Consider the following 57,671-nt stretch of genomic DNA (forward strand, 5'->3'; position numbering starts at 1 on the left):
CGGCCAGCGCGCCAAGAACATGTTCGCGCTGGGCCTGTTGTCGTGGATGTACGGGCGGCCGATCGAGACCAGCGAAAAGTTCATCCGGGAGAAGTTCGCCCGCAAGCCCGAGGTCGCCGAGACCAACGTGCTGGCGCTCAAGGCCGGCTGGAACTACGGCGAAACGACCGAGGCTTTCGGCACCACCTACGAGGTGTCCCGCGCGACCCTGCCGTCGGGCGAATACCGCCAGATCTCGGGCAACACCGCCCTGGCGTACGGCATCGTGGCGGCCGGCCGGCTGGCCGACATTCCGGTCATGCTCGGGAGCTACCCGATCACGCCGGCCTCCGACATCCTGCACGAGCTGTCCAAGCACAAGAACTTCAACGTCGTGACCTTCCAGGCCGAGGACGAGATCGGTGGTATCTGCGCGGCGATTGGCGCGTCGTACGGTGGCGCGCTGGGCGTGACCACCACCTCCGGCCCGGGCATCTCGCTCAAGTCCGAAGCGCTGGGGCTGGCCGTGATGACCGAGTTGCCGTTGCTCGTCGTCGACGTGCAGCGCGGGGGGCCCTCGACCGGGCTGCCCACCAAGACGGAACAGGCCGACCTGCTGCAGGCGTTGTTCGGCCGCAACGGCGAGTCGCCCGTCGCGGTGCTGGCCCCCCGTTCACCGTCGGACTGCTTCGAGACCGCGCTCGAGGCGGCACGCATCGCGGTGTCGTACCACACCCCCGTGATCGTGTTGTCCGACGGCGCCATCGCGAACGGGTCGGAGCCGTGGCGCATTCCGGACGTCAGCACGCTGCCGCGCATCACGCACACCTTCGCCAAGGCCGACGAGCCGTTCCAGCCTTACGCGCGTGACCCGGAGACGCTGGCCCGGCAATTCGCCGTGCCCGGCACGCCGGGGCTCGAGCACCGCATCGGCGGGCTGGAAGCAGCGAACGGCTCGGGCAACATCTCCTACGAGCCGGTCAATCACGACCTGATGGTCCGGTTGCGCCAGGCCAAGATCGACGGAATCTCGATCCCCGATCTCGAGGTGGACGATCCGACCGGGGACGCGGAGTTGCTGTTGATCGGCTGGGGCAGCTCCTACGGTCCGATCGGTGAAGCCTGCCGGCGCGCGCGACGCAAGGGCATCAAGGTTGCGCACGCTCACTTGCGCTACCTCAACCCCTTCCCGGCCAACCTGGGTGAGGTGTTGCGGCGCTACCCGCAGGTGGTTGCGCCGGAAATGAACTTGGGCCAACTGGCGTTCCTGCTGCGTGGCAAGTACCTGGTGGATGTGCAATCGGTCAGCAAGGTGCAAGGTGTCGCGTTCCTGGCCGACGAGATCGGCCGCGTCATCCGCGCCGCGCTGGGCGGGACATTGGCCGAAGTCGAGAACGACAAGGCGATGGTCGCCAGAATGGCGGCAGCAACGGTTGGAGCGGGCGCATGATTCGCGCGGGCGCCAACCTAGAGCGAAGCGATGAGGAGGAGCGGCGCTCGTGACTGACGTGATCGGCAACTTGGCGGGCAAAGACCTCGGTGTGTCCGCGAAGTTGACCAAAAACGACGGGGTCCCCACCACGGACCAGCCACAGAAGTCCAAGGACTTCACCAGTGACCAAGAGGTTCGTTGGTGCCCGGGCTGCGGGGACTACGTCATCCTCAACACCATCCGCAACTTCCTGCCCGACCTCGGGCTGCGCCGCGAGAACATCGTGTTCATCAGCGGCATCGGCTGCTCGAGCCGGTTCCCGTACTACCTCGAGACCTATGGTTTCCACTCGATCCACGGCCGCGCACCCGCGATCGCCACCGGCCTGGCGCTGGCCCGCGAGGACCTGTCCGTGTGGGTGGTCACGGGCGACGGCGACGCGTTGTCGATCGGGGGTAACCACCTCATCCACGCGCTGCGCCGCAACGTCAACATCACCATCCTGCTGTTCAACAACCGGATCTACGGTCTGACCAAGGGGCAGTACTCGCCGACGTCAGAGGTCGGCAAGGTCACCAAGTCGACCCCGATGGGGTCGCTGGACCACCCGTTCAACCCGGTGTCGTTGGCCCTGGGTGCCGAGGCGACCTTCGTCGGCCGCGCGCTGGACTCCGACCGCAATGGACTGACCGAGGTGCTGCGCGCCGCCGCCGGGCACCGCGGCGCCGCCGTGGTGGAGATCCTGCAGGACTGCCCGATCTTCAACGACGGCTCTTTCGACGCGCTGCGTAAGGAAGGCGCGGAGGAGCGGGTCATCAACGTCCGTCACGGCGAGCCAATTGTGTTCGGCGCCAACGGCGAATTCTGCGTGGTGAAGTCCGGGTTCGGGCTGGAAGTGGCCAAGACGGCCGACGTGTCGGTCGACGAGATCGTGCTGCACGACGCGCACAGCGACAACTCGGCCTACGCCTTCGCCCTGTCCCGGTTATCGGACCAGAACCTCGAACACACCGTGCTGGGCATCTTCCGCGACATCAGCCGGCCCACCTACGACGACGCGGCACGTTCGCAGGTCCAGTCCGCCCAGTCGGCGAAGCCGTTCGATTCCGCCGCGCTGCAATCGTTGTTGCGCGGGCGCGACACCTGGACCGTCGACTGACGTGGACGACCAGATGCCCGACGCAGTGGAACAGGCCGGGTTGCTAGCAGGGATCGTGCTGGCGGGCGGTGAATCGCGACGCATGGGCCGTGACAAGGCCACCTTGCCCGGCCCTGGCGGTGCCGCCACGCTTGTCGAATACGTCGCGGGGGTCATCGCGCAGCGCTGCAAGCCGGTGTTCGTGATGGCCGCACCGGGGCAACCGTTGCCTGCGGTGGAGGCGAAAGTCATCCGCGACGAGGTCCGCGGCCAGGGGCCACTGCCGGCGACCGGACGCGGGCTGCGGGCGGCCGCGGAGGCGGGCGCCCGGTATGCGTTCGTCTGCGCTGTCGACATGCCGCTGCTGTCTGCAGAATTGATCGACGACCTGGTGCATCTGGCCACCCAAACGAACGCCGAAATCGTTCTGCCGTGGGACGGTCGCAGCCACTACCTCGCAGCGGTGTACCGCACCGATCTCGCTGAGCGGATTGACGGTCTGGTCGCCGGGGGCGCCCGCTCCATGCGTGCCTTGATCGACGCCTCCGACGCCCAGCAGCTCGTGCTGCCGGAATCGCGTTTTTTGGCCAACGTCAACACCGAAAGCGACCTGCTCGCTCTGGCGCAGTCCCGGAGCTGACGGCCGAGCGCTGGGCCGATCGGGCCCGGCGGACTCTGTTTTTCCGGGGCATTCGGCGCGGACAATGATCTTGCCCGTGCTGCAAATACAACACTCGGCATTCGGTACTGCGAGATAGTCATCGCGCATTTCGCCATGGCGAGACACCGTCGATCTGGATTAAGTCAATACCCTCGGGGGGCCGGGTGCCGTGATCTGTTGGAGCAACGACGATTTGAGGATTTCCGAGAGCCTCTTACGGTGGCGCCGCCGCGGGCGCCCTTGGGTCTTCCCTAAAGATGGAACAGCCTTTCTGGCAAATTCGGACTGTGCGAAATCACACGCGCCGTTGTCGATAGGAACCACTCGGTCGGTGGTGCCGCGCTGTGTCAATCGCGGATCTCTTTTTCACTGGCCGGCATTGAAAGGGATTGTCTCCCCGTGTGATTGAGTGAAAAGCGTTGCCGAGAACGGTAATACGCGTCAAGCGCGTGTAATCGGGGTGAGCAACTCGGCCCTGCGCACTTGCGTACCGTCGAATTACGCTGGTGGACAAGAGAAGTCAATGAATTGAAGTTCTTATGGTGTTCGCTTGGCGTGGGAAGTTTGAAGCCGGCGCAAACTTGCGGTACCCTGCGCCGGCTCGTCGGCAGCGGGTTCGGATCGGTTGACGCGCTGGCGAATCGGCCGAACACCGCAAATAAACGTGCGCCAGCTCACAAAACGCAGGTGATTCGGCTCACCATTTGTTTGGCCACGCTGCCCGAGCGCCGATCCAGAAAAGGCGGCCATGACCTGCGTAGACCGACGCGCTACCGCGGCGTGATGCGCTCGTTATCGAAACGAGATAACCGGTTTCTGAAGATGACGAATGCGCCTCGGTCTTCTACGGTCCGTGTTAGCCCACAACGGGTTACGGAAAAGTAATCAGATAATTGAATCCACGGACCCGCGTGTGAGCGGTGCCACGGACGGCGAAAGCCCGACCGTGGTCGGTGGGTAACACCCGCCGGGCAGACTTCGCCCGCCGCTGCCGTGCCTGACCCAGACGGCACGTTTCAAAGCAGGCATTCACCAAACAGCTTCAGCCCACATCCGTGGGCTTGCTTTGGCGCGCGCACCGCGAAAGGAAGAAACTTGAAGAACGTCCGAAAGACGCTCATTCTTGCTGCCGTCACGGGCACGCTCGTGACCATCCCATCGGCCACCGCCCACGCCGACCCCGAAGCGGTGGGCTTCGACCCGAACGCGCCGGCCGCCGGCCCCGCTCCGGACGCTCCGCCGCCGCCGGCTCCCGACGCTCCGCCGCCGCCGGCCCCGGACGCTCCGCCGCCGCCGGCCCCGGACGCTCCGCCGCCCCCGGCTCCCGACGCTCCGCCGCCGGGCCCGGATGTCCCGCCGCCTCCTGCCCACAGGGCGTACAGCGTGAACTGGGATGCCATCGCGCAGTGCGAGTCGGGTGGCAACTGGGGGATCAGCACCGGTAACGGCTTCGCCGGTGGCCTGCAGTTCACCTCGAGCACCTGGCACGCCAACGGCGGCAGTGGTTCCCCGGCCGGCGCGAGCCGCGATGAGCAGATCCGGGTCGCCGAGAACGTGCTGCACTCGCAGGGCATCGGCGCGTGGCCCGTCTGTGGGCGCCGCGGCTGAGCCGCAACCATAATCGACGGCTTCGCTGTCATACATAGAAGAAGTGCCGGGCCCTGTGCCCGGCACTTCTTTGCTCCAGGCGGTGCGCACCCCGGCGTCGGGTAGCGTCGGGCCCGTGACCGCAACGCCGCGCGAATTCGACATTGTGCTGTATGGGGCCACTGGCTTCGTCGGCAAACTCACTGCCGAATACCTGGCGAGCTCGGGACCCGACAAGCGGATCGCGCTGGCCGGCAGATCGACCGACCGGTTGCGCGCTATCCGCGACACCTTGGGCGAAACCGCCCAGTCGTGGCCCATTCTCAACGCGGACGCGTCGTCGCCTTCGACGCTCAATGAGATGGCGGCCCGCACCCAGGTCGTCATCACCACGGTCGGGCCCTACACCCGCTACGGGTTGCCGCTGGTGGCTGCCTGCGCCGCCGCCGGCACCGACTACGCCGACCTGACCGGCGAGGCGATGTTCGTCCGCGACAGCATCGACCTGTACCACAAGCAGGCCGCGGATACCGGCGCCCGCATTGTGCATGCGTGCGGATTCGATTCCGTCCCTTCGGACCTCAGCGTGTATGCGCTCTACCGGGCGGTGCGAGACGGCGGCGCGGGAGAGCTTGTCGACACCGACCTGGTGGTCCGCTCCTTCTCCGGGGGCGTGTCCGGCGGAACTGTTGCGTCGATGTTGGAAGTGCTGGATACCGCCTCGCGCGATCCCGACGCCCGCCGCCAACTCGCGGACCCGTACACGCTGACCACCGACCGCGGTGCGGAACCCGACATCGGTCCTCAGCCCGATTTGCCTTTGCGTCGTGGTGGCCGGATCGCGCCTGAACTGAGCGGGTTGTGGACGGCGGGCTTCCTCATGGCGCCCTACAACACCCGAATCGTGCGGCGCAGCAACGCCTTGCTGGACTGGGCCTACGGACGCCGGTTGCGGTACAGCGAAAGCATGAGCCTGGGTTCGTCGCCGCTGGCCCCGGTGGCATCCGCCGTGGTGGGCGGGGTTGGCGCCGCGACCTTCGGATTGGGCAGCCGCTATTTCCGGCTGCTGCCTCGCCGCCTGGTGGAGCGCATCGTGCCCAAACCCGGAACCGGGCCGAGCGAGGCCGCCCGGGAACGCGGCTACTACCGGATCGAGACCTTCACCACCACAACCACCGGCGCCCGTTTCGTGGCGCGCATGGAGCAGCGCGGCGACCCGGGCTACAAGGCGACTTCGGTGTTGTTGGGGGAGTGCGGCCTCGCGCTGGCATTGGACCGCGACAAGCTCCCGGAACTGCATGGTGTTCTGACCCCCGCGGCCGCAATGGGCGACGCACTGCTGGACCGGTTCCCGGCGGCGGGCGTGAGATTAGAAGTCGAGCAGCTGGGATAGTGACCCGGCTCACGCTTTTGGGCGCTTACACGAGGGTAAACACCGCTCCCTAGAATTGACGGGTGACCGCCAGCCGCAGCCCCGCCACCGATCTGCCCAAGTCGTGGGAGCCCGGTGCGGCCGAAAGCGCGATCTACCAGAAATGGGTGGACGCGGGCTACTTCGCGGCGGACCCGAACAGCACCAAGCCCGGGTATTCGATTGTGCTGCCACCGCCGAACGTGACCGGCAGCCTGCACATGGGCCACGCGCTGGAACACACCATGATGGACGCCCTGACCCGCCGCAAGCGGATGCAGGGATTCGAGGTGCTGTGGCAGCCGGGCATGGACCACGCCGGCATCGCGACGCAGAGCGTGGTGGAAAAGCAGCTCGCGGTCGACGGCAAGACCAAAGAGGACTACGGCCGAGAGCTGTTCATCGAAAAGGTCTGGGATTGGAAGCGGGAGTCCGGCGGCGCCATCGGCGGCCAGATGCGGCGGCTCGGCGACGGCGTGGACTGGAGCCGCGACCGCTTCACCATGGACGAGGGTCTGTCGCGGGCGGTCCGGGCGATCTTCAAGCGCCTCTACGACGCCGGGTTGATCTATCGGGCCGAGCGGCTGGTCAACTGGTCGCCGGTGCTGCAGACGGCGATCTCGGACATCGAGGTCGACTATCAAGAGGTCGAGGGCGAGCTGGTGTCGTTCCGGTACGGCTCGATGGACGACTCGCAACCACATATCGTGGTGGCCACCACGCGGATGGAAACGATGCTCGGCGACACCGCGATCGCCGTGCATCCCGACGACGAACGCTACCGGCACCTGGTCGGTACCAGCCTGCCGCACCCCTTCGTCGACCGTCAGCTCGTGGTGGTCGCCGACGAGCACGTGGATCCCGAATTCGGCACCGGCGCCGTCAAAGTCACGCCCGCTCACGACCCCAACGACTTCGAGATCGGCCTGCGGCATCAGCTGCCGATGATCTCGATCATGGACACCAAGGGCCGGATCACCGACACCGGAACACAATTCGACGGCATGGACCGATTCCAGGCCCGGGTCGCGGTGCGCGAGGCGCTGGCGGCCGAGAGCCGGATCATCGCGGAGAAGCGACCGTACCTGCACAGCGTCGGACATTCCGAGCGCAGCGGCGAGCCGATCGAACCGCGCCTTTCCCTGCAGTGGTGGGTCCGGGTGGAATCGCTCGCCAAGGCCGCCGGTGACGCGGTGCGCAATGGGGAAACCGTGATTCACCCCGCCAGCCTGGAACCGCGATGGTTCGCCTGGGTCGACGACATGCACGACTGGTGCATCTCCCGGCAGCTGTGGTGGGGCCATCGCATCCCGATCTGGTACGGCCCCAACGGTGAACAGCGCTGCGTTGGTCCCGACGAAACGCCACCAGACGGGTGGGAGCAGGACCCCGATGTGCTGGACACGTGGTTCTCGTCGGCCCTGTGGCCATTTTCGACGTTGGGCTGGCCGGAAAAAACCCCGGAACTCGAAAAGTTCTACCCCACAAGCGTTTTGGTCACCGGATATGACATCCTGTTTTTCTGGGTGGCCAGGATGATGATGTTCGGCACCTTTGTGGGTGACGACCAGGTCATCACCCTGGACGGCCGCCGCGGTCCGCAGGTGCCGTTCACCGACATCTTCCTGCATGGGCTGATCCGCGACGAGTCCGGCCGCAAGATGAGCAAGTCCAAGGGCAACGTCATCGACCCGCTGGACTGGGTGGATATCTTCGGGGCTGACGCCCTGCGGTTTACGCTGGCCCGCGGCGCCAGTCCCGGCGGTGACCTGGCGATCGGTGAGGACCATGTCCGGGCATCTCGCAATTTCTGCACCAAGCTGTTCAATGCCACCCGCTACGCGCTGCTCAACGGCGCGAAGCTGGCCCCGCTGCCCGCGCCGGCCGAACTCACCGATGCCGACCGATGGATTCTCGGGCGGCTGGAAGAGGTTCGCGCGGAAGTCGATTCGGCATTCGACAACTACGAGTTCAGTCGCGCCTGCGAGGCGCTCTATCACTTCGCGTGGGACGAATTCTGCGACTGGTACGTGGAATTGGCCAAGACCCAACTGGCCGAAGGGATCACGCACACCACGGCCGTGCTGGCGGCGACGCTGGACGCCCTGCTGCGGTTGCTGCACCCGGTGATCCCCTTCATCACCGAAGCCCTGTGGCAGGCCCTGACTGACGGTGAGATCCAACACGAGTCGCTGGTGATCGCCGACTGGCCGCAGCCGTCCGGGATCAGCCTGGATCAGGTTGCTGCGCAGCGGATTACCGATATGCAGAAGCTGGTGACCGAGGTGCGCCGGTTTCGCAGCGATCAAGGTTTGGCGGACCGGCAGAAGGTGCCGGCGCGGATGACCGGTGTCGACGAATCCGATCTGAGCACCCAGGTGAGCGCAGTGACATCGCTTGCATGGCTCACCGCCGCAGACCCGGAGTTCCGCCCGTCGGCGTCGGTGGAAGTGCGGCTCAGCGGCGGCACCGTCGTCGTCGAGCTCGACACCTCGGGCACCATCGACGTCGCCGCCGAACGTCGCCGGCTGGAAAAGGATTTGGCCGCAGCGCACAAGGAGCTGGCATCGACCGCCGCCAAATTGGCCAACGAGGACTTCCTGGGCAAGGCCCCGCAAAACGTCGTGGACAAGATCCGGGACCGTCAGCGCCTGGCCCAGGAGGAAACCGAGCGGATCAACGCGCGGCTAGCCGGACTGCAGTGAGCGTTCGATGACCGAGCCGGAGTGGCCGCAGGACGACGTTTCCGACGAGCTTCCCGACCCCGTCCCCACCCCGGACGAGATCGCATCGTTGTTGCAGGTCGAACACCTGCTGGACCAGCGGTGGCCGGAGACCAAGATCGAGCCGAGCCTGACCCGGATCAGCACGTTGATGGACCTGATGGGCTCACCACAACTGGCCTACCCGTCGATCCACGTCGCGGGCACCAACGGCAAGACCTCCGTGGCCCGCATGATCGACGCGCTGATCACCGCCCTGCAGCGGCGCACTGGGCGCACCACCAGCCCGCACCTGCAATCGGCGGTGGAACGCATCTCGATCGATTCCAAGCCGATCAGCCCCGCCCAGTACGTGGCGACCTACCGCGAGATCGAGCCGTTCGTGCAGATGGTCGACGCGCAGTCGCAAGCCGCCGGCGGGCCCGCGATGAGCAAGTTCGAGGTGCTGACCGCGATGGCGTTCGCCGCATTCGCCGACGCCCCCGTCGACGTCGCCGTGATCGAGGTGGGGATGGGGGGACGTTGGGATGCCACCAACGTGATCAATGCCCCGGTCGCCGTCATCACCCCCATCTCCATCGACCACGTCGAATACCTGGGCGACGATCTCGCCGGCATCGCGGGGGAGAAGGCCGGCATCATCACCAGGGCGCCCGAGGGCGCACCCGATACCGTCGCGGTCATCGCGCGTCAGGCGCCCGAGGCGATGGAAGTGTTGTTGACCCAAACCGTGCAGTCCGATGCCGCCGTTGCCCGCGAGGATTCGGAGTTCGCCGTCCTGGACCGTCAGGTTGCGGTCGGTGGTCAGGTGCTGCAGCTGCAGGGTCTTGGTGGCGTGTATTCCGATGTCTACCTGCCGCTGCACGGCGAGCACCAGGCGCACAACGCCGTCCTGGCCCTTGCTGCGGTCGAGGCGTTCTTCGGCGCGGGTGCGCAGCGTCAGCTCGACGTCGAGTCGGTTCGTGCGGGTTTCGCCGCCGTCGCCAGTCCCGGCCGGCTGGAGCGGATGCGCAGCGCGCCCACGGTGTTCATCGACGCCGCCCACAATCCCGCCGGTGCATCCGCGCTGGCGCAGACCCTGGTCGGCGAATTCGACTTCCGCTATCTCGTCGGGGTGCTCAGCGTGCTCGCGGACAAGGACGTCGACGGCATCCTGGCCGCCCTGCAGCCGGTGTTCGACGCCGTCGTGGTGACGCACAACGGGTCTCCGCGGGCGCTCGACGTCGAATCGCTTGCCCTGGCGGCGCGCGAGCGGTTCGGACCCGACCGCGTGAGCACCGCCGAGAACCTGCGCGACGCCATCGACGTCGCGACCGCGCTGGTGGATGACGGCATTCGCGATGGGGTGGTGCACGGACCGGCCGAAGCGTTCTCCGGGGCCGGGATCGTCATCACCGGCTCGGTGGTCACCGCCGGGGCGGCGCGGACCCTGTTCGGTCGTGATCCGCAATGACTGACGTGCCCGAGAACCCCGAGGAGCGTGCCCCGGCGCCACCGGCTGACCCGTGGCGAAGCTTCGGCGCGGTGATGGCCCTGACGCTGTTCCTGGAAGCGATCGTGGTGCTGCTGGCGATCCCGGTGGTGGGGGCGGTCGGCGGAGGCCTGACGACGGCGTCGCTGGTCTACCTGATCGGGCTCGCCGTATTGCTGATCCTGATGGCAGGGGTGCAGCGCAAACCCTGGGCGATCTGGGCCAACCTGGGCGTGCAAGTGATCCTGCTCGCCGGTTTCGCGGTCTACCCGGGGGTGGGGTTCATCGGCGTGCTGTTCACCGGACTGTGGGGCTTGATCGCCTACTTCCGGGCCGAGGTCCGGCGCAGGCAGGGCTAGCCGGCGGGGCGGTAACGTCCCGAGCAGGCCCGACCGCCGTCGCCCGGCCCCTTGCCGCCCGGTTATGTACGCTGTCCGCCGTGACCGAACGGACATTGGTACTGATCAAACCCGACGGCGTCCAGCGGCAGCTGGTGGGGGAGATCATCGGCCGCATCGAGCGCAAAGGCCTCGTCATCACTGCGCTGGGGTTGAGGACAGTCAGCCGCGACCTTGCCGCTCAGCACTACGCGGAACACGAGGGCAAGCCGTTCTTCGAGTCTCTGCTGGAGTTCATCACCTCGGGATCGGTGGTGGCGGCCATTGTGGAGGGGCCGCGGGCGATCGCGGCGTTTCGGCAGCTCGCGGGCGGTACCGACCCGGTGGAGAAGGCGATCCCCGGCACGATCCGCGGCGATTTCGGACTGGAGACGCAGTTCAATCTGGTGCACGGGTCGGATTCGATCGAGTCCGCAAAGCGCGAAATCGCGCTCTGGTTTCCCGACGCGTAGAGCTGCGGCGATAGCTGGCGCGGCCCGGTCCTGGACAACTTTGTCGAAGAGTGCTGCATCAGGTGTGGGTGGGCCCGCGACGTGATGTGGGATACTGGTGTCGGGTGAACGTCGCCGGACCGGCGTCAGACACCCGAATGAAGACTTAGACAAGCGCGACCATAGCCCCGTCGCCTTGGTTCGCTGCATGTCAGGCCGTCATTCAGCACGGCGCCGAGTGGGTCCTAATCATGGGCCGCTCGGGGCGAGACCATCACAAGCCCGGGAGAAGTGACCCGGGTCCATAGCGAAGCCCTCGCGTGGCCGCGTCGCAACGACGCGCCCGGGGGCTTGAGGAGAATACGTGGTAGACGGTGCACCGACTGCAGACCCATCAGAAGGATCGACTCGGCCCGAGGAACTGCCGGACCGCTTGAGAGTCCATTCGCTGGCCCGAACGCTGGGAACCACCAGCAAGCGGGTGCTGGATGCGCTGAGCGAATTGGACGGGCGAATCCGCAGCGCACATTCCACCGTGGACCGCGACGACGCTGTGCGGGTACGTGACCTGCTGGCGGCCGCGCAATCCGCGGGGAGCCCGGAGAACGCGGACCCCGCGCCCGAGGCCGGCGGCGCCGAATCCGACGAACCCGAATCCCGGCTGATGCTGGAGACACCGGACAACGCTGCCGAGCGACCGCATTACATGCCGTTGTTCGTCGCACCGCAGCCGATCGATGCCCGTGCGGACGACAGCGGCGCCGACGACGGCGACGACTCTGACGACTCCGACTCCGACACCGACGATGACGAGCAGGCCGACCGGCCGTCGAACAAGCGCCGGCGACGTGGCCGTCGCGGTCGTGGTCGTGGACGCGGTGAGCAGGGCGGATCCGACGGTCAGGGCGACGACGGTGACGACGACGAGGGCCAACCGCGGGGCAAGAAGGGCGGTCAAGCCGACTCCGACGACTCCGACGGTCAAGACGCTGACGACTCCGATGACTCGGACGACTCGGACGACTCCGACAACGGTGATGACGGTTCGGGCGAGGGCGGCAACCGCCGTCGCCGGCGGCGCCGTCGCCGCAAAAGCGCAGCGAGCGACGACAACGACGAGGGGTCATCGCCCGACGATCCGCCGAACACGGTGGTGCACGAGCGGGCGCCTCGCGGCAAGGGCGGCGGCGGCGACGACTCCGCCGGCTCCAACAATGAGATCAAAGGCATCAACGGCTCGACGCGGCTGGAGGCCAAGCGGCAACGGCGCCGGGACGGTCGCGACGCTGGACGGCGCCGGCCCCCGGTACTGACCGAGGCCGAATTCTTGGCACGCCGCGAGGCCGTCGAGCGGATGATGATCGTGCGCGACCGGGTCCGCACCGAACAGCCGCATCAGGGTTCGCGTTACACCCAGATCGCGGTGCTGGAGGACGGCATCGTCGTCGAGCACTTCGTCACGTCGGCCGCATCGGCGTCCCTGGTGGGCAACATCTACCTGGGTATCGTGCAGAACGTGCTGCCCTCGATGGAGGCGGCGTTCGTCGACATCGGCCGCGGCCGCAACGGCGTGCTCTACGCCGGCGAGGTCAACTGGGAAGCCGCCGGACTCGGCGGATCTGACCGCAAGATCGAACAAGCGCTCAAACCCGGCGACTACGTCGTCGTCCAGGTCAGCAAGGACCCGGTCGGGCATAAGGGCGCACGGCTCACCACGCAGGTCTCACTGGCCGGCCGCTACCTGGTCTATGTGCCAGGCGCGTCCTCGACCGGGATCAGCCGCAAGCTGCCCGACACCGAACGCCAGCGGCTCAAAGAGATCCTGCGTGACGTGGTGCCGTCCGACGCCGGGGTGATCATCCGGACCGCGTCCGAGGGCGTCAAAGAAGAGGACATCCGCGGCGACGTGACCCGCCTGCAGGAGCGCTGGAAACAAATCGAGGCCAAGGCGATCGAGATCAAGGAGAAGGCCGCCGGCGCCGCGGTGGCCCTCTACGAAGAGCCCGACGTGCTGGTCAAAGTCATCCGCGACCTGTTCAACGAGGACTTCGCCGGTCTCATCGTCTCCGGCGACGAAGCCTGGACCACGATCAACGACTACGTGAATTCCGTTGCCCCCGACCTGGTTTCGAAGCTGACGAAGTACGAGCCGCCCGCCGGGCCGGAAGGACAGACCGGACCGGACGTGTTCGCGGTGCATCGCATCGATGAGCAGCTGGCCAAGGCGATGGAGCGCAAGGTGTGGCTGCCGTCGGGCGGCACGCTGGTCATCGACCGGACCGAGGCCATGACGGTGGTCGACGTCAACACCGGCAAGTTCACCGGGTCCGGGGGCAACCTCGAACAGACGGTCACCAAGAACAACCTCGAGGCGGCCGAGGAGATCGTGCGCCAGCTGCGGCTGCGCGACATCGGCGGCATCGTGGTCATCGACTTCATCGACATGGTGCTCGAGTCCAACCGCGATTTGGTGCTGCGGCGGCTGACCGAGGCGCTGGCCCGCGACCGCACCCGGCATCAGGTGTCCGAGGTGACTTCGCTCGGTCTGGTCCAGATCACCCGCAAGCGGTTGGGCACCGGCCTGATCGAAGCCTTCTCGACGTCGTGTCCGAACTGTGGTGGGCGCGGCATCCTGCTGCACACCGACCCGGTGGATTCGGCCCCCTCGAACGGACGCAAATCCGAATCCGGCGGCGGCGGCCGTCGGGGCAGGCGCAAGAAGAACAAAGCCGAAGAGCCGGTGGTCGCCAAGGTGCCCACCCACGCTCCCGGCGAGCACCCGATGTTCAAGGCGATGGCCGCCGGCTCCTCGGCGCAGGAGGACTCCGAGGACGACTCCGACGAAACCACCGATGAAGCCACCGACGGGCTCACCCAGAAGAAGGCGGTCCGCGCCGGCGACGACGCGGACACCGACCACGATGACTTCGACGACACCGACGACGAAGACTCGGACGACGACTCGGATGACGACACCGACGACGACGACTCGGATGACGACGACGACTCGGATGACGACGAGGACGCGGACGATGATGACGACTCCGACGATGACGACGACCTCGAGGATGACGACGAGGACATCGACGACGAGGAGGACCTCGGCGACGATGACGAGGATCTCGAGCTCGACGACGACGATCTGGACACCGAAGACGACGATTCCGACGACACCGATGCCGGGCGGGCCTCCGCCGGGGCCGACCAGGCCGGCTCCGGTCGCCCGCGACGCAGGCGTGCTGCGGGCCGGCCCGCGGGACCGCCGATCCACGCGGATTGAGCCGGCCGGCCGAAAGGCGCCGGTCGTGTCCGGTTTGACCCTCTAGCCGCTGGTCACGTACCCTTGGACAGTTGTCGTCAGGCCGGGCGAGGAAAACTTTGGCCGGCGGCAGCGGGACTCCCGGGCAATCGGCGCAGGCCCGCAACCCCAGACCCACCACGTGCACCGCGGCTGGTTCGCGCGCGACGCGCAGAGCAGCGGTTAGAAGAAGGAGCAGGAGCAACGATGGCGACCTACGCAATCGTGAAGACGGGCGGCAAGCAGTACAAGGTCGCCGTCGGGGACGTGGTCAAGGTCGAGAAGCTCGAGTCTGAGCCCGGCTCGAACGTGTCACTACCGGTCGCCCTGGTGGTAGACGGCGCCAACGTGACCACCGACGCAGCCGCACTGGCCAAGGTCGCGGTGACCGGCGAGGTGCTCGAGCACACCAAGGGCCCCAAGATCCGTATCCACAAGTTCAGGAACAAGACCGGCTACCACAAGCGTCAGGGACACCGTCAGCAGCTGACCGTCCTGAAGGTCACCGGCATCGCGTGATTGAGCCGTCAGGCGAAGAACAGACAACACTGAGCGAGGACCACACATGGCACACAAGAAGGGCGCTTCCAGCTCGCGCAACGGTCGCGATTCCGCGGCCCAGCGGCTGGGCGTGAAGCGATTCGGCGGTCAGATCGTCAAGGCGGGCGAAATCATCGTCCGGCAGCGCGGCACCAAGTTCCACCCGGGCGTGGGTGTTGGTCGTGGCGGGGACGACACGTTGTTCGCCAAGGAAGCCGGCGCGGTCGAGTTCGGTCTCAAGCGCGGCCGCAAGACCGTCAACATCGTGGCCGCGGGACAAGCCGCCGACTGACCGTGTTTCCGGGCCCAGCCCGGTGATTTCGGCGCCCGGTGGTAGGTGAGAGGATCCACGATGCCTCGGTTCGTCGACCGCGTCGTCATCCATGCGCGCGCCGGTTCTGGGGGTAACGGCTGCGCCTCGGTCCATCGCGAGAAGTTCAAGCCGCTCGGCGGCCCCGACGGGGGCAACGGCGGCCGCGGCGGCAGCATCGTCTTGGTCGTCGATCCGCAGGTGCACACCCTGCTCGACTTCCATTTCCATCCGCACGTCACCGCGCCCTCGGGCAAGCAGGGGATGGGCAACAACCGCGACGGCGCCGCCGGCGCTGACCTGGAAGTCAAGGTGCCCGACGGCACCGTCGTCCTCGACGAAAACGGACGGTTGCTGGCCGACCTGGTCGGCGCGGGCACCCGCTTCGAAGCCGCCGCGGGTGGACGCGGCGGACTGGGCAACGCCGCGCTCGCATCTCGTGCGCGTAAAGCTCCCGGCTTCGCGCTGTTGGGCGAGCAGGGGCAGACCCGCGACCTGACGCTGGAACTCAAGACCGTTGCCGACGCCGGCTTGATCGGTTTTCCCTCGGCCGGCAAATCGTCGCTGGTGTCGACGATCTCGGCGGCCAAACCCAAGATCGCCGACTACCCGTTCACCACGTTGGTTCCCAACCTCGGCGTGGTGTCGGCGGGCGAGCACACCTTCACCGTCGCCGACGTGCCCGGCCTGATCCCGGGCGCATCCCAGGGCCGCGGCCTGGGCCTGGATTTCCTCCGTCACATCGAGCGATGCGCCGTGCTGGTGCACGTTGTCGACTGCGCCACCGCGGATCCCGGCCGTGACCCCATCTCCGATATCGATGCGCTGGAGGCCGAACTCGCCGCCTATACGCCCACCCTGCAAGGGGATGCGGCGCTCGGTGACCTCACCGAGCGGCCCCGCGCGGTGGTGCTCAACAAAATCGACGTGCCCGAGGCGCGCGAGTTGGCCGAATTCGTCCGCGACGAGATCGCCGCGCGTGGCTGGCCGGTGTTCTTGGTGTCGGCGGTAGCGCAAGAAGGTTTGCAGCCCTTGATCTTTGGGTTGTGGCAGATCATCTCGGACTACCAGGCCGCCCAGCCGGAGATCGTGCCGCGACGGCCGGTGATTCGTCCGGTTCCCATCGACGACAGCGGCTTCAGCGTTGCACCGGATCCCCAGCAGCCGGGCGCCTTCGTGGTCAGCGGCGCGCGCCCCGAACGCTGGATCCGCCAGACCAACTTCGACAACGACGAGGCCGTGGGATATCTCGCGGATCGCCTGGCGCGCCTCGGTGTCGAAGAGGAATTGCTGCGGCTGGGTGCGCGACCGGGCTGCGAAGTGACCATCGGAGACATGACGTTCGATTGGGAGCCGCAAACTCCTGCCGGACAACAGGTTTCGCTGTCAGGCCGCGGAACCGACGCGCGGTTGGAGCGCACCGACCGCGTCGGCGCCGACGAGCGCAAGGCCGCCCGGCGTCGCCGCCGCGAACGCGGTGAGGAGTCGTGAGCCCCCACCGCGACGTTATCCGCAATGCTCGCAGCCTGGTGGTCAAGGTGGGGACCAACGCGCTGACTACGCCGGCCGGGGTGTTCGACGCCGGCCGGCTGGCCGGACTCGCCGATGCGATCGAAGCGCGGATGAAGGCCGGTACCGACGTCGTCATCGTGTCGTCGGGGGCCATTGCCGCCGGCATCGAGCCGCTCGGATTATCGCGTCGTCCCAGGGATTTGGCGACAAAGCAGGCCGCGGCCAGCGTCGGTCAGGTCGCGCTGGTGAATTCGTGGAGTGCCGTGTTCGCCCGCTATGGCCGCACGGTCGGGCAGGTGCTGTTGAGCGCGCACGACATCTCGATGCGGGCCCAGCACACCAACGCCCAGCGCACGCTGGATCGGCTGCGCGCACTGCATGCGGTGGCGATCGTCAACGAGAACGATACGGTGGCCACCAACGAGATCCGGTTCGGCGACAACGACCGGCTTTCGGCGCTGGTGGCTCACCTCGTCGGTGCCGAGGCTTTGGTGTTGCTGTCCGACATCGATGGGCTTTATGACTCGGATCCGCGAAAGACCGAGGGCGCCAGGTTCATTTCGGAGGTGTCGGATTCGGGGGATCTGGTCGGCGTAATCGCCGGTCCCGGAAGCGATTTGGGTACCGGCGGGATGAGCTCGAAGATGTCCTCGGCGCTGCTTGCCGCCGATGCCGGTGTGCCGGTGCTGCTCGCCGCCGCGGCCGATGCCGCGACCGCGCTCACCGAGGCTTCGGTCGGCACGGTGTTCGCCGCGCGCCCGGCGCGGATGTCGGCGCGGCGGTTCTGGGTGCGTTACGCCGCCGAGGCGGCCGGCGCGCTGACGCTGGACCAGGGTGCCGTGCGCGCCGTGGTGCGGCAGCGTCGCTCGCTGCTGCCCGCCGGGATCACCGCGGTATCCGGCCGGTTTTATGCCGGCGACGTTGTCGAATTGCGCGGCCCGGACGCGGTGATGGTGGGCCGTGGCGTGGTCGCCTACGACGCGACCGAGCTGGCCACCATGATGGGCCGCTCAACGTCCGAGCTGCCCGGCGAGCTGCGCAGGCCCGCGGTGCACGCCGACGACCTGGTGGCGGTGTAAGAAGCGCCTCGGCACTCGTGCGGCACGGGTGACGCGTCTGCTGACCAAGGGGACTTCTACGACCGTGCTAGCGCATGAGCTAGCACGTCTGGGACTCATCTCATGGTCGAACCATCGGGTCGGGCCGGGTCAGTGCTCCGAGGTCGGCTTGAGATACAATGCGCCCCAGACGATTTCGGCCAATGTGGCGGCCAGCTCGGCGTCGTAGTCGGTCGGCTTTGTCGGCAGGTTCTGCTGGCAGGCCCGCTCGACCATCCAGGTCAGCGCGCTGGCGGTGGTCAGCGCGGCCAGCTCGGGGCGGATCGAGCCGGCGGCCTGGCCGTCTTCGATGACGTGGGTGAACTGCCCGGAGATGCCGGTCAGCAGCTCGCGATACGTTTCCCCCGTCGGCGGGTCGTAGGCGGCCATTTCGTTGAGTGCGACCAGCACCGCCTGATGGCGCCGGTAGGTGGCGATGATGCGGCTCATTGCGGTCCGTACATCGTCCGGATCATGGCGCCCTGCCACGCTCCACCAGCTTCGCGCGCCGTCCGTCAGATCGCCGAACACCTGGCCGGCGAGCCGGCGCAGCAGGTGACCCTTGTCCTCGAAGTAGATGTAAAAGCTGGCGCGGGAAATGCCGGCCTCGCCGGAGAGACGATCCACGCTGAGTTCGGTGAAGCTCGCGCCGTCGCGCATCAGCCGCTCGGTGGCGTCCAGCAACCGGCGCTCCATCTGCTCGCGCCGCTGCTCGCGCCCCAAAGCTCGGTGGCCCTGCGGCTTGCGGGTGAGCGGCGGCATGCGCCGAGCATAGCCGAGCATTCGACATGTTGACTAGACACAGTGTCTAGGCATATCGTCGCGGGGAGTCTGTGACCGGCGTCATACGAGACGGAGGATCCCCACTATGGCCGTGCTGACGGGTAAGCCTGGGACCGACAAGTCCGGTCGTGCCTACGACGAGATCGATCTGTCCTCGCGGGCGTTTTGGTCCACCACCGCGGCGGATCGGGAACGCGCGTTCGCCGTGCTGCGGGCCGAGCGCCCGGTGAGCTGGCATCCGCCGGTCGAGGACTCGCTGATGCCCGATCCGACCGACCCCGGTTTCTGGGCGGTCACCCGGCGCTCCGACATCGTCGCGGTGAGCCGCAACAACGACGCCTTCGTGTCCGGCCAGGGGGTGATGTTCGAGAGCATTCCGGTGGAGTTGCTCGAGGCGTCGCAGTCGTTCTTGGCGATGGACCCGCCGCGGCACACCAAGATACGCAAGCTCGCTCACGCCGCGCTCAGCCCCCGGCAGGTTCGCCGCATCGAAGACTCGGTCAAGGCCAACGCCGAAACCATCGTCGAAGAACTGCGGACCGCCGGAAGCGGTGCGGATTTCGTCGACCACTGTGCCAAGGAACTGCCCGTCCGCACCCTGTCGGACATGATGGGCATCCCGGAGTCCGAGCGCGACCGCATGGCACACGCCACCGACGCCCTGGTCTCGTGGGCCGACCCGGAATTCCTCAACGGCCGTCCACCGCTGGAAGTTCTGGTCGAAAACCAGATTTATCTACACCAACTCGTCGGCGCGCTGGCGACCGAACGCCGTGAGCACCCCGGCGATGACCTGATCAGCAGCCTGGTGACCGCCGAGGTGGACGGTGACCGTCTGGAAGACGCGGAGGTGGCGGCGTTCTTCGTGTTGCTCTCCGTGGCCGGAAACGACACCACCCGGCAGACCATCAGCCACACCTTGAAGGCGCTCACCGATTTTCCCGGCGAGAAGGCCTGGCTGCTAGAAGATTTCGACAACCGGATGGGCACCGCGATCGAGGAGTTCATCCGCTGGGCGACTCCGGTCATGACCTTCCGTCGCACGGCCGCAACGGATGCCGAGCTGGGCGGTCAGACCATTTTGGCGGGGGAGAAGGTCGTCATGTTCTATCCGTCCGGCAACTGGGACACCGAGGTGTTCGACCACCCGGAACGCTTGAACTTGAGCCGTGACCCGAATCCGCACGTCGGCTTCGGCGGTGGCGGACTGCACTTCTGCCTCGGTGCGCACGTCGCCCGCGCGCAGCTGCGGGCGGTCTTCGGCGAACTGTTTCGTCAATTGCCTGGCATCCAGGCGGGCGAGCCGGCCTATTTGGCGGGCAACTTCGTGCACGCCATCCGCAGCATGCCGTGCACCTTCTAATGTGTTGACAGCGGCGACAACTCGTCGGCGAGCAGCGCCAGCAACTCCGAGCACCCCCCGTCGACCTTGGCGGTGGCCAGGTCGTCGCCCCGGGTGACGCCACGGTTGATGATCGCAATCGGGATGCCCAGTGCGGCGGCGTGCCGCACGAATCGGTAGCCGGAGAACACGGTCAGCGACGAACCCGCGACCAGCAGCGCGCCGGCCTGCTCGACCAAACCATAGGCTGCTGCCACAACGTCTTTGGGAACGTTCTCGCCGAAGTAGACGATGTCGGGCTTGAGCATGCCGTCGCAGCGCCGGCAATCCAGGTAACGGAACGACGCGGTATCCGCGACGACGGCGTCGGCGTCGGGTGCCACCGCCAGCCCGCCGATCGCCTCGGCGCGCTCGATGAATCCGGGGTTGAGCGCTTCCAGTCGTTCGGCCAGTGCGGCACGGGTCATGGTGGATCCGCAGTTCAGGCAGACCACCTGCGCATAGTTGCCGTGCAGGTTGATGACGTTTCGGCTGCCCGCCTTGGTGTGCAGCAGATCGACGTTCTGGGTGATGACGCCGGTGACCACCGACGCGTCCTCGAGTGCTGCCAGCGCCCGGTGGCCCGCGTTGGGCAGCGTGTCGTCCATGTGCCGCCAGCCGACGTGGTTGCGTGCCCAGTATCGCCGCCGAAACGCCGGATCGCCGGTGAACTGGCTGATGGTCATGGGATTGCTGGGCGGTGAATCGGGCCCGCGGTAGTCGGGAATGCCCGAATCGGTGGAAATGCCCGCACCCGTCAGCACCGCGATCCGGCGACCGGCCAACAGCGTGACCAGTTCCGGGGATTCTGCGCAGCCCAGCGTCACCTCTCCAGAGTACGGAGTCAGCCCAGGCAGTCAGCCGCTGTCGTGAGCTCGGCGGACATGTTCTGCTCCATCATCCTGCAGGCCGCGTCGCCCAAATCGGGGTCGATGTGCGCGACGGCATCGGTCGCGATCACCACGGGGAAGTGCCGGACGTACGCGTCCAGGGCCGTGTAGAGAATGCATTGCTCGGTGACCTGACCGGTGATGATCAACCGCTTGGTTTCCAGCCGGCCGAGCAGATACGCCAGCGCCGTCGCATAAAACGCGCTGTGGCGGACCTTGGTCATGACGCGGCACTCGTCGGTCGGCAGGATCGGCTTCACCAGATCGGGACGGGCCCCGTGGCAGGCTGAACGGACGATGTCGGAGAACTCAGCGGTGAAATCTCCGTAGTTGTCGTTGACGTACACCAGGTCGACGTCGTCGGATTCACGGGCCCGCCGAACCAAATCGGACAACGGCTCGATGATCTTCTCGACATTGGGTATTAGATTCTCAGCGTCGGGATGCTGATACGTGTTCATCATGTCGACCACCAGGACAGCAGTGTGGCTCATGCTGTCGCGGATACCCGGCGGCGACGAGTTGACACGCCCGGGGCGACAATGGGAGGGCGATGGACTTTTACAACGCTTACAGCCAGGGCTTTGCCCGCGTCGCCGCATGCACGCACCACACCGCCATCGGCGACCCCGCCGCGAATGCCGAATCGGTCCTGCGGATAGCCCAGGAGTGCCACGACGACGCTGTCGCGCTGGCCGTCTTCCCGGAGCTGACGCTGTCCGGGTATTCCATCGAAGACATCCTGCTGCAGGACCTGCTGCTCGACGACGTCGACAAGGCCATCGCGGAAATCGTCGAGGCCTCGGCCGAGTTGCTCCCGGTGTTGGTCGTCGGTGCCCCGCTGCGTCATCGCCACCGGATCTACAACGCCGCCGTGGTGATCCACCGCGGCGCGGTGCTCGGGGTGGCGCCGAAGTCGTACCTGCCCACCTATCGGGAGTTCTACGAGCGCCGCCAGATCGCGCCCGGAGACGACGAGCGCGGCACCATCCGCGTCGCGGGCGCCGAGGTGCCGTTCGGTCCCGACCTGCTCTTCGAGGCTTCCGACGTGCCCGGCTTTGTGCTGCACGTCGAGATTTGCGAGGACATGTTCGTGCCGATTCCGCCCAGCGCGGAGGCCGCGCTCGCGGGTGCGACGGTGCTGGCCAACCTGTCCGGTAGCCCGATCACGATCGGTCGCGCCGAGGACCGCTGCCTGCTGGCCCGCTCGGCCTCGTCGCGTTGCTTGGCCGCCTACGTGTATTCGGCTGCCGGGGATGGTGAATCGACGACCGATTTGGCCTGGGACGGTCAGACCATGGTGTTTGAAAACGGTGTGATGCTGGCCCAGTCCGAGCGGTTCCCCAAAGGGGAGCGGCGCAGCGTCGCCGACATCGACATCGAATTGCTTCGCTCGGAACGGCTCCGGATGGGCACCTTCGACGACAACCGGCGCCACCACCGGTCAACGACGGACACGTACCGGCGCATCCGGTTCCGGCTGGACCCACCTGGCGGTGACCTCGGGCTGCGACGCGACATCGAGCGCTTCCCTTTCGTGCCCGCCGATCCGCAACGGCTGGAACAGGATTGCTTCGAGGGCTACAACATTCAAGTCGCCGGTCTCGAACAGCGGCTGCGCGCGCTGGATTTCCCAAAAATCGTCATCGGGATTTCCGGTGGGCTGGACTCCACACACGCCTTGATCGTTGCCGCCCGCGCGATGGATCGCGAACAACGGCCGCGCAGCGACATTCTGGCGTTCACGCTGCCCGGCTTCGCGACCGGGGACCGCACCAAACGCAATGCGGCCGAGCTGTGCCGCACGCTGGGTGTCACCTTCGCCGAGATCGACATCCGCGAGAGCGCGGAGCTGATGCTCAAGCAGATGGATCACCCCTTCGCGCGTGGCGAGAAGGTATATGACGTCACCTTCGAAAACGTCCAGGCCGGTTTGCGTACCGACTACCTATTCCGGTTGGCCAACCAGCGGGGCGGCATCGTGCTGGGCACCGGTGACCTGTCCGAGCTGGGGCTGGGCTGGTCGACATACGGTGTCGGCGACCAGATGTCGCACTACAACGTCAATGCCGGCGTGCCCAAGACGCTGGTGCAGCACTTGATCCGCTGGGTGATCTCGTCGGAACAGTTCGAACCGGAGGTCGCCGAGGTGCTGCAGTCGGTGCTCGACACCGAGATCACCCCGGAACTGGTTCCCAGCGGGGAGGAAGAAGAGCTGCAGAGCAGTGAGGCGAAAGTAGGCCCGTTTGCGCTGCAGGACTTTTCGCTGTTCCACGTGCTGCGCTTTGGATTCCGGCCGTCGAAGATCGCATTCCTGGCCTGGCATGCGTGGAGCGATCCCGAGCACGGCATCTGGCCGCCTGGCTTCCCCGAGGACAAGCGGCCGTCGTACTCGCTGAAGGAAATTCGGCATTGGCTGCAGGTTTTCGTGCAGCGGTTCTACGAATTCAGTCAGTTCAAGCGCTCGGCCCTGCCCAACGGGCCCAAGGTGTCGCACGGGGGTTCGCTGTCGCCGCGGGGGGATTGGCGCGCGCCGTCCGATATGTCCGCGCGCATCTGGCTCGACGAGATCGAACGCGAAGTCCCCAAGGACTAGCACGCGCACTCACGGCCCGCCCGGCAGCACCGAGCGGGCCCTGAGCGTTCAGGACTCAGGCCTTGGCGCGGCGCCAGCCCTGGTATTGCACTTCCGCGAATACCAGCGTGCCCACGCCGGCCGCCAGGTTCAACACCACGCCGGCCGACGTCAGTGGGAAGACGTCCGCGAGCACGAGAACGATTGCGGCCACCGTGTACGCCACGTTGGCGATGATGACGGCCATGCCGGCGCGCCGCAGCGACGGCAGGGTGGCCAGCCCGAACACGACCACGCCGTAGGCGATCAAGAACGCGGCCATGGCGTACTCGAACGCCTTCGTGGTGCCCGAGAGTTCGGCGAGCCGGCCGGCCACCGGGATACCGGCCAGGCCGACCAGTCCACTGATGGCGGCGTCGGCGCGCATGGCGAGGCGAAGCAAGCCGTCCCGGGTGCCCGTGCGGTCAATCGTGGTAGCGGACATGATGTTCCTTTCTCGATGGCGGACTGCGATCGCTATCGACGCTGCTGGAAAACCACTGCCAGATCGACGCCAGCCGCTGCCAAACACTGCCAACCGCAGGTCAGCGACGGCCGCCAACTTGTGGCGATCGCGGTGTCGTCGCTGTGGAACAGATGGCGAGAGCCATGGCGTTGCCGAGCGAGACGGGCGAGATCGCCCACGACGTCGGCGGGCAGAGCGGCTAGGACGCGTCCCGGACCGCCTTGTCGATCGCCTCGGCGTCCGGCGCGCAATCACCGGCGCCGGCGACCAACGTCGCCAGCGCACCCGCTGCGCAGGCCCGCCGCAACGCGAGCCGCCGCTGATCCGCCGAGCCGGGATTCTGTGGCCAATTCGCGGCCAGCACGCCGGCGAATACGTCGCCGGCCCCGGTGGTGTCCACCGCATCCACCGCCGGAGCGGAGACGGTGAACTCGCCGTCAGCGCCAATGTAGCGGGCGCCGCGGGCGCCCAGGGTGACCACCAAGTGCGTTGGACGCCAAGGCCATTCGGCGGCTTCGTCTTCGTTGGTGATCACCACGTCCGCGGCGGCCGCCAAGTCGCCCAACGAAGCGGCGTCCTGGCCGGCCGGCGAAGCATTCACGACGACGACCGCTCCCGCCGACCGCGCGTGTTGCGCCGCGGCGACGGCCGTGTTCACCGGAATCTCGAGCTGGGTCAACATCACATCGCAGTCGGCGACGACGGCGCGCGCCCGCTCGTCGGTCAGTGTGAAACGACCGTTGGCGCCCGGGGCGACCACAATGGTGTTCTCGCCGTTCGCGTCGACCACCACGATGGCCGTGCCGCTGGGTCCGGGTATTTCGACGGTTCCGTCGAGGCCGACGCCGTTGGCCTCGAGGTGCGAGCGCAACTGACCGGCCGCTGCGTCATCGCCGACGGCGCCGACGAACTGCACCGGCGCGCCCGCGCGCGCCGCCGCCACCGCCTGATTGCCGCCCTTGCCGCCGGGGGCGTGGGTCAACGACGACGCCAAAACCGTTTCGCCGGGCCGCGGAAGGGCGTCGACACCCAACGACAGATCGAGATTCACGCTCCCCACCACGCAAACGCCAGCCATGACGCCGACGTTAGTCGGTCGGGATGGCGAAGCACACCAAAGGCATCGGCAGTTTCGACGCCGGATCGCGTCCGGGGCAAACGCTGAATATCTCGATGTCCGCGCGATATTCTGCTGCGTTAGGGGTGCTGGATCCCAAGAAAAGGGGCAGGCGATTGACCACGAGCGAGTTAACAGACGCTGAACCCCAAATCGATCCCGGACCGGCCCCACCGGCCGCAAAGCGCTCGCGTCAGCGCGCCCTGGCCCGCTTCCGGTTGGGCATCCAGTCCAAGATTTTGGTCACCATGCTGCTGTCGAGCATCTTGGGTGTGGCGGTGATCGGCCTCATCGGCGCCGTGTCCGGACGCAACGCGTTGCGTCAGGTCGAGTCGGAACGATTGATCGAGTTGCGCGAGTCGCAGAAGCGCGCGGTGCAGGCGCTGTTCCGGGAGGTGTCGAATTCGCTGATCGTCTACAGCGGCGGCTTCAGCATCAACGAGGCGATGACAACGCTGACGGGAGGGTTCGGCCAATTGGCCAACGCGACTATCACGCCCGCCCAGCAGCAGTCGCTGGTCAACTACTACGACAACGACATGATCAAGCCGATCAAGCAAATCACCGGCGACACCATCGATATCAGGGCGGTCCTGCCAAGTTCCAACGCGCAGAAATACATTCAGGCGTACTACACCGCCGCCCCCCGGCCCACCCCCGACGCGCTGCCCGTCCAAGACGCCGGCGACGGCAGCGCATGGTCGGCGGCCAACGCCCGCTTCGACTTCTACATGCGCGGCATCGTCACCCGCTTCGACTATCGGGACGCGCTGCTGCTGGACATGCAGGGCAATGTCGTCTACAGCGTGATGAAGGGGCCCGATCTGGGGACCAACGTCCTCACAGGTCCATATCGCGAATCGAAGCTGCGGGAGGCCTACCAAAAAGCCTTGGCGTCCAACGACGTCGACTTCGTCTGGATCACCGACTTCCAGCAGTACCAGCCGCACCTCGACACGCCCACGGCGTGGGTGGTGTCACCGGTCGGTATGAACGGCAAGTTCGAAGGCGTGATGGCGCTACCGGTGCCGGTCGCGAAGATCAACAAGATCATGACCGCCGACAAGCACTGGGACGCCGCCGGAATGGGCCCCGCGACCGAAACATATCTGGCCGGCCCCGACGACCTGATGCGTTCCGATTCACGGGATTTCATCGAGGACCGGAAGGACTACCGGCGCCAGGCCATCGACGCCGGCACGCCGCCCGACGTGGTGGACCGGGCGATCCGGTTGGGCAGCACCACGCTGGTGCAGCCGGTCGACACCGCCGGCCTTCGCGCCGCCCAACGCGGCGAAACAGGGGTGGTCAGCGCCACCGACTACACGGGCAACAAGGAGCTGGAAGCCTATGCGCCGCTGAGCATCCCCAATTCCGACCTGCACTGGTCGATCCTCGCGACGCGCGATAACTCCGATGCGTTCGCCCGGCTCGGCAGGTTCAGCAAGACACTGGTGATTGCGGTTGCCGCAATGATCTTCGCCATCTGCATGGCCTCGATGTTCGTCGCCCAGGCCGCGGTGCGACCGGTCCGCCGTCTCGAAGAAGGCACGCGCAAGATCAGCTCCGGCGACTACGAAATCAACATCCCGGTTCGGCGGCGCGACGAAATCGGTGATCTCACAGCGGCTTTCAACGAAATGAGCCGGAATCTGGCGATCAAGGAAGAGCTGCTCAACGAGCAGCGCCGCGAAAACGACCGCCTGTTGCTGGCGCTGATGCCCGAGTCGGTGGTGCAACGCTATCGCGATGGCGAGGAGACCATCGCCCAGAAGCATCAGGACGTGGCCATCATTTATGCCGACATCGTCGGCCTGGACGACATTTCCAGCGACGTGCCGGAAGATGAATTGGTCGCGACCGTCAACGAACTCTTCCGGCAATTCGATTCGGCCGCAGAAGTGCTCGGCGTCGAACGGATTCGTACGTTCCACAATGGCTATCTGGCCAGCTGCGGGGTGGTCACGCCCCGGCTGGACAGCACTCACCGCGCCGTCGACTTCGCCCTCGAAATCGGTCGCATCATCGATCGATTCAACAGCCAAACGGTGCACCAGCTGGGCCTGCGCGTCGGTGTCAACACCGGCAACGTGGTGAGCGGGCTGGTCGGCCGGTCCAGCCTGGTCTATGACATGTGGGGCGGTGCGGTCAGCCTGGCCTATCAAATGCACAGTGGCGCACCGCAGCCCGGCATCTACGTCAGCTCGCAGGTGTATGAGGCGATGCGGGACGTTCGGCAGTTCACCCCCGCCGGCACCATCTCCGTCGGCGGTACCGATCAGGCCATTTACCGGTTGTTGGAGCGCTGATGAACCTCCTCAACTCCACCTGGTTCTACTGGGCGATCGGCATCGCGGTCGGGCTGCCGCTCGGGTTGATCGCTCTCACCGAGCTGCACGACGCGCTGCTGCGCAGGAACAGCCCGCTGGCCAGGCAGGTGAGCTTGGTGCGCAACTATCTGCTGCCGCTCGGCGCGCTGTTGCTGCTGCTGGTGCAGGCCTCCCAGGTCCCGGCAGGCGACGTTCCGGTGCGCGTCCTCACCACGGTTTTCGGTCTGCTGGTGCTGGTGCTTTTGCTGTCCGGTCTCAACGCGACGATGTTCGAAGGCGCACCCGAAAAGAGTTGGCGCAAAAGGTTACCCGGCATATTTCTGGACTGCGCCCGGTTGGCCGTGATCAGCGTCGGTTTGGCCGTGATGTCGTCGTACATCTGGGGTGTGCGGCTCGGCGGTATCTTCACCGCACTGGGCGTCACGTCGGTCGTCATCGGTCTGATGCTGCAGAACTCGGTCGGCCAGATCGTGTCGGGTTTGTTCATGCTGTTCGAGCAGCCCTTCCGCATCGACGAGTGGCTGGACACCGGTACGGCCCGCGGCCGAGTGGTCGAGGTCAACTGGCGCGCCGTGCACATCGACACCGGCAGCGGTATTCGGGTCATGCCGAACTCGATGCTGGCCAGCAATGCGTTCACCAATCTCAGCCGCCCGCCCGGTGCGCACAAGCTGGCGGTGACGACGACCTTCTCCAGCGTCGACCCGCCCGACCGGGTGTGTGCGCTGCTGTCGCGCATCGCCCAGGGGTTGCCGCAGCTCAAGGCCGGCAGTGTGCCCCGATCGGTCCCGGTGGGCGCCGCCGAGTACTGCACGACCATCGGATTGGACTCACCGGCGGACGCCGGCGCCGCCAAGGCGACCTTTTTGCGATGGACCTGGTATGCGGCGCGCCGCGAGAATCTGCACCTCGATGACGCCGACGACGACTTCTCCACGATCGAACGGGTGGAGCACGCGTTGCACACGGTGGTGGCGCCGGCGTTGCGGATCGGCGCCGAGGAGCAGCGATCGCTGCGGTCGGCGGCGAGGATCGTCCGCTACGGCGCCGACGAGGTGGTGGAGTACGCCGGCCAGGTGCCGACGACCATGACGTTCCTGGTCTCCGGGCGCGTGCAGCTCACCGCGACCGCCGAGGACGGGTCGATGGTGCCGATCAGCACGCTGGTCGAGGGGTCGTTCCTGGGGCTGACGGCGCTGACTCGGCAACCGAACCTGGCCGGCGCGTACGCGCTGGAAGAGGTCACGGCGTTGGAGATCGATCGGGAACACATCGAACACCTGGTGACGCGTGCGCCCCTGCTGCTACAGAACTTTGGCAACATCATCGAAGAGCGGCGCAGCAAGGTGCGCAGTGTCCGGCGCGGTGAGCGGGTCGGGTAGCGGGTCGCCTCACCCGGGCTTTTGCCGCCCGATACTCTGGTTCAATGAGTCTGCAAGCACCCTCGCTGCCTGACTTGCGCCAGGAGGTGCACAACGCCGCACGCCGCGCTCGTGTTGCATCCCGTGTCCTGGCGTTGTTGCCGACGGTTGCCAAGGACCAGGCGCTGAGCTCTGCGGCCGACGCGATAGGCGCCCACACCGAATTGATCCTGTCGGCCAACGACGAAGACCTCGAGGCCGCCCGGGCCGCAGGCACGCCGACCGCGATGCTCGACCGGTTGGCATTGGATTCCAAACGCGTTGAGGGCATCGCCGCCGGCCTGCGTCAGGTCGCCGGGCTGCCGGACCCGGTCGGTGAGGTGTTGCGCGGTTACACGTTGCCCAACGGGCTGCAGCTGCGTCAGCAGCGGGTTCCGCTCGGCGTGGTCGGCATGATCTACGAGGGCCGGCCCAATGTGACCGTCGACGCCTTCGGTTTGGCGCTGAAGTCCGGCAATGCCGTGCTGCTGCGCGGAAGTTCGTCGGCGACGCGGTCCAATCAGGCGCTGGTCCAGGTGCTGCGGGCTTCGCTGGTCAGCGAGGACCTGCCCGCCGATGCGGTTCAACTGCTTTCGGCCGATGACCGCTCGACGGTGACGCATCTGATCCAGGCGCGGGGCCTGGTCGATGTGGTGATTCCGCGTGGCGGGGCGAGCCTGATCAACGCGGTGGTTCGCGACGCGCAGGTGCCCACCATCGAGACCGGCGTCGGCAACTGTCACGTCTACGTGCATGAGGGCGCCGACTTGGATGTGGCGGAGCGAATCCTGCTGAATTCCAAGACCCGTCGTCCCAGCGTCTGCAATGCCGCCGAGACACTGCTGGTCGATGTCGGGATCTCCGAAGAGGCACTGCCCCGGCTGGTTACCGCGCTGCAAGACGCCGGCGTGACCGTGCACGGTGGATTTTCCAGGGATGCGCACGAGGATGACCTGCGCCGGGAGTACCTGTCGATGGACATCGCGGTGGCCGTGGTCGACGGTATCGACGCCGCGATCGCTCACATCAACGAGTACGGCACCGGGCACACCGAGGCCATCGTGACCACCAATATGGCTGCGGCGCAGAAGTTTACGGACGGCGTTGACGCCGCCGCGGTGATGGTGAACGCGTCCACGGCGTTCACCGATGGTGAGCAGTTCGGTTTCGGCGCCGAAATCGGCATCTCCACCCAGAAACTGCATGCCCGCGGCCCGATGGGGCTGCCCGAACTGACCTCGACCAAATGGATTGCGTGGGGAGACGGACAGATCCGTCCGGTCTGATACCCGCGTGCAGAAAGTGCCTTAGGAGAACCGATTGTGAGTGTGCCCGCCCGGTCCAAGCCGTTGTTCGACGACATCGACGACGTCTCGCGCCGGTTGGCCGAGACCGGCTACCTGCCCGACACCGCCACCGCGACGGCCGTGTTCTTGGCCGACCGGCTCGGTAAGCCGCTGCTGGTGGAAGGCCCGGCCGGCGTGGGCAAGACCGAGTTGGCCCGCGCTATCGCCCAGGCCACCGGATCGGGCCTGGTGCGCCTGCAGTGCTATGAGGGCGTCGATGAGGCCCGCGCGCTCTACGAGTGGAACCACGCCAAGCAGATCCTGCGCATCCAGGCCGGTTCGGGGGACTGGGACCAGACCAAAGATGACGTGTTCAGCGAGGAATTCCTGCTGCAGCGTCCGTTGCTGACCGCCATCCGGCGCACCGAGCCTACGGTGCTGCTCATCGACGAGACCGACAAGGCCGATATCGAGATCGAGGGTCTGTTACTCGAGGTGCTGTCGGACTTCGCGGTGACCGTTCCCGAATTGGGAACGATCACCGCCGAGCGGACGCCGCTGGTGGTGCTGACCTCCAACGCCACTCGCGAACTGTCCGAGGCGCTCAAACGTCGGTGCCTGTTCTTGCACATCGACTTTCCCAGTCCCGACCTGGAACGCCGCATCCTGTTGTCCCGGGTCCCCGAGCTGCCCGCGCATCTGGCCGAGGAGCTCGTTCGCATCATCGGCGTGCTGCGCGGGATGCAACTCAAGAAAGTCCCGTCCATCGCCGAGACCATCGACTGGGGCCGCACGCTGCTCGCGTTGGGCCTGGACACCATCGACGACGCTGTCGTGGCGGCCACGCTGGGCGTGGTGCTCAAACATCAGTCCGACCAGCAGCGCGCGACCGGCGAGCTGCGGCTGAATTAGGAAGTCTGCGATGGCCACCCGCCGTATCCGACCCACTCGGCCGCTCGCCCCGCACGGGCTGCCGGGCCACCTGGTGGGCTTCGTGGAAGCGCTTCGCGGCGCAGGGATTTCGGTTGGCCCATCGGAAACGGTGGATGCCGGGCGGGTGATGGCGACGCTCGGCCTGGGTGACCGGACGGTGCTGCGCGAGGGCCTCGCGTGCGCCGTGCTGCGCCGCTCGGATCACCGCGAGACCTATGACGCCATGTTCGACCTGTGGTTCCCGGCGGCGCTGGGCGCACGTGCGGTGGTCACCGACGACGAGGCCAACGACTCGCCGGACGACCACGCGTTGCCGCCCGACGACGTCGAGGCGATGCGCCAGATGCTGGTCGACCTGCTGACCGAGAACCCCGATCTGGCCGACATGGACGAGCGCCTGGTCGCGATGATCGCCCGGATCGTCGAGGCCTACGGGAAATACAGCTCCAGCCGCGGCCCGTCCTTCTCGTCGTATCAGGCGCTCAAGGCGATGGCGCTCGACGAACTCGAGGGCAAGCTGTTGGCCGGGTTGCTCGCCTCGTACGGTGACGAACCCACTCCCAGCCAGGAAGAAATCGCCAAAGCACTTGCCGCGCAGCGGATCACTCAGTTGCGCAAGTTGGTCGATTCGGAGACCAAACGGCGCACCGCTGAGCAGCTGGGCCGCGACCACGTCCAGATGTACGGCATTCCACAGCTTTCCGAGAACGTGGAGTTCCTGCGCGCCTCCGGTGAGCAGCTGCGCCAGATGCGCCGGGTGGTGGCGCCGCTGGCCCGAACGCTGGCGACCCGCCTGGCGGCCCGCCGGCGACGCACCCGGGCGGGGACGATCGATCTGCGCAAGACGCTGCGCAAGTCGATGTCAACCGGCGGGGTGCCGATCGATGTCGTGCTGGCCAAACCCCGTCCGGCGCGCCCGGAACTGGTGGTGCTGTGCGATGTGTCCGGCTCGGTTGCCGGATTCAGCCATTTCACTCTGCTCCTGGTACATGCTCTGCGCCAACAGTTCTCACGTGTTCGCGTGTTCGCCTTCATCGACACCACCGACGAGGTGACCCACATGTTCGGCCCGGAAGCCGATCTGGCCGTAGCCATTCAGCGCATCACCCGCGAGTCGGGCGTTTACAGTCGCGACGGCCATTCCGACTATGGCAATGCGTTCGCGTCGTTCGTGCAGGCGTTTCCCAATGTGCTGTCGCCGCGCACCTCGTTGCTGGTGCTCGGGGATGGCCGCACCAATTACCGCAATCCGGAGACCGAACTGCTGACCCACATGGTGGCCGCCAGCCGGCATGCGCACTGGCTGAATCCCGAGCCCAAGCATCTGTGGGGCAGCGGTGACTCGGCGGTGCCCCGCTATCAGGAGGTCATCCCGATGCACGAGTGCCGGTCCGCCAAGCAGCTGGCCGCGGTGATCGATCAGCTGCTGCCGGTGTGAGGCTGCGTTGCGACAAATCGGGCCGCGATACCGGCTCAAGTAAGCTGGCAAATCGTGCAAAAGCAGCTTCGCAGGTTAGGAGTGATGGGTGGGACGTTCGACCCCATCCATTACGGCCACCTGGTTGCCGCCAGTGAGGTCGCTGACCTGTTCGACCTCGACCAAGTGGTGTTCGTGCCCAGCGGTCAGCCCTGGCAGAAGGATCGGCACGTCTCGGCTGCCGAGGACCGGTATCTGATGACGGTGATCGCCACGGCATCCAATCCCCGTTTTACGGTCAGCCGGGTCGACATCGACCGCGCCGGCCCCACCTACACCAAGGACACACTGCGCGACCTGCGCGCCCTCAACCCCGACTCCGAGCTGTATTTCATCACCGGGGCCGACGCGCTGGCCTCCATTCTGTCGTGGCAGGGCTGGGAGACGGTGTTCGAGCTGGCCCGCTTCATCGGGGTGAGCCGGCCCGGCTACGAGCTGCGCCGCGAACACGTCACCGGCGTGCTGGGTGAGCTGCCCGAGGACGCGCTGACCCTGGTCGAGATTCCGGCGCTGGCCATCTCCTCTACCGATTGCCGTCGCCGCGCGGCACAGCGCCGTCCGCTGTGGTATTTGATGCCCGACGGCGTCGTGCAGTACGTCTCCAAGCGCCGGCTCTACCGCGACGACGCGGTGCCGTCAGTGCCCGTCAGCGAAACACGCCTGAGCACAGGGGATCACCCATGAGTGCCACCCAGGAGGCCATCGACATGGCGACGGTGGCCGCCGGCGCCGCCGCCTCGAAGCTTGCCGACGATGTCGTGGTCATCGACGTCTCGGCGCAGCTTGCCATCACGGATTGCTTCGTGATCGCCTCGGCATCCAACGAGCGACAGGTCAACGCCATCGTCGACGAGGTCGAGGAAAAGATGCGCAAGGCCGGGTACAAGCCGGCGCGTCGCGAGGGCACGCGCGAGGGTCGTTGGACGCTGCTGGACTATCGCGACATCGTCGTTCACATTCAGCATCAGGAGGACCGCGACTTCTATGCCTTGGACCGGCTGTGGAGTGACTGCCCGGCGGTGCCGGTAGACCTGGACGAGGGCCGTGACAACTCCGAAGAGTCGGACGAGCAATGAGAATCCGTCGTCTGATCATGTTGCGGCACGGGCAAACCGAGTTCAACGCCGGTAGCCGGATGCAGGGCCAGCTGGATTCCGAACTGAGTGAGCTCGGTCGGGCGCAGGCGATCGCCGCCGCCGAGGTGCTGGGCAAGCTGCAGCCGTCGCTGATCGTGTCGTCGGATCTGCATCGCGCCTACGACACGGCGGTCAGGCTGGGGGAGTTGACCGGCCTGCCGATTCGGGTGGACCAGCGGTTGCGGGAAACCCATCTCGGTGACTGGCAGGGATTGACCCACACCGAGGTCGACGCGCAGGCCCCGGGCGCCCGGCTGGCCTGGCGCGAAGACGCCACCTGGGCACCGCATGGCGGTGAGAGCCGGGTCGACGTCGCGGCGCGCAGCGTGCCATTGGTCGCCGAACTGGTGTCCGGCGAGCCGGAATGGGGTGACCCCGACGGGCCGGATCGCCCGGTGGTGCTGGTGGCCCACGGCGGACTGATCGCCGCGCTGTCGGCCGCGCTGCTGAAGCTTCCAGTGGCCAACTGGCCGATCCTGGGTGGCATGGGCAATGCCAGCTGGGTGCAGCTTTCCGGCCATAGCGACGATCCCGTCGACGAATTCGACCGCATCCGTTGGCGTCTGGATGTGTGGAACGCTTCGGCACAGGTGTCCAACGATGTCCTCTGAGCCCCGGTCGAAGCCGACACTGCTGATTTTCGCCGACTCGCTTGCCTACTACGGGCCAACCGGGGGGCTACCGGCCGACGATCCCCGAATCTGGCCGAACATCGTTGCGGTGCAATTGGATTGGGATGTCGAGCTGATCGGCCGCATCGGTTGGACGTGTCGAGACATCTGGTGGGCGGCCACCCAGGACCCGCGGGCGTGGGCGGCGCTACCCAGGGCCGGCGCGGTCATCTTCGCGACCGGCGGCATGGATTCGCTGCCGTCGGTGTTGCCCACCGCGCTGCGGGAGCTGATCCGCTATGTGCGGCCGCCCTGGCTGCGGCGCTGGGTCCGCGACGGCTATGGCTGGCTGCAGCCCCGGCTCTCACCGGTTGCCAGATCGGCGCTGCCTCCGCATCTGAGCGCCGATTACCTCGAACAGACCCGTGGCGCAATCGATTTCAATCGCCCCGGTATCCCGATCGTGGCGTCGCTGCCGTCAGTGCATATCGCCGACACCTACGGCCGGGCCCACCATGGCCGTGCGGGGACCGTGGCCGCCATCACCGAATGGGCGCAAAACCACAACGTCCCCCTGGTCGACCTCAAAGCCGCCGTCGCCGAACAGGTTATGAGTGGTCGAGGAAACCCCGACGGTATCCACTGGAATTTCGAAGCCCACCAGGCGGTCGCGGAGTTGATGCTCAAGGCGCTCGCCGAATCCGGCGTGGCGACGATGCAGAGCGCGCAGCGCGATGAGGAGCCGCGCAATCAGCCAGGGGTGACCAACGAGAAGCCACGCGGGTAGCGCTCGTGACCCGCGCCGACGACGATGCAGAGCGAAGCGATGAGGAGCGACGCTCGTGACCCGCGCCGACGACGATGCAGAGCGAAGCGATGAGGAGGAGCGGCGCTCGTGACAGTCGTGGTGGTGACCGACTCGTCGGCACGTCTGCCTGCAGACCTGCTCGAAAAGTGGGGGATACGCGTCGTTCCGCTGCACATCTTGCTCGACGGCACCGATCTGCGTGACGGCGTGGACGACGTTCCTGACGACATCTACAAACTCGCGGCCACCACGGCGGCGGCCACCCCTGCCGAACTCGCCGACGTGTACCAGCAGGCGCTGGCCGACAGCGGCGGCGACGGTGTGGTGGCGGTGCACATTTCGTCGGCGCTGTCGGGCACCTGCCGGGCCGCCGAACGCACCGCGGTCGACCTCGACCCGAACGTGCGCGTCGTCGACTCCAAGTCGGCCGCGATGGGCACCGGCTTCGTCGCTTTGGCCGCGGCACGGACCGCGGCCGACGGCGGAAGCCTCGACGCCGTCGCGGACGCCGCGCACGCGGCCGTGGACCGTGGACATGCCTTCATCGTGGTGCACCGACTGGACAACCTGCGCCGCAGTGGACGCATCGGCGGGGCGAAGGCGTGGCTGGGCACCGCGCTGGCGCTCAAGCCGCTGTTGCGTATCGATGACGGCAAACTCGTTCTGGCCCAACGGGTTCGCACCGTCAGTCACGCCACCGAGGCGATGATCGACCGGGTATGTCAGGTTGTGGGCCACGACGCCGCCGCCCTGGCGGTGCACCACGTCGACAACCCGGATGGTGCGCGCGCGGTGGCGACGGCGCTGGGCGAGCGGCTACCGGCGTGTGAGCCGGCGATCATCACCGAGCTGGGACCGGTGCTCGCGCTGCATGTCGGCGCCGGCGCGGTCGCGGTGAGCGTGGCGCTTCCACAATCGGATTAAGCGCTCACCGGCCGTCGCGCGTTGTCACCGCGGGGGTGAACGACTTGCGGCCACCAGAACCACCGTCCGAGCAGGGTGGCGATCGAGGGCATCAGCAGCGTGCGCACGATCAGCGTGTCGAGCAGCAGACCGATGCACACGGTCGACCCGAACTGGCCGAGCACCCGCAGGTCGCTGCCCAGCATGGATGCCATGGTGAAGGCGAACACCAGACCCGCCGCCGTCACCACGCCGCCGGTGCCCGCCATCGACCGGATGATTCCGGTCTTGAGTCCGTGGTGGATCTCTTCGCGGAACCGGGAGACCAGCAGCAGGTTGTAGTCGGATCCGACGGCCAGCAGGATGATGACCGAAAGCGCCATGACGATCCAGTGGATCCTGATGCCGAACAGATCCTGCCAAATCAGCACGGACAGACCGAATGACGCCGCGATGGAGCTGGCCGCGGTGCCGACGATCACCAGCGCCGCCACCACACTTCGGGTCAGCAGCAGCATGATCATGAAGATCAGCGTCAGGGCCGACACCACGGCGATCATCAGGTCGTACTTCTCGCCGTCGGCCATGTCCTTGAATGTCGCGGCGGTTCCGCCGAGATACACCCTGGCATCCGACAGCGAGGACTGCTTCAACCCCTCCTGCGCGGCGGTGCGTTCGGCGTCGACCCGCGCAATGCCCTCCGGCGTCATCGGATCGTTCTGATGGGTGATGAAGAACCGTGCCGACTTACCGTCCGGTGACAAGAACATGCGAAGGCCCGTCTGGAAATCCGGGTTATCGAAGGCTTCCGGTGGCAGGTAGAAGAAGTCGTCGTTCTTCGACGCGTCGAAGCTTTGTCCCATCACGATGGCGGTATTGCTCATCGCCTCCATCTGGTCGATCATCGCCTTGAAGGTCTGGTACAGCGTCAGCGTGATACCCCTGGTGGTCTTCAGCGTGGTGATCAGCGTGGGAAACAGCGCGTTGAGGTCGTGTGTGGCCTGGGCGGTGTGCGCAATGTCGCCCGTGAGGAAGTGGAACTGCTCGGCGAGTTGGTCGAAGCCGTCCAACGTGTCGAACAGGGACCGCAACCCGTAGCACAACGGTATGTCGTAGCAGTGCTTTTCCCAGTAGAAGTACGTGCGCACCGGCCGGAAGGTGTCGTCGAAATCGGCGATGTGGTCGCGCAGGGTGTCGGTGATCTGCGACGTTACCGCCGTGGTCTTCGCGCTGTCGTCGGCGGCGTTGGACAGGTCTAGCGACACCTCGTACTGGCGCTGCGTGGTGTTGATTTGGGTCTGCAGATCATCGGCCATCTTCAGGATGTCGTTCATGCGCTCTTTGAGGAAGCCCATGTTCTGCATGGTGGTTTGGCTTTGAATGCTGTTCTGGAATGGGATCGAGCTGTGCTGAATCGGAATGCCCAGCGGCCGCGTGATGTCCTGGACCATTGCGATGCCGAGCGTGCGCATCTCGTTCTTGGCCACGCGGTCCAACACGAGCATGTCGGCGGGGTTCCGCATGTCATGGTCAGACTCGATCATCAAGAGGTCGGGGTTCATCCGTGCCTCGGAGAAATGCCGATTCGCGGCCTCTTGCCCTTGATTGGACGGGGCCGACAACGGCAGGTAATGGCGGTCGTTGTAGCTCGTGTGGTAGCTCGGCAAGGCAATCATGCCGACCAGCACCACAGCGGCACTGACCGCCAAAACCGGTGCAGGCCAACGCACTACGGCGGTGCCCACGCGGCGCCATAGCCGACCGCGCTTGGCCTGCTTTTCGAAGAGGTGGAAGCGACTGCCGACGAAGACCACCGCGGGGCCCAGCGTGATGCCGGCCAGCACCACGACCAGCATGCCGATCGCCACGGGCGCGCCCATGGTGTTGAACCAAGGCAGCCGGGTGAAGCTCAGGCAATAGGTCGCGCCCGCAATCGTCAGGCCCGACCCCACGACGACCGGGGCGACGCCCTTGAATGTGGTGTAGTACGCGGTTTCTCGATCCTCGCCGGCGCCGATCGCCTCCTGATAGCGGCCGACGAGGAAGATGCCGTAGTCCGTTCCCGCGGCGATCGCCAGCATGGTGAGGATATTGGCGGCGAACGTGGTGAGCCCGAATGCGTTGTGGTACGCGAGAACCGCGACGACGCCGCGCGAACAGGCCAGTGCGACAAAGGTCATGAACAGCTGCACCAGCGTGGTGACGATGGACCGGTAGACCAGCAGCAGCATGATCGCGATGGCGCCCAGGGTGAACAGCGTGATCTTGGCCAGGCTGGCGTTACCGATGATGTGCATGTCGTCGGACAGCGCCGCGGGGCCGGTGACGTAGGCCTTCACTCCGGGCGGTGCCTTGTTCTCGTCGATGACCTTGCGGACCGCGTCCACGGACTCGTTGGCCAGGGTCGTGCCCTGGTTACCGGCGAGGTTCACCTGCACATAGGCGCCCTTGGAGTCGGCGCTTTGCGCGCCCGCGGCGGTCAGCCGGTCTCCCCAGAAGTCCTGGATGTGCTGGATGTGCTTGGGGTCCTGGCGGAGTTCGCGAATCAGTTTGTCGTAGTACTGGTGTGCCTCCGGGCCGAGGGGGTGCTGACCCTCCAGGACGATCATGACGGTGCTGTTGGAGTCGAACTCGTGGAAGTTATGCCCCAGGCGCATCATCGCCTTCATCGACGGCGCGTCCAGCGGCGTCATCGGCGCCGAGTGCGCCTCGCCGACCTTTTCCAGCGTGGGAACGATGACGTTCACCAACACCGTGATGGCAACCCAGCCCAGAATGATCGGTATCGCGAAGATGCGGATCGCATGGGGAAGGTAGGGCCGGTGGCCGCGCTCGGCCTTCGATAAACCGCGGGTCGCGATCGGGCCGGTGTCGGCCGCGCTGAGGTCGCGCTCGGTCTGATTGTTCACGTCGCTCATGCGGACTTCACCAGGCAGAAGGTCTGGGCGTTATGGCCGTCGGAGTTTTGCCGTTCGCGGACGACGCCGTCCACGGTGATCTTGCACGCGATTGTGCTGCCGTCGCTCTGCGCCATGATGTTGGCGCTCACCGAGGGCAGCGTGGTCGAGATCGTCGTCGACCAGGGCAGCGGCGCGTTGTTGACCTGGTGCGTGTTGGCGTTTTCGTCCCAGTAGTTGATGTTCGCTGTGGTGCCCGGGGAGCCGGAGACTTCGTAAACGACGACCTTCGGGTTGAACTGCACGATTTCGATCCCCTTGCCGGCGTTTGCGTTGAGATCTTCCGAGCCGAAGATCTTGTGCAGTCGCGAAACGATCAGTGCCGACAGCGCCAAAACAATCACCAGCAGCAGCGGGATCCACCCGCGTTTGAGCACGCGGCTCAAGACGCCGGGGCGGGGACCTGAAGCTGGATTAGCCACCACCTGACCGCCTTCCGCAAAGCTCACCAACCGTCGCCGACGACACCAATGTCAACGGAACATTTGCTCAGTTAGGGATACTAACCTTAGTGCACGCAAGCGTTCCTCCCGGGGCCGCCGGTTGTGGCGAAGGGCATACCCGCTATCGCGCGAAGCGGCCGGTGACGGGCGGCAAATCCGCCAGTGTCACGATCCCGGGCTTGGCGGCCACCACAGCCGGGACGGCATTGGTAACCGGCATCGCGGTGTAGATCATTCCCAATCCCATGAATCCGGGCTCGGTCCAGTCCTTCGGCGGCAAGCAGTGCAACACGGTGCGCATGTTGGGCAACCCGAACACCTGAATGACGTGCCCGTGCTCCAGCGGCTTGGGCGGGACGACGTGACTGCCCATGGTCCAGTTGAACCCGACACTGACGACGTTGCGCTCGCCGACCCAGCCGCGGTGGTAGCCGTAGACGCTGCCGACAGTTCCCGCGGGAATCTTCATGAAGCCCAGATCGGAATCCTCGGTGGCCGCGGTGAAGGTGACGTCGAAGGTCATCTTGTCCAGCTTCGCCCCGATCGCGTCGGCCATCATCGCGGCCGATTCCGCAAAGACCTCGCTTTCGCGCCGGACGTTTTCGGCCAGCCCCGGGGTGTCGGGATCTTGCGAAAACCCCATGGCCGTCTGGGTTTCGGCCGATTCGTAGGTCGAACAGTCCACCGATTCGGTGATCCGGATTTCGTCCACGCGCTCACAGGAGGCGGACAGCACCATGCCCACCATGTTCGTCATCCCCGGATGCGCGCCGCTGCCGAAGATCGTCGAATTGCCGTTCTGGCAGGCGTCTTCGATGCGCTTGCGGTCCTGTGGTGTCTGCTTGCCGCCGGTGATCCAGGCGGCGCTGGTGCACACGTTGACTCCCGATCCCAGCAGCCGCACCAGTTCGTCGATGTTGGGCCACAACGGGTTATAGCAACACGCATCGGCGCCCAGGGCCAGCAGCGCGTCGATGTCGTTCGTCGCGTGCACCCCGGTTGGCTCGGGCCAGCCCGCCAGTTCGGCGGCGTCGACACCGACCTTGTCGGCGCCATGGGCATACACCCCCGCCAGCTCCAGGTCGGGTCGCCCGATGATGGCGTGCAGCGAACGCCGACCGATGTTCCCGGTCGTCCACTGGATCACCCGCAGTGGACGGTCTGTGCTTGCCTTGCTCATCGCGGCTCCTTTGCCGGTGCGGTTGGACTCATTATCAGTCAGCGGTAACGCGGCGTTTCCAGAAAAGGTCAAAGCCCGGCCGTGCCGACCGCCACGAAAGCGCAGCCGGCCGCGGCCAGCACGAGTGCAACGTCGACGCGTCGGCGCGATCGAATCCAGCCGTGCAGCGCCGCCACCCACCTGGCGGTTGCCTCGGGTGCCAGCAGATGGGCCAGCAGCGGAATTTCTATGAGGGCGAAGGCCACGGCGTTGAACATCAACACCACCGTGACTTGCGTCAGGGCGGTCGCTCCCGAGGCGAGAATGACGGCTAGCGCGGCAAGGTAGTCCACCGACGGCAATGCGATGCCCAGGCCGGCGATGCCGGCAACCGTCAGCGAATGCCGGCTCAGCAATCGCTGGAACGGCGTCGCCAATCTGGTCGGCCGCGAGCCCAGCCTCGCGGGGAGATTCGCGGCCACGACTGCCGCGACTGTCAGTGCCAGCAGACCGACCAGAATCTGCACCTTGGGCAACGCGAAGTAGCTCGAGCCCAGCATCCTGCGCCGAAAGGCGAACAACACGACCAGACCCACCGCCGTTCCCATTGTGAAACCGCCGGACAGAAACGCGAGCAGTTGCAGCGCCGGACGTGGTCTGTTCAGCATGAGCACGGTCATGCCGATTCGGAACGGTTCGACGCTGACGGCAACGGCCATCACCAGGACAGTGACCAACATTGGCATTGTGGAGGCGCGCCCGCCGCCCCCGGCTCAGGCGTCCAGTCGGGCGAATTGGTGCCGGTGGTACTGCTCGACACAGGCGGCGCGCCGGATCTTGCCACTCGTCGTGGTGGGGATCGAGCCGGGCGGTACCAGGACGAGGTCCCCTACATTCACGCCGTGCGCATTGGAAATCGCCGAGGTGACGTCCCGTTTGACGCAGGTCAGCGAGTGCATGGCCTCTTCGTTGGACTCGCCTCGCTTTTTGAACTCGACGACGGTGACGAGCTTCTCGGTACTGTTCACCGGAACCGATATCGCTGCGACCCGGCCACCCGTGATCTCTTGGACCGTCGCCTCGATGTCCTCGGGATGGTGATTCCGTCCACGGATTATCAGCAGATCCTTGATACGCCCGACGATGAACAGCCCGCCCTGGTAGACGAAACCCAGGTCGCCGGTCTTCAGCCAGGGTCCGTCAGGCGTACCTGGCGACGGCTCGACGAGCATCGCGTCGAAGCAGCGCTGTTCCTCCGGCGGCTTGCGCCAGTAGCCCTCGGCCACATTGGCGCCGTGTACCCAGATCTCGCCCACCACGCCCTGCGGGCACTCGCGGTTGGTGTCGCCGTCGACGATTCGCAGTGTCGGTGATTGCGGTACCTGGTACTTCACCAGCGATGAGCCGGTCCCGGCCGCGCCGGGCCGAGCGCGACCTGCGGACAGCTCGTCGATATCGAAGTGAACCGTTGACGAGTCACTCCAGGTGCCACTCGCCACGAAGACGACCGCCTCCGCCAAGCCGTAGGACGGACGCATCATGTTGTCCCGAAAGTTGAAGTGGGCAAACCGATCGACGAAGCGATTCAAGGTGGCCGGCTCGACGCGTTCGGCACCGCTGATGATGCCCAGCACCCCGCCGAGGTCGAGCCCGGCCAGGTCACGGTCACGTGTTTTGCGGGCCGCCAAGTCGAAGGCGAAGTTGGGCGCCGCCGACCACGAAGAAGTATTCCTGGCCAGAGATTGCACCCATCTGGCCGGCCGTTCCAAGAACGCAACCGGACTCATCAGCTCGCCGCGCCAGCCGCCCAGGATTGGCGCGCAGACTCCCAGCACCAAACCCATGTCATGGTAGAAGGGCAGCCACGAAACCATCGTGGTGTCCGACGGGGCTTTCATGTGGGACTCGGTGAAGAAGCTGCGCATCAGCTGCTCGAAATTCACTTGGAGGTTGCGGTGCGAAATCTTCACGCCGGTCGGCGTTCGGGTCGAACCTGAGCTGTATTGCAGATACGCGATGTCAGGCAAATCGGCCGCCAGAACGCTGGTTCCGCCATCGGCGTCCAGATTCATCGAATCGATTTCGACGATCTTTGGAACATCGTCCATGCGTGCCCGATCGACGTATTCGGCGACATCTTCGGCGACCGCGGACGTCGTGAGAACGACCGAAGGCGACGTATCGGCGAGCACCGCACTGACCCGTTCGTCGCTCGAACCGCGATGCGGCAGCGGGAGCGGAACTGCGATGAGCCCGGCCTGCATGGATCCCAGGAACGCCGCAATGTAGTCGAGACCCTGCGGCGCCAGAATTACCGCCCTGTCGCCGACCGACCCGTGGTGGCCGAGATCGCGCGCCACATTGAATGTCCGGCGGGACACTTGCGACCACGTGAGACTCTCGGGAACACCGTCGGCGTCGTCGTCGTAATCGGTAAACCTGTACGCCACATCGTCGGGCCGCAGGCTGGCACGTCCGTGCAGCATGGAGAGAATCGATGGTCCAGACATAGGCGCGTTGTCAGCCGGTGCCGTTGGACAGCGCGGACGTGGCACCGCTGACGATCTGCGAAAGAGGGTCGCCGCTGCCCAGTGCCGCCTGGTTGACTGGCGCGATAACTTGCGCTGGGTCGAAGCCGTGCACGGGATCCACCTGAACCGGAGCGGTCGATGGGTCGTCATTTCGCGCGTAGCCCGCATTCACCCGCGGGATCAGGATCGCGTCGAGCTTGTTCAGGGTGTCTTCCGAGATGCCGAGGTAGGCCAGCGGCATGACGAGCGGAAGGTGCTTTTCCGGAACCATGATGGTGGTGTCTTTCGCGCCCCTGGAGTTCGTCGTCGTCCTGATGTTCTGGGGCGGCACCATGCTCGGGTTCGTGAAGGCCACCGCCGTGTGACCGGTGGCCAGGCCCAGCAGCGTGTTGGCCAGAGCGAACATGTTGTCCGGCCGATCGGGGAAGTCCGCGATCAAGTCGTACGCAGCCACGAACCTGTTCGTGTCGTACTGGCTCTCATACGTCGGTGGCATGGTGTAGTCCAGAGCGGGAACAACGCTGCCGACCGGGAACATGGCGGTCAAAAAGCTCTGACCGAAGGCGTGATGCCCAATCGGGTCACCGAATGTGGCGAAGTTCAGTTTGTCCGCCGGGGGAGCGGCCGGGTCATTCGCCAGCCGAGCCTGCTCGCCGTCGACGACGAACCCGCCCTCGGATAAGCCGATCGCCGTACCCGGGCGTCCGGTGCGGATCGCCGCATCGAGGTTGCCGATTCCCTCGACGACAGACTCGCCGATGCTGGGGCCGTCCACACCCAGGCCCGGGAACTGCTCGTCGATCTTGCCGATGCCCGGGAAGAGTCGCTCCAGCACGTGGCCCTGAATCTGGCCCGCCGGATAGGGGACGATTTGGCGCTTCTGGCCGGGGAACCATTGGGCGCCCTCCTGACGTATGTACTCGTCGTAGGGGATGCCCGCAACGTGAGCGCCTCCGAGGGCGAACGCTGTCTGGTCACCCGGCGCCCCGGGGGTCGGCGGACCGCCGATGGGCGCATCGTCTGCCGTCGCGGTGTTGACGCCGAAACACCCTGTGGCACCGACGGTTACCAGCGCCGCAACTCCGGCGAGTAGTTTCTTCATCCCTAGTCCTGACCGCTCGGATTCGCCTCGTAGTGTCACATACATCACGTGCGGGTGCTAACCGGGCCGCGGGTCGGCGCGTCCCTCCGGCGACCACAACGGCCGCCGTCGCACGCCCACTGGGGATGGCCACCAGTTCGCCCGTCCGACCAACGCGGCGATGGCGGGAACCGTGATGGTGCGAACCAAGAAGGTATCCAGCAGAATTCCCACCCCGATCACGAAACCACCCTGGACCACGGTGCTGATGCTGGAGAACAAGAGACCGCACATCGAGGCTGCGAAGATCAGACCTGCCGCGGTGATGACACCGCCCGTCGAACCCAGGGTCCGGATGATGCCGTAACGCACGCTGTGTCCAGACTCCTCCCGCATTCGTGAGACGAGCAGCATGTTGTAGTCGGCCCCCACCGCGACCAACACCACGAACGCCAGCGGGGGAACACTCCAATGTAATTGCTGGCCCAGTACGTATTGGAATACGAGCACGCCAATACCTACTGCCGACAAATACGAAATGACCACGGAGGCAACAAGATACAGCGGCGCAACAATCGCGCGCAGCAGCGCGATCAAGGTCAGCAGCACGACCAAGAGGGTTACCGCGATGATGAACCGGATATCGTGTTGGTAGTAATCCCGCGTGTCCTTCAGGGCGACGGTGTATCCCGCCATCGATACCGTGGCGTCCGCCAATGCGGTGTTCGGTTGGGCCCCTCGAGCGGCCGCTTCGATCGCGTTGACCTGGTCCATCGCTTCGGTGCTGAACGGATTGAGTTTGGTTTGAACCAGGTACCGCACGGAGTGGCCGTCGGGCGAAATGAAAGCCTTGGCGGCCTTCTGGAACTCCGCCAGGTGCAGCAGCTGGGGCGGGATATTGAACCCGGCCATAGCCGGTTGTGCCGCGTCGCGTTTCAGCGACAACAAAAACGCCGCTGACTCATTGAGTCCGCTGCCGAGCTGTTTGACTTGGTCGACCACTTGAGCCACTGCGTCGGCCACTTGGCGGCTCCCACCGGCGAATCGGTTTGCGCCATCTTGCAAGCTGTTCAGGTTGGTCTGTAGGCCACCGGGCTTATCCATCCCCAGGGAATGCAGCACGTTGGTGAGCTTCGCCAGTGCGGCACGCAGACGGTCGGTCGACGCTTTGAGCGCCCGTTTGTCCGGGTACTCCTGCAGTTGGTGGGCCAAATCATTGATCGCGTCTAGGTCTGCTTGATCGCGTGCGCCAACCAGTTGCTCAAATGTCCCGCGGGTGGTGCTGCACGACGGGTCGACGTCGCATCGCGGGTTACCCTGCAGCGCCGCCAGCACCGGGCCGATCCAAGCGAACATGTTCTTGGCCGCTGTGAAGTTCCAGCCCATCGCATTGCTGAGCGCGTTGACATGGTCGACGAGCTGGGCCGCGATGTCGACCTCTTTCACCAGCGCGTCGCCGGTGTACTGGTTCTTCGTCGACGAGAAGGCGTTCTCCACCTCCTGCACGCTGGCGGCCAGCTGGATGACCTGGCCCCGCATGTTGCCGAGGTTGTCGGCCAGCGTACCGGCCCCATCTACCAGCCGATTGAGGTCATTGGTGTGGTCTTTGATCAGGGTGGATCCGCCGGCCAGCAAGGTGCCGATAGCGCCCGCCTGATAGGTGGCTCTGAACTGTTCTGGCACATTCCCGGTGGGACGCGTAATGCCGCTGACTGCAGCAACGTTCGGCAATTGACTGACTCGGTCCGCCATTTGTTCCAGGTCCGCAAGGGTCTTCGGCGTGCGAAGGTCATGCGGTGATTGGACCAGGATGTACTGCGGAATGGACTGGTTCACCGGGAAGTGACGGTCCAGCGCCGCGTACCCGACGGAACTCGGGGCGGAAGACCGCAGTGCCTTGCGATCGTCGTAGTTGTAACGCACCAGGCCGGCGCAGCTGGCCAGAATGATCAACACAAGCACGCTGGCAATCAGATTGACCTTCGGTCGCCGCACGATGCGGATGCCCGAACGCCGCCAGAACCGGGCGGTCAGCTCGCGCCGTGGCGTGACCCAGCCACGCTGCCCCGCAAGCACCAGCACTGCCGGCAGCAACGTCACCGCGGCGAGGAATGCCACTCCGATCCCGATCGCCGCCGACACCCCAACCGTTTTGAAGACTCCCATCTGGGCGAAGCTGATGAGGAGAAACGTGATGCCGACGGTGGCGGCGGAGGCGGCGATCACTTTTCCGATCGAGAACATCGCGCGCTTGACGGCCTGATCGGAAGTCGCACCCGACCGCAAATAGTCGTGATACCGGCTGATGAGAAAGACTGCGTAATCCGTTCCGGCGCCGGCCATTATGGCGCTCAAGAACACGACGGACTGGTTTGAGACGCCCGCGCCGGTTAGTTGTGAGTAGCCCGCTACCACCGCCTGCGCGATCACCAGGGATATCCCGATCGTCAGCAACGGCAGCAGCATCGTGGCCGCGCTGCGGTAGATCACCAGCAGGACGATGAGCACCAGCACCGCGATCGCCAGCTCGATCGGCATCCGATCTTGAGCGCCCGCGACCGTGAGGTCGGCGACGGTCGCTGCGGGGCCGGTAAGGTTCGCCCTCAGCGGCGTGCCGCTGACGGCGAGTTTGACGACGTCGCCGATCCGGTTGAAAGCCGCGTACGAGCCGGGAGTGCCCAACTCACCCGCAACGCCGATCGGTACCACCCACGCTTTGTGGTCTTTGCTGGTAACGACAGAGCGCAACGCCGGTGTGCTGATGAAATCCTGCACCATGACCACATCGCGCGTGTCCCGGCGCAGCGCGTCCGCAAGTTTGCCGTAAGCGGCTTCGTCGGCGGGGCCGAGCCCCTTGTCGTCGGTCAGGACCACCAACAGGAGGTTTTCTGAGCCCGATTCGTGAAACGCCTCGGTCATCTTTCGGGCGGTGACGCTCGATGGCGCATCGCTGGGCAGGATAGCGAGCGGATGCTTCTCGGCCATCTCGCCCAGCGAGGGAAAAGTCAGCGGTAGCGCGACCGCAATCGCGACCCAGATCCCGACCACTACCCAGGGCCACCGCACCACAGAATCGGCTAGCCGTCGCATACCGCCCTCATCCCCGGGTTTCGCAGTCGGGTGTGCCCGCCGGCGACACTCGGCCATACTCGCCCGAGCCCGGTTAAACCACGCAATTTCGCCTCACGAGCCATCGAAGTGCTCCACGCTACGCGACGCGTCCCCAACTCCCGCTGCCGGCGACCCGCACGCAGACCGACTTCATCGCTTCCATGTAGCGGACAACCGACTTCCGGGCGACCGGGTTGTCGGGATGCATGATCGCCATGACCGTACCCTCGCCGTACCGGAAGATATAAATGGTCAGTTGATATGAATACCGGCCGTCAGGATAGATTCCGATATTGTTCGCAAGCCCTAGGTCGGCTGCGGCAAGAATGGCGTTGAGCGGAGCAGCGCCGCCATGAAAGAAGTTCGACACCGGAAAGTTTGGTCGTGGCCAGCGCAGCCACGGCGCCAGTTCCAACACGCGATAGTAGGGAACTTTCGCCATGTCCAGACTTGAATCGAAGGAAGTCTGCGCCGCCCACGCGGCATCGCCAAAAGAGGCCGCAGCTATGGGCACGGTGATGGGAATCAAACCGGTAAACCAGCCTTGCGTCATGAAATTGTCCGTGGCTTTGCGAGAATCCCTGGGAGTAAGCGCGTAATACGTAAGAGCCCCGGTAAATTCGTGCTCCACCAGGGCGAGGCAGGCGAACAGCCCCCCGACAAAGCGCGCGCCGACCGCCGCGCAGGCCGATTCGAATCGCTCCGTCTGTGTCGCGTCCATCAGGAGTTCCGAGGTCATGTCGCTGCTGCTGGACTCCCGCGGGTCACCCAGCGGGAGCGGGAACTCGGGAAAGCCACCGTTATTGTTCTCGGCGAAGTCGATCCACGCGCGCACCTCGGGCGAATCAACGGTCAGCGTTGACGTGTAGTCGCGTTCGCGGGTGCAGAAATCATCGAAGCTGCCGGCATCGGGAAGCGCAAGGGCCTCACCGCCTCCGCTCAACGCCGTGTACATGCCGTTGGCTTCCATCATCGTGGTGCCTATTAACGTCGCGTCCCCGTGGACATGATCCATGGCGGCGAAGAAAGTGAAGTGACTCTCGCTCTGGATAATCCCGAAGGTGAAGCAGCCCCACTCCAGCGGGCTCGGGATGGCCACGGCGTGAGCGTGTATTTCGTCAGCCGTCATCTCGCCGTGCTCGATCGGCGCGAATTCAATATCGGCAGGATCGCTCATGGTATGGCGGACGAACTCTCCGTTACCGATGTGCTCGAACCAACTGCGGAACGTGTCATGCCGACGCAGGTACGCGTTGACAGCGTGGTTCATGGCGGGAACATCGCACATCCCCGGCAGTTCGCAGGTAGCGATGATCTGCCGGGAGAAATTCAGCCCCGCGGCCGTCCGTTCACAGTAGTTACGAAGATGTTGGCCCTGCATATGGCTGACCGGCACAGCGCTCACTGGTGCTTGCCGGGCTTTTTCGATTGCCGCGGCCGTCGGGTGCCATGAGGTGACCGAGCCAGGGGTCAGCGTCCAATCATCGAGTGCGCCGATCGTAATCTTCCCGATGCGCAAAACTTCGTCCTCCTCGGTTTGAACGGCTGCGGCCACGCTGGCGGCGAGACCAAGATAACCCTCCGGGGCGATCACCTTCGCAGACATGCGCGGGCCACCGCCTACACTCGCTCACGGAACCGGGTGGGCCGTTGTAGAGATCGAACGGCCGAGCGGGGACGCAGGGCGGCAGCCGCACCGGCTGTCGTTGCACGGTGTGGGCGCGGTGTGCGCCTCCGGAAATGATTCTCCGAGCGCAACTGCCTCCCGCGGGAATCGATCTTGACCGGCCAAGAGAGGACAAGCGCATGCCATCCGTCAAGGGTTTGGAAGAGCCGGCATCGGGCTTTGCGATTGTCGGTTACGCGGCGCGATTTCCGGGAGCTGCTGATGCGGACGAGTTCTGGGATGTGTTGCGGCACGGCCGGGATGTGGTATCTGAAGTGCCGCAGGACCGGTGGGATGTCGACGAATTCTTCGACCCGGAACCGGGTGCGCCCGGCAAGGTCGTCACCCGTCGTGCCGGTTTCGTCGACGACGTAACGGGATTCGACGCGCCGTTCTTCGGTATGTCGACGCGCGAGGTCAGGCTGATGGACCCGCAGCACCGGATCTTGCTGGAAACGGCATGGCGCGCGGTCGAGCATTCGGGCACTGCACCAACTGATCTGGCGAACAGCAACACTGGTGTCTTCGTCGGTTTGGCCACGCACGACTACCTGGGAATGGTGTCCGACGAGCTGACTTACGCCGAAATCGAGGCCTACCTGGCCATCGGGACATCAAACGCCGCGGCGGCGGGCCGGATCAGCTATCGGTTGGGGCTGCAGGGTCCGGCAGTCGCCGTCGACACGGCGTGCAGCTCGTCGCTGGTGGCCATCCATCAGGCGTGCCAAGCGCTGCGCCTCGGCGAATGCGACCTGGCGCTGGCCGGCGGGGCGAACGTACTGCTCACCCCGGCGACCATGATCACGTTCTCCAGCGCGCACATGCTCGCACCCGACGGCCGGTGCAAGACATTCGACGCGGCGGCGGACGGCTATGTACGCGGCGAGGGCTGCGGTGTCATCGTGATCAAGCGCCTCGAGGACGCGATCCGCGACGGTGATCGGATACGCGCCGTGATCCGCGGCAGCGCGATCAACCAGGACGGGGCTTCGGGCGGATTGACCGTGCCGAACGGCGTTGCCCAACAACGTGTTATCGCCGACGCGCTGAAGCGAGCCAACCTCGAACCCCGCGACATCGGGTACCTGGAAGCGCACGGCACCGGGACATCACTGGGTGACCCCATCGAAGCCCAGGCCGCGGGTGCGGTGCTCGGCGCCGGACGCGAACCCGGCCGGCCGCTGCTGATGGGCTCGGTGAAGACGAATATCGGACATCTGGAAGCAGCCGCTGGTATTGCCGGCGTCATTAAAGTCATCCTGTCGCTCGAGAACGAACTACTGCCGCAACACCTCCACTTTCAGAACCCGTCGCCCCACATTCCCTGGGATCGGCTCGCAGTGCAGGTTGTTCAGGAGGCCACCGCCTGGGAACGCAACGGAGAGCCGCGCATTGCGGGAATCAGCTCATTTGGATTCGCCGGCACGAACGCTCACGTCATTCTCGAGGAAGCACCCGAGCAAACCAAACCGGTTCTCGCGGCACCGGTTCCCCTCGATCATCCCGGGGACCGACGGTTCAGCATCCTTCCGCTCTCGGCGCGAACGCCCGCCGCGTTGGCGCGGCTCGCCGCTGACTACCGCAGTTGGTTGAGCGCGCACCCGGAGGCGACCCTGCGCGACGTGTGCTTCACCGCCGGCGCGGGGCGAGCACACTTGGAGCAGCGGGCCGCGTTGGTGGTCAACTCGCGAGAATCTGCCATGGAGCTACTCGGCGCACTCGCGGAAGATCGCCCGGCACCCGGATTATTCCGCGGCGAATCCCACGACCCACCGAAGACGGCGTGGCTGTTCACCGGTCAAGGCAGCCAATACCCCGGCATGGCTCAAGAGTTGTTCGACACCGAGCCGGTGTTTGCCGAGACACTGAATCATTGCGCTGCTGCGGTCGCCGGCGTTCTCGAAAAGCCGTTGCTGGACGTAATTTTCGGCGCGGACAGCCCGGACGGCGACGCGACGCTGCAGCAGACCTCCTACGCACAGCCCGCGCTCTTTGCGGTGGAGATGGGCCTGGCCCGACTCTGGCAATCATGGGGCTTCGAACCGGACGTCGTGCTGGGCCACAGCGTCGGCCAGTATTCGGCGGCCTGCGTGGCAGACGTGCTCAGCCTCGAAGACGGCGCGCTGCTGACGGCCGAACGTGGTCGTCTCTTCGGCAGTCTGCCCGCGGGTGGCCGGATGGTTGCGGTGTTCACTGCCGCCGAGCGAGTCGAGCGACTGACCGACGATTGCCCGGCTGTGTCGGTCGCCGCCTACAACGGCGCCAACACCGTATTATCCGGCCCCGCAGCCGATCTGGAGCAGGCGGTGGCCGGACTGACGGCCGACGGTATCCGATGTGACTGGCTGGACACCAGCCACGCGTTCCACTCAGCGCTTCTGGACCCCATCCTCGACGAATTCGAATCGTTTGCGGGGCAGTTCGACTTCAAAGCGCCTCAACGCATCTTGATCGACAACCGCACCGGCGCCGCGCTCGGCCGGAGCGTGAAGCTCGATGGCGCCTATTGGCGCCGGCACGCGCGACAACCGGTGGAATTCGCCAAGAGCGTGCGCACTCTTGCCGAGCTGAGCTGCAAGGTGCTACTCGAGATCGGTCCCCGACCGGTGCTCACCGCCTCGGCTCTGAGTGCATGGCCTGATCCGGCCACCGCACCGCGAGCGATCCCGTCGCTGCGCCGAAATACCGCTGACCACCGCCAGATCACCGAAGCAGTCGCCGATGCGTATGTCTTGGGTCACCTGCCCGACTTTGACGCTTTGCGGCAGGCGCACACGCAAAAACTCGATCTACCCACCTATCCTTTCGAGCGTCGCCAGTACTGGTTCCGCAATGATCGTGAGCGCCCCGAACAACGACAGGACGTCGACGCACCGCGTACCGAAGCCGTGCGCCTGCTCGAGGACGGCCGGATCCAGGAACTGGCAACCCTGATTGACGGTGTGAGCGGTGATGATCAGACCGTGCAGGTGCTCACCAAGCTTGCAGCACAACACAATCAACAGCGCACGACCCGGCCCGTCGCGAACGACCGCTACGAGATCCGGTGGGACAAAACAACAACTCCGCCTTCCCGCGCAGAAGTGGTCGGTGAGTCGAGCTGGATCATCGTCGGCGACGATACGGATTCCGTCCAGCCGTTGGTCGACTGGCTGACTGCACGCAACCAACGGCATCGGGTCGTCGGGTTACCGGCGTCCGACGCCGACGAGGAACAGCTCGTTGGCGCATTACGCGCTGCCGCTGCAGACGATTCGACGCTACGCATCGTGCATGTCGCGGCTTTGGCGGCCGGGACCACACCAACGATGCGCTCACTGTTGCGGACGCAACACCGGATCCTTGGCGGAACACGGCGGCTCTTTCGCGCTGCGTTCGCCGCCGAGCTACGCAGCCCCATCTGGATCGTGACGCGCGGCGCGCAGCGCGTCACCGACACCGACACTGTGGCGCCGCATCAGAGTTGCCTGTGGGGTTTCGGTCGCGCCGCATCGCTGGAGCTTCCGCAGGTATGGGGCGGACTCGCCGATCTGGGCGCAGGGACTGCCGGCGAATGGTCTCGGCTCATGGACCGGATCAGCACGCCGCGCGACTCGGTCGCCAGGGAAGACCAGCTCGCACTGCGTGATGAGGCGGTCTACGTTCCCCGGTTGGTTCGGCGCACTGAACCCTCGCGTGGAGCGCCGCTGCAGATACGGGACAACGCAACGTATTTGGTGACCGGCGGGCTGGGTGCGATCGGACTCGAGATCGCCGGATACCTGGCAGCGAACGGCGCCGGGCATCTGGTGCTGACCAGCCGGCGCGCGCCAACCGATGCCGTCCAACAGCGCATCGATGCACTGGGCGAAGCGCACGGGTGCCAAATCCGGGTCGTCACCGCCGATGTCGCCGATGCGCACGACGTCGCCCGCCTGCTGGCAGGCGTGCAAGCCGAGCTGCCGCCGTTGGCAGGCATCGTCCACGCGGCGGGTGAGGTCGGCACCACGCCGCTGAGCGCCCTTGAGGACGCCGAGGTCGATCGCGTGTTCGCCGGCAAGGTCTGGGGTGCTTGGCATTTGAGCGAAGCGGCGGCTGATCTGCAGCTCGACTTCTTCATCAGCACTTCCTCGATCGCCTCGGTGTGGGGCGGATTCGGCCAGAGCGCCTACAGCGCGGCGAACGCCTTCCTCGACGGTCTCGCCTGGCGCCTGCGTGAGCAGGGCATCCTCGGCGTCAGCGTCAATTTCGGGCCGTGGTCGGCGGGCATGGCGGACGCGGAATCTCGTGCTCGACTGGATCAGCGTGGCATCCGGACGCTGGCACCGGCCGATGCGCTTGCGGGTTTGGCCGATGTTGTGGCGACCGCTCCGGCGCAGGGCCCCGCACACGCAGTTGTGGCCCGGGTCGACTGGGACCGCTTCTTGCCGCTCTACCAGCAAGCCGGTAGACGGGCGTTCCTGGCGGAGTTGGAGCGCGAGGTGCCCAGCCTGATGAATACCGCGGGGCCTTCCGCAACTCCCGCTGGGAAGACCCCGTTGGTCGAGCGGCTCACGAGCGCTCCGGTGCTGCAGCGCAAGAAACTGTTGACCGATTATCTGCGGGATGCGGTCGCGGAGGTGACGCGGGTCGATGCCGCGGAAATCCGCGAGGACGCAGGGTTTTTCGATCTCGGCATGGATTCGTTGATGGCGGTCGAATTGCGGCGCCGCATCGAACAAGGGGTGGGCAAGCAGGTCCCGGCCACCCTGGCCATGGATCACCCGCGGCTGTCCGACGTGGCCGACTACCTGCTCGGCGAAGTGCTCGAGCTCGGTGATCAGGCATCCTCCAAACCCAGACCTCAGCCGACAGCCGAGGTGACGACGCGCACGGATGAACCGATCGCGATCGTCGCGGTGTCGTGCCGTTTCCCCGGCGCGCCCGATCCGGAAGCGTTCTGGGAGGTGTTGTCCGGCGGTGTCGATGCGATCCGGGAGGTCCCGGAGGACCGATTCGACATCGACGAGTTCTACGATCCGGATCCGGACGCTCCGGGCAAGACGTACACGCGGTTCGGCGGATTCCTCGACGAAATAGACGGATTCGATCCCGAATTCTTCGGCATCTCGCCCCGCGAGGCTGTCTGGATCGAGCCGCAGCAACGTCTGATGCTCGAAACGGTATGGGAAGGCCTGGAACGCGCCGGGCTCTCGCCGGCGACATTGCGCGGCAGCCGAACCGGAGTTTTCGTGGGTGTGGCGGCCAACGAGTATGCGCACCTGCTGTCGTCGGAGTCGATCGACAAGATCGAACCGCACTTCATCACCGGCAATGCGCTCAACGCCATCTCCGGTCGCGTTGCCTTCGCCCTGGGACTCGAAGGACCGGCGGTCGCGATCGACACCGCATGCAGCTCGGCGCTGGTGGCCGTCCATCAAGCCTGCCAGGCATTGCACTCAGGTGACTGTGACATGGCGTTGGCCGGGGGCGTGAACGTCTTGCTCAGTCCAGTGACCGTTGTTGCTGCCTCGCGCGCGAGAATGCTTTCCCCGGTGGGGCGATGCAAGACCTTCGACGCCTCCGCCGACGGTTACGTGCGCAGTGAAGGCTGCGGGATTCTCGTGCTCAAGCGACTGAGCGACGCCGAGCGCGAAGGTGATCGGATCTGTGCGGTCATTGCCAGCAGCGCGGTCAATCAGGACGGGGCATCCAGTGGCCTGACAGTGCCCAATGGTGGTGCACAGCAACGGCTTATCGGGACGGCGCTGGCTCGTGCCGGTCTGGCAGGCGGAGATGTCGATTACCTCGAGGCGCATGGGACGGGCACCCCGCTGGGCGATCCGATCGAGGTGCAGGCGGCGGCCGCCGCCTACGCCGGCTCGCGCGACGCGGACCGGCCGCTGCTGATGGGCTCGGTGAAGACCAACATCGGTCACACCGAATCCGCGTCAGGCGCAGCAGGTCTGATCAAAGTTGTGTTGTCGCTGCAGCACGACGTCCTGCCGCAAAGTCTCCACTTCGAGGAGCCGTCGCCGCACATCCCGTGGGATTCGCTGCCGGTACGGGTCGTGGACAAGGCGATGCCGTGGCGGCCCAACGGCAGACCGCGGCGCGCCGGCGTGAGCTCCTTCGGGTTCACCGGTACCAACGCGCATGTGCTGGTGGAGGAGGCTCCGGCGCGAGCTGTGTCCGCCGACGGGCAGATCGCCGACAATGTCGCGACGGAGTCGGCGTCGCAAGCTCAGCCTGATCAGGCCAGGGTGCTGGCGCTATCCGCGCGGTCACCGGAAGCACTGATGGCGCTGGCGCAGCGTTACGAGGCCTGGCTGGGCTCCCACCCCGATGCAGACCTCGCCGAGGTATGCCTGACCGCCGGAACGGGCCGTTCTCACTTCGAGCATCGCGCCGCGCTGGTCGTGGATTCGGTCGCGGGCGCGCGCGACGCCCTGGCCGAGCTGGCTGAGAACCGCCTGCGGCCCGGTGTGGTACGTGGCGAGCACGCACACCACCCGACAACCGCATGGTTGTTCACCGGCCAGGGCAGCCAGTATTCGGCGATGGCGCGTGAGTTGTTCGACACCGAACCGGTTTTCGCCGAAACCGTGACGCGCTGTGCCGATGCGGTCAATGACATATTGCCGCATCCATTGCTGGAGGTGCTGTTCGCCACCGATCGCGAAACCGGAGGCGAAGCCGGAGAAAGGCTGCGGCACACCTCGTTTGCGCAGCCGGCGCTTTTCGCCGTCGAGATGGGCCTCGCCCGGCTGTGGCAGTCGTGGGGAATCCAGCCCGACGTGGTGCTGGGGCACAGCGTGGGTCAATACGCAGCCGCATGTGTGGCAGGCGTGTTCAGTCTCGAGGACGGCGCCCGGCTAATGGCCGAGCGCGGACGAATGTTCGGCAGCCTGCCCGAAGGCGGGCGCATGGTGGCTGTGTTCTCCGACGCCAAGCACGTTGAGGAGGTCGCCGGCGAATTTCCGCGAGTGTCGGTCGCTGCCTACAACGGACCCAACACCGTGCTTTCGGGTCCGGGTGAGGACGTGGAGCAGATCGCCGCCAAGTTCGGTGACGAGGGAATCCGCTGCACCGGGCTGCAGACCAGCCACGCCTTCCACTCCGAGCTGTTGGACCCGGTGCTCGACGAATTCGAGGCGTACGCCGCGCAATTGCAATTTGCCGCGCCGAGCATGCCGCTGGTCTGCAACCGCACCGGTGCCGTGCTCACGAGCCAAACCCCGCTGGACGCCCCGTACTGGCGGCGGCATTCCCGACAGCCGGTGCAGTTCGCCGAAAGTGTGCGCACCGTGGCGGCGCTGGGCTGCTCGGTGTTGATGGAGATCGGCCCGCAACCGGTGCTGACCGGCGCCGCGGTACAGGTTTGGCCAGAGCACCTTGCCGCACCGCGCGCGATCGTCTCGCTGCGTAAGGGCGTCGGTGATCGGCGTCAGATCGCCGACGCGCTGGCCGCGGCCTACGTCGGCGGCCATCGTCTCGATTTCGCTGCGCTACATGATCAGCCTTGTCGCAGAATCGAACTGCCCACTTATCCGTTCCAGCGCCGCCGCTTCTGGCCTAAGACGTCCGGCATCGCGGTCGACGGTCCGGCCGTATCGGGAATCCTCGGTAATGCGAAAGACCTCGCCTCGGGCGACTCCGTCTACACCAGCAGGTTGTCCGTCAAATCGCAGCCTTGGCTATCCGATCACGTCATCTACGGCACGGTCGTCGTGCCCGGGGCGACCTACGCGGCAATGGCATTGGCCGCGGTCGGTACTCCGGCGCGGGCGAAGGATGTCTTCTTCTACGAGCCGATCATCCTGCCCGAAAAGAGTTCTCGTGAAGTACAGCTGACCTTGCATCCGATACAGGACGGCCGGGAGTCCAGATTCCAAGTGCACAGCCGTCCATACGGCGAGCGTGGCGCCGAATGGTCGTTGAACGCCGAAGGCACCGTGGTCGCCGGCGTGGATGACATCGGTGACGAACCGGTATCCGACGGTGATCCGGTCGACGAAACGCTCGAGCGACTGAACCGCATGCGTCCTCAGGAGTTGTTCGAGACCTTCGCCGACTTGGAGCTGGCCTGGGGACCGACCTGGTCCGGTTCCCTGAAGTCGCTGTGGCTCGGCGAGGGCGAAGCGATCGGCGACATCCTCGTCGGCGAAGAACTTGCCGAACAACTCGGCAGCGAGCCGATGCACCCGGTGCTGATGGATCTGTGCACCGGAGTCGCTTTCCCCGCGTTCCCGGCGCTTCTCGCGGCCGAACAGGGCGTCAACGATCTGTTCCTGCCGCTGCGGTACGGGCAAGTGATGTTGCGGGAGAAGATGCCACGGCGGTTCTACTGCCGTGCGAGGTGGCACAGCAGCGAACTCAACAGCGAAACCCAGGTCTTCGACCTCGATTTCGTCGACCGGGATGGTCGCCAGTTGGGTGGGATTCGCGAGTTCACTGTCAAACGTGCACCGCGCGAGGCGTTGCTGCGCGGGCTGGGCGGCGATGCCACCCGGTTGCTGTACAGCCTTGGCTGGCACGAGGTGCCGCCGCCATCGCGCGAAGAAGCCGCAGAAGTCACCGGCACCTGGCTGATCGCCGGCTTCGACGAACTGGCGGCCACGGTGCCGGGCTGCGTCCCGCTC

The 57,671-nt window shown here is 65.9% G+C and carries 40 protein-coding genes (2 of these 40 cut by a window edge); 27 read left to right on the top strand and 13 right to left on the bottom strand.

The annotated features are described in order from the left end of the window. From A5782_RS06460 to proB, 14 genes are all read left to right on the top strand, one after another. Nucleotides 1–1,429 carry the 3' portion of a 2-oxoacid:acceptor oxidoreductase subunit alpha gene (locus A5782_RS06460; protein WP_156623830.1) on the top strand. The gene continues 527 nt to the left of window position 1, outside the view, so 1,429 of the gene's 1,956 nt are visible here — the last part of the coding sequence; its start codon lies beyond the left edge, outside the window; its stop codon occupies nt 1,427–1,429. Between the two features lie 49 nt (nt 1,430–1,478). Continuing rightward, nucleotides 1,479–2,570, top strand: a complete 1,092-nt coding sequence (locus A5782_RS06465) for a 2-oxoacid:ferredoxin oxidoreductase subunit beta (RefSeq protein ID WP_067096693.1) — start codon at nt 1,479–1,481, stop codon at nt 2,568–2,570. Nucleotides 2,571–2,583: 13 nt separating this feature from the next. Further along, the gene (mobA, locus tag A5782_RS06470; protein ID WP_067097030.1) at nt 2,584–3,189 is read left to right on the top strand and encodes a molybdenum cofactor guanylyltransferase; all 606 of its coding nucleotides are present in this window, start codon (nt 2,584–2,586) and stop codon (nt 3,187–3,189) included. Nucleotides 3,190–4,305: 1,116 nt separating this feature from the next. Further along, nucleotides 4,306–4,818, top strand: coding sequence for a transglycosylase family protein (locus tag A5782_RS06475; RefSeq protein WP_067096696.1), 513 nt, complete (start codon nt 4,306–4,308; stop codon nt 4,816–4,818). A 115-nt stretch (nt 4,819–4,933) separates the two neighbouring features. Continuing rightward, entirely contained in the window at nt 4,934–6,190 is a 1,257-nt protein-coding gene (locus tag A5782_RS06480; RefSeq protein ID WP_067097033.1) for a trans-acting enoyl reductase family protein, read from the top strand. A 62-nt stretch (nt 6,191–6,252) separates the two neighbouring features. Further along, nucleotides 6,253–8,913 carry a valine--tRNA ligase gene (locus tag A5782_RS06485; RefSeq protein ID WP_067096699.1) on the top strand — a complete coding sequence of 887 codons (2,661 nt, stop codon included), beginning with the start codon at nt 6,253–6,255 and terminating at the stop codon, nt 8,911–8,913. A gap of 7 nt (nt 8,914–8,920) precedes the next feature. Next, the gene (locus A5782_RS06490; protein ID WP_067096702.1) at nt 8,921–10,384 is read left to right on the top strand and encodes a folylpolyglutamate synthase/dihydrofolate synthase family protein; all 1,464 of its coding nucleotides are present in this window, start codon (nt 8,921–8,923) and stop codon (nt 10,382–10,384) included. Then, complete coding sequence (locus A5782_RS06495; RefSeq protein WP_067096704.1) at nt 10,381–10,761, top strand: DUF4233 domain-containing protein; 381 nt, start codon at nt 10,381–10,383, stop codon at nt 10,759–10,761. Before A5782_RS06490 ends, A5782_RS06495 begins: the two co-directional genes overlap by 4 nt. An 80-nt stretch (nt 10,762–10,841) precedes the next feature. Beyond that, a complete protein-coding gene (ndk, locus tag A5782_RS06500) occupies nt 10,842–11,252 on the top strand; it encodes a nucleoside-diphosphate kinase (RefSeq protein ID WP_067096707.1) in 411 nt (136 codons plus the stop codon). 343 nt (nt 11,253–11,595) lie between these two features. After that, nucleotides 11,596–14,511, top strand: coding sequence for an Rne/Rng family ribonuclease (locus A5782_RS06505; RefSeq protein WP_067096710.1), 2,916 nt, complete (start codon nt 11,596–11,598; stop codon nt 14,509–14,511). Nucleotides 14,512–14,736: 225 nt separating this feature from the next. Next, nucleotides 14,737–15,048 (top strand): 50S ribosomal protein L21, encoded by a 312-nt coding sequence (gene rplU, locus A5782_RS06510; RefSeq protein WP_067096713.1) that lies wholly within the window; start codon nt 14,737–14,739, stop codon nt 15,046–15,048. A gap of 46 nt (nt 15,049–15,094) precedes the next feature. Next, nucleotides 15,095–15,361: a 50S ribosomal protein L27 gene (rpmA, locus tag A5782_RS06515; protein WP_067096716.1), complete on the top strand. Its 267-nt coding sequence runs from the start codon at nt 15,095–15,097 to the stop codon at nt 15,359–15,361. 60 nt (nt 15,362–15,421) lie between these two features. Further along, nucleotides 15,422–16,870, top strand: coding sequence for a GTPase ObgE (gene obgE, locus A5782_RS06520; protein WP_067096718.1), 1,449 nt, complete (start codon nt 15,422–15,424; stop codon nt 16,868–16,870). Further along, complete coding sequence (gene proB / locus A5782_RS06525; RefSeq protein ID WP_067096721.1) at nt 16,867–17,970, top strand: glutamate 5-kinase; 1,104 nt, start codon at nt 16,867–16,869, stop codon at nt 17,968–17,970. Before obgE ends, proB begins: the two co-directional genes overlap by 4 nt. Before the next feature lie 129 nt (nt 17,971–18,099). Here proB and A5782_RS06530 read toward each other — a convergent pair whose 3' ends face one another. Then, nucleotides 18,100–18,750 (bottom strand): TetR/AcrR family transcriptional regulator, encoded by a 651-nt coding sequence (locus A5782_RS06530; RefSeq protein WP_067096724.1) that lies wholly within the window; start codon nt 18,748–18,750, stop codon nt 18,100–18,102. A 106-nt stretch (nt 18,751–18,856) separates the two neighbouring features. Between A5782_RS06530 and A5782_RS06535 the strand changes: the two genes are divergently transcribed. Then, the gene (locus tag A5782_RS06535; RefSeq protein WP_067096727.1) at nt 18,857–20,134 is read left to right on the top strand and encodes a cytochrome P450; all 1,278 of its coding nucleotides are present in this window, start codon (nt 18,857–18,859) and stop codon (nt 20,132–20,134) included. Here the strand turns inward: A5782_RS06535 and A5782_RS06540 are convergent. Together A5782_RS06540 and A5782_RS06545 are read right to left on the bottom strand one after the other, a co-directional pair. Then, nucleotides 20,131–20,979: an NAD-dependent deacetylase gene (locus A5782_RS06540; protein ID WP_067096730.1), complete on the bottom strand. Its 849-nt coding sequence runs from the start codon at nt 20,977–20,979 to the stop codon at nt 20,131–20,133. The genes A5782_RS06535 and A5782_RS06540 overlap by 4 nt on opposite strands. Before the next feature lie 17 nt (nt 20,980–20,996). After that, on the bottom strand, nt 20,997–21,536 hold the full coding sequence (locus tag A5782_RS06545) for a cysteine hydrolase family protein (protein WP_067096733.1): 540 nt from the start codon (nt 21,534–21,536) through the stop codon (nt 20,997–20,999). Between the two features lie 59 nt (nt 21,537–21,595). Here A5782_RS06545 and A5782_RS06550 point away from each other — a divergent pair, with 59 nt between their 5' ends. Further along, on the top strand, nt 21,596–23,638 hold the full coding sequence (locus A5782_RS06550; RefSeq protein ID WP_067096735.1) for an NAD(+) synthase: 2,043 nt from the start codon (nt 21,596–21,598) through the stop codon (nt 23,636–23,638). Between the two features lie 55 nt (nt 23,639–23,693). On the opposite strand, the gene A5782_RS06555 is transcribed toward A5782_RS06550, so the two are convergent. Both A5782_RS06555 and A5782_RS06560 read right to left on the bottom strand, forming a co-directional pair. Next, on the bottom strand, nt 23,694–24,101 hold the full coding sequence (locus A5782_RS06555) for a hypothetical protein (RefSeq protein WP_067096738.1): 408 nt from the start codon (nt 24,099–24,101) through the stop codon (nt 23,694–23,696). Between the two features lie 220 nt (nt 24,102–24,321). Continuing rightward, nucleotides 24,322–25,200 carry a ribokinase gene (locus tag A5782_RS06560; protein ID WP_082942801.1) on the bottom strand — a complete coding sequence of 293 codons (879 nt, stop codon included), beginning with the start codon at nt 25,198–25,200 and terminating at the stop codon, nt 24,322–24,324. A gap of 155 nt (nt 25,201–25,355) precedes the next feature. On the opposite strand from A5782_RS06560, the gene A5782_RS06565 reads away from it, so the two are divergent. The 10 genes from A5782_RS06565 to A5782_RS06610 all read left to right on the top strand — a co-directional run bounded on the left by A5782_RS06565 (nt 25,356) and on the right by A5782_RS06610 (nt 36,144). Next, a complete protein-coding gene (locus A5782_RS06565) occupies nt 25,356–27,548 on the top strand; it encodes an adenylate/guanylate cyclase domain-containing protein (protein ID WP_067097039.1) in 2,193 nt (730 codons plus the stop codon). Then, complete coding sequence (locus A5782_RS06570; protein WP_067096741.1) at nt 27,548–28,951, top strand: mechanosensitive ion channel family protein; 1,404 nt, start codon at nt 27,548–27,550, stop codon at nt 28,949–28,951. Before A5782_RS06565 ends, A5782_RS06570 begins: the two co-directional genes overlap by 1 nt. Nucleotides 28,952–28,995: 44 nt before the next feature. Continuing rightward, nucleotides 28,996–30,255, top strand: coding sequence for a glutamate-5-semialdehyde dehydrogenase (locus tag A5782_RS06575; protein ID WP_067096743.1), 1,260 nt, complete (start codon nt 28,996–28,998; stop codon nt 30,253–30,255). A 36-nt stretch (nt 30,256–30,291) separates the two neighbouring features. After that, nucleotides 30,292–31,167: a MoxR family ATPase gene (locus A5782_RS06580; protein WP_007769847.1), complete on the top strand. Its 876-nt coding sequence runs from the start codon at nt 30,292–30,294 to the stop codon at nt 31,165–31,167. Between the two features lie 10 nt (nt 31,168–31,177). Further along, complete coding sequence (locus tag A5782_RS06585) at nt 31,178–32,626, top strand: VWA domain-containing protein (protein ID WP_067096746.1); 1,449 nt, start codon at nt 31,178–31,180, stop codon at nt 32,624–32,626. A 54-nt stretch (nt 32,627–32,680) separates the two neighbouring features. Continuing rightward, nucleotides 32,681–33,349, top strand: coding sequence for a nicotinate-nucleotide adenylyltransferase (gene nadD, locus A5782_RS06590; protein WP_082942802.1), 669 nt, complete (start codon nt 32,681–32,683; stop codon nt 33,347–33,349). Continuing rightward, complete coding sequence (rsfS, locus tag A5782_RS06595) at nt 33,346–33,741, top strand: ribosome silencing factor (protein ID WP_067096753.1); 396 nt, start codon at nt 33,346–33,348, stop codon at nt 33,739–33,741. Before nadD ends, rsfS begins: the two co-directional genes overlap by 4 nt. After that, a complete protein-coding gene (gpgP, locus tag A5782_RS06600) occupies nt 33,738–34,412 on the top strand; it encodes a glucosyl-3-phosphoglycerate phosphatase (RefSeq protein WP_067096756.1) in 675 nt (224 codons plus the stop codon). The genes rsfS and gpgP overlap by 4 nt, the downstream gene beginning before the upstream one ends. Next, entirely contained in the window at nt 34,402–35,199 is a 798-nt protein-coding gene (gene octT / locus A5782_RS06605) for a diglucosylglycerate octanoyltransferase (RefSeq protein WP_067096759.1), read from the top strand. The genes gpgP and octT overlap by 11 nt, the downstream gene beginning before the upstream one ends. Before the next feature lie 108 nt (nt 35,200–35,307). Continuing rightward, nucleotides 35,308–36,144 carry a DegV family protein gene (locus tag A5782_RS06610; RefSeq protein WP_067096762.1) on the top strand — a complete coding sequence of 279 codons (837 nt, stop codon included), beginning with the start codon at nt 35,308–35,310 and terminating at the stop codon, nt 36,142–36,144. On the opposite strand, the gene A5782_RS06615 is transcribed toward A5782_RS06610, so the two are convergent. From A5782_RS06615 to A5782_RS06650, 8 genes are all read right to left on the bottom strand, one after another. Beyond that, nucleotides 36,141–39,041, bottom strand: coding sequence for an RND family transporter (locus A5782_RS06615; protein ID WP_067096764.1), 2,901 nt, complete (start codon nt 39,039–39,041; stop codon nt 36,141–36,143). The genes A5782_RS06610 and A5782_RS06615 overlap by 4 nt on opposite strands. Next, nucleotides 39,038–39,505: an MmpS family transport accessory protein gene (locus tag A5782_RS06620; protein WP_197694137.1), complete on the bottom strand. Its 468-nt coding sequence runs from the start codon at nt 39,503–39,505 to the stop codon at nt 39,038–39,040. Before A5782_RS06620 ends, A5782_RS06615 begins: the two co-directional genes overlap by 4 nt. Before the next feature lie 139 nt (nt 39,506–39,644). Then, nucleotides 39,645–40,703, bottom strand: coding sequence for a dihydrodipicolinate reductase (locus A5782_RS06625; protein WP_067096767.1), 1,059 nt, complete (start codon nt 40,701–40,703; stop codon nt 39,645–39,647). A gap of 68 nt (nt 40,704–40,771) precedes the next feature. Beyond that, a complete protein-coding gene (locus tag A5782_RS06630; RefSeq protein ID WP_067096770.1) occupies nt 40,772–41,422 on the bottom strand; it encodes a GAP family protein in 651 nt (216 codons plus the stop codon). A gap of 33 nt (nt 41,423–41,455) precedes the next feature. Next, the gene (locus A5782_RS06635) at nt 41,456–43,192 is read right to left on the bottom strand and encodes an AMP-binding protein (RefSeq protein WP_082942804.1); all 1,737 of its coding nucleotides are present in this window, start codon (nt 43,190–43,192) and stop codon (nt 41,456–41,458) included. Nucleotides 43,193–43,202: 10 nt separating this feature from the next. Further along, nucleotides 43,203–44,315, bottom strand: a complete 1,113-nt coding sequence (gene pe / locus A5782_RS06640; protein WP_067096777.1) for an acyltransferase PE — start codon at nt 44,313–44,315, stop codon at nt 43,203–43,205. A 57-nt stretch (nt 44,316–44,372) separates the two neighbouring features. Continuing rightward, nucleotides 44,373–47,384: an RND family transporter gene (locus A5782_RS06645; RefSeq protein WP_082942805.1), complete on the bottom strand. Its 3,012-nt coding sequence runs from the start codon at nt 47,382–47,384 to the stop codon at nt 44,373–44,375. Between the two features lie 118 nt (nt 47,385–47,502). Continuing rightward, the gene (locus tag A5782_RS06650; RefSeq protein ID WP_067097044.1) at nt 47,503–48,924 is read right to left on the bottom strand and encodes a condensation domain-containing protein; all 1,422 of its coding nucleotides are present in this window, start codon (nt 48,922–48,924) and stop codon (nt 47,503–47,505) included. Nucleotides 48,925–49,211: 287 nt separating this feature from the next. Between A5782_RS06650 and A5782_RS06655 the strand changes: the two genes are divergently transcribed. After that, nucleotides 49,212–57,671, top strand: partial view of a type I polyketide synthase gene (locus A5782_RS06655; RefSeq protein ID WP_067096784.1) — the 5' portion only. It continues 2,586 nt past the right edge of the window; the window shows 8,460 of its 11,046 coding nt (coding positions 1–8,460); its start codon is at nt 49,212–49,214; its stop codon lies off the right edge, out of view.

Source organism: Mycobacterium sp. 852002-40037_SCH5390672, assembly GCF_001665875.1.
Lineage (GTDB): Bacteria > Actinomycetota > Actinomycetes > Mycobacteriales > Mycobacteriaceae > Mycobacterium.

Bases quoted from the DNA above. Each gene is read 5' to 3' on its own strand.
- mobA (WP_067097030.1), top strand. From the start codon at position 2,584: ATGCCCGACGCAGTGGAACAGGCCGGGTTGCTAGCAGGGATCGTGCTG.
- A5782_RS06490 (WP_067096702.1), top strand. From the start codon at position 8,921: ATGACCGAGCCGGAGTGGCCGCAGGACGACGTTTCCGACGAGCTTCCC.
- A5782_RS06495 (WP_067096704.1), top strand. From the start codon at position 10,381: ATGACTGACGTGCCCGAGAACCCCGAGGAGCGTGCCCCGGCGCCACCG.
- rplU (WP_067096713.1), top strand. From the start codon at position 14,737: ATGGCGACCTACGCAATCGTGAAGACGGGCGGCAAGCAGTACAAGGTC.
- rpmA (WP_067096716.1), top strand. From the start codon at position 15,095: ATGGCACACAAGAAGGGCGCTTCCAGCTCGCGCAACGGTCGCGATTCC.
- obgE (WP_067096718.1), top strand. From the start codon at position 15,422: ATGCCTCGGTTCGTCGACCGCGTCGTCATCCATGCGCGCGCCGGTTCT.
- A5782_RS06530 (WP_067096724.1), bottom strand. From the start codon at position 18,750: ATGCCGCCGCTCACCCGCAAGCCGCAGGGCCACCGAGCTTTGGGGCGC.
- A5782_RS06535 (WP_067096727.1), top strand. From the start codon at position 18,857: ATGGCCGTGCTGACGGGTAAGCCTGGGACCGACAAGTCCGGTCGTGCC.
- A5782_RS06545 (WP_067096733.1), bottom strand. From the start codon at position 21,536: ATGAGCCACACTGCTGTCCTGGTGGTCGACATGATGAACACGTATCAG.
- A5782_RS06550 (WP_067096735.1), top strand. From the start codon at position 21,596: ATGGACTTTTACAACGCTTACAGCCAGGGCTTTGCCCGCGTCGCCGCA.
- A5782_RS06555 (WP_067096738.1), bottom strand. From the start codon at position 24,101: ATGTCCGCTACCACGATTGACCGCACGGGCACCCGGGACGGCTTGCTT.
- A5782_RS06560 (WP_082942801.1), bottom strand. From the start codon at position 25,200: ATGGCTGGCGTTTGCGTGGTGGGGAGCGTGAATCTCGATCTGTCGTTG.
- A5782_RS06570 (WP_067096741.1), top strand. From the start codon at position 27,548: ATGAACCTCCTCAACTCCACCTGGTTCTACTGGGCGATCGGCATCGCG.
- A5782_RS06575 (WP_067096743.1), top strand. From the start codon at position 28,996: ATGAGTCTGCAAGCACCCTCGCTGCCTGACTTGCGCCAGGAGGTGCAC.
- A5782_RS06585 (WP_067096746.1), top strand. From the start codon at position 31,178: ATGGCCACCCGCCGTATCCGACCCACTCGGCCGCTCGCCCCGCACGGG.
- rsfS (WP_067096753.1), top strand. From the start codon at position 33,346: ATGAGTGCCACCCAGGAGGCCATCGACATGGCGACGGTGGCCGCCGGC.
- gpgP (WP_067096756.1), top strand. From the start codon at position 33,738: ATGAGAATCCGTCGTCTGATCATGTTGCGGCACGGGCAAACCGAGTTC.
- octT (WP_067096759.1), top strand. From the start codon at position 34,402: ATGTCCTCTGAGCCCCGGTCGAAGCCGACACTGCTGATTTTCGCCGAC.
- A5782_RS06615 (WP_067096764.1), bottom strand. From the start codon at position 39,041: ATGAGCGACGTGAACAATCAGACCGAGCGCGACCTCAGCGCGGCCGAC.
- A5782_RS06625 (WP_067096767.1), bottom strand. From the start codon at position 40,703: ATGAGCAAGGCAAGCACAGACCGTCCACTGCGGGTGATCCAGTGGACG.
- A5782_RS06630 (WP_067096770.1), bottom strand. From the start codon at position 41,422: ATGTTGGTCACTGTCCTGGTGATGGCCGTTGCCGTCAGCGTCGAACCG.
- A5782_RS06635 (WP_082942804.1), bottom strand. From the start codon at position 43,192: ATGTCTGGACCATCGATTCTCTCCATGCTGCACGGACGTGCCAGCCTG.
- pe (WP_067096777.1), bottom strand. From the start codon at position 44,315: ATGAAGAAACTACTCGCCGGAGTTGCGGCGCTGGTAACCGTCGGTGCC.
- A5782_RS06645 (WP_082942805.1), bottom strand. From the start codon at position 47,384: ATGCGACGGCTAGCCGATTCTGTGGTGCGGTGGCCCTGGGTAGTGGTC.